This window comes from Gluconacetobacter sacchari (assembly GCF_014174255.1).
Lineage (GTDB): Bacteria > Pseudomonadota > Alphaproteobacteria > Acetobacterales > Acetobacteraceae > Gluconacetobacter > Gluconacetobacter sacchari.
The window spans coordinates 1-56,456 of the sequence record NZ_JABEQJ010000021.1 but is presented as its reverse complement, the minus strand read 5'-3'; the positions used below and the strand labels follow the sequence as shown (position 1 = coordinate 56,456).

Here is a 56,456-nt window from a genome sequence, read left to right as displayed (position 1 = left end):
GAATGCCATGGGCCGTCAACCACACGTCGAGTCCCGTGCCGACCAGCGCGCTGTGCCGACGCTTGCGAAAGATCACGTCGGGCGTGACGCGCAGAGGCGCCAGCGTGCGCACCAGGCCGGAGGCCTCGGCAAACACGCCCTCCGCCTCGACATGGAAGATCTGGGCAATACGGATCCCGGTGTCGGCCGCGCCGTCGATCAACGCCTGCTGCCGCTCAACATAGGTGCCGACATCGTCCTCGCGGAAATAGGAGCGATACCGGAAAGATTCCTGAGCATCGATGACGAGCAGCGCGGTATCCGACATCTCTTGTTCTCCCTGCAAGCATGACGTCCAGAATGACTATGCTGCCAATGCCACAAAAGACCCAGGAGGGACGAAGATCGGACACATTACGCCAACGTTTTCACGAACGGCCTCTAGCCCGGCCCGGCGGCGGCACGGACGAACGGACGGACATCCACGCCCTGCATCCCGGCGTGCCCCGCCGCCGCCAGCCCCTCGGCGCTGTCTTCCAGCACCAGACAGCAATCGGGCACGGCGCCCAGACGGCGCGCGGCCTCCAGAAACAGGTCGGGCGCGGGCTTCGGCCGTGCCACGTCGTCGATCGTCACGACGCAATCGAACAGGTCGAGCAACTCCGTCCGGGTCAGTGACGCCATGACGATTTCCCGCGAACCGCTGGACGCCACGGCCATCGGCAACGTACCGCGATAACGGCGCGCCAGATCGGCCACCACGGCGATTTCCCGCAACCCGTCCATCGCCGACAGCAGGGCCCCCCGGGCGGCACGCAGGATGGCGGGGCGGTCGAGCGGTCGCCCCAATTCCGTCTCGATCAGGTCCAGCACCATATGTTCCGACAGCCCGCCCCGGCCGCGAAACCAGTCCGGCGCCACCTCATGCGCCGCTTCGGAACGCAGGGCCGCCAGCCACGCTTGCAGATAAAGCGGCAGCGTATCGACCAGCGTGCCGTCGCAATCGAAGATCAGCGCCGTCGTTCCCGGCGGGACGACGATCACGGAAAGGCGGTCCGCTCGTAGGGATTCTGGTCCACAAGCTGGCGCAGCGGCGCGAAATCCCGGTCGGAAAACTGATGAACCCGGATCACTGCGCCAGGCCGCTCCTCCAGGAACATCGTGTCGTTCCAGTCGGCGGCGCTGATGCCGGTCCAGAGCGTGATGGTATAAGGGACGGGCCTGCCGTCCGCCCCGGCCGGGCGGTTCGCGGTCAGGGTCAGCGTGGCATCGCCCGAAGACGGCGGCGTCTGGCCCAGCGGCCCCCAGACATTGCGATGCGCCTGTAGCCAGTCATTGAGCGTGCGGATTTCCGCCGCCGACAGCGCGCGCTGCTGGCGCATCGGCCCCACGCTGATCACGCCCGAGACCATCTGGGGAATGGCCACCGGCTTGAAATTCGGCATCGCGAAGGACCACAGCGCGGCCGATGTCCCGACCGTGATCGCCAGGAAGCCCAGAATCAGCGCTGTTTCCCGTCTCATACCTATTGTCTTTCTCGTTTATCCGCGAACCGCCGCAATGACGCGCGCAACCTCCGCATCCGTCAGTTCGGGGTGGATGGGCAGGGCGAGAATACGACAAGACAGATCCTCGGCAACCGGCAAGGATGTTCCGTCATGCTGGGCCTGATATGCGGGCTGACGATGCAGCGGGCGCGGATAATAGATCGCCGACGGCACACCATGCGCCTTCAGCCGTTCCTGCAAGGCCGTGCGCGCCGTCTCGTCCTCGGTCAGGACGGCATAGACCGCCCATGCGCTCCGCGAGTCCGCCACCCGCATCGGCGTGACGACACACCCTTCCAGCCCCCGGTCATAGGCGCGCGCGATGGCCTCGCGCCGGGCCAGTTCTTCCTCGAACGCGTCCAGCTTGGCCAGCAGAACCGCCGCCTGGAGCGTATCGAGCCGGCCGTTCATGCCCGTGCGCAACACTTCGTACCGCGTCTTGCCCTCGCCATGGGTACGCAACGAGCGATATAATTCCGCTCGTTCGGGGTCATCGGTCAGGATCGCGCCGCCATCGCCGTACGCGCCGAGCGGCTTGGACGGAAAGAAGGACAGGGTCGTCGCCACGGCCTCGCGCCCCAGTTTGCGGCCCGACAGCGCCCCGCCGAACGACTGGGCGCAATCATCCATCAGGAACAGCCTCTCGCGCTCCGCGATCGCGCGCAATGCCGGCCACGGCGCCGGCTGGCCGAACAGATCGACCCCGATGATCGCCCGCGGCCGCAGCCGTCCGGCGGCACGCACCTGCGCGATCCGCGTCCCGAGGCTGGCCGGATCGATCTGGAAGGTCCGGGGATCGACATCGACGAAGACCGGCGTCGCCCCAAGCAGCAGCGGCACCTCCGCCGTGGCGGTATAGGTAAAGGCCGGCAGGAACACCGCATCCCCCCGCCCGATTCCCTCCGCCATCATGACGATCTGGATCGCATCGGTGCCGGAGGACACGCCGACACATTCCTTCGCCCCGGCATAGGCCGCCAGCGCCTGTTCCAGTTCGCCCACTTCGGGGCCCATCACGAAGCGGCAATGCGCCAGGACCGTATCGACCCGCCGCCGGATCGCATCGCCCAGCCGCGCCTGCTGCGCCGGCAGGTCCAGGAACGCAATGGGCGGACTCTCGGTGGAAAGCGGGGCAGTCATGGATGCATCGTCCTTTCGGCGTCGGTCGGGTCCGCTGTCGGCCCCACGATCGTATCGTGCGGATCGCCGGTCGGGTTATGGGCAAATTCGGGAACGAGCCCCGTGATCAGCGCAAGGACGGCCGCGATATCCCCCCTGTGGCAAGCGTCGGCCAGCCGATCGATGACCATCCCCACCTCGTGACGGTCCACCATGCGCGGCGTCGCCATGCGCAGGCCCGGATGATCGGTCGCGGCAGGCGCCTCGCGCCCGTGGAACAGTTCCTCGAACAGTTTTTCGCCGGGGCGCAGCCCGGTGAAGCGGATCGGCACATCGACCTGCGGGCGCAGTCCGGCCAGGCGGATCATCTGCCGCGCCAGATCGACGATCTTGACCGGCTTGCCCATGTCCAGAACGAAGATTCCGCCGCTGCGCAGCAGCGTGTCCGTCCCGCTGCCCGCCTGGTCGCGGATCGTGCCGCGCACGCTGGCCTGGAGGACCAGCCCCACGGCCTCGGACACCGTCATGAAATAGCGCCGCATGTCGGGATGGGTCACGGTCAGCGGCCCCCCGCGCTCCAACTGGCGGCGAAACAGCGGCACGACCGAGCCGGTCGAGCCCAGCACGTTGCCGAACCGCACGGTGACGCAGCGCATGGCGTCGCCGGCGCCGCTCCGGGCCGCCACGTCCAGCGCCTGGCAATACATCTCCGCCGCGCGCTTCGACGCCCCCATCAGGCTGGACGGGTTCACCGCCTTGTCGGTCGACACCATGACCAGCGCCCGCGCCCCGTTGCGCGCCGCCGCGTCGGCGACCACGCGGGTTCCGATCACGTTGGTCAGCACGCCCTCGCACGGATTGGCCTCGACCATCGGCACATGCTTCAGGGCGGCGGCGTGGAAGACCAGGTCCGGACGATAGAGGGCGCAGATCTCCTCCATCCGGTCGCGATCGCGGACATCGGCCAGAATCGCCTCGCGCCGGACAGACGGCGCGCGCTCGGACAGTTCGAGGTCGATCTGCCACAGCGAGAATTCCCCATGGTCCAGCAGCAGCAGATGGCCGGGGGCATGGCCCGCGATCTGCCGCGCCAGTTCCGATCCGATCGACCCGCCCGCCCCCGTGACCAGGATGGTGCGTCCGCGCAGCAGCGTCGCCATCCCTTCGCGGTCCAGGTCGACCTGCGGCCGGTTCAGCAGGTCCTCGATCGCGATCGGGCGCAGTTCCAGCCGCGCGGCCGGGGTCAGTTCGGTCAGGTCGGGGGCGCGCTGGACCGCAAGGCCGCGCTGCTCGGCCGAGGCCAGGACCCGCGCCAGGTCCTCGCCGCGGAATTCGGCATCCGTCACCACCAGCAGGTCCGGCCATTCGCTGCCGCCGCGCGCCCGGTCCAGGATGTCGTCCATCACCCGCACATGGCCCAGAATGGGCACGCCGTGGATCCTGCGCCCCGTCTGCCGCCGCCCCCCGGTCATGATGCCCGCGACGCGAAAAGCCGGATGCGACGCCCGTTCGATGGCGCGGATGAACAGGTCGGCCGACTCGTCCGACCCGATCAGCACCACCTGGCTGGAAGGATAACGCCGCGTCGAACGCCGGCAGGACAGGCGGTAGACGATCCGCGCCCCGCCCAGCGACACCAGCAGGACCAGCGCGTGGATGAACGGAAAGGCCGGCGTGGGAATCGGAAAGCCCGTCACATACAGGCCCAGCGAGAACAGCAGGGCGCTCGCCGCCGACGCCCCGGCGATCCCCAGCAGGTCGTCCACCCCGGAAAAACGCCAATATTGCTGCTGGACGCGAAACGGCAGGCTGCTGATGACCAGCGTGATCGCCCCGCCCGCGATAAACCACAGCGGATGCAGCAGGCCGCCACCAGGATCGGCCAGCCAGCGGGCCAGCGGCGCCGCGAGCGCGGCGACCCCCCCATCCAGCATCACGTTGACGGCGATTCGATTGACCGGACGCCGCCAGTCGGCGGATTCGTCGGGCTCAGGGCGTTGCGGGGCCATTATCCCCACCATATAGCCCAGCCCATTCCATGCTAGAAGAAGCCATGACGACAAAACATCGCGGCAGGCGGTCGTGATCGCCTCCGGCCCGGCCCCCGGCTTTCCCCTGGCCTTCCCGCTCCTCCTGCTCGCCACCTGGATCACCGCCGGCCTGCTCGTGGCCGCGACGATCCGCCTGGGCGTCATGGACCATCCCGGACATCGCAGTTCGCACACCAGGCCGACCCCGAAAGGCGGGGGCATCGGCATCGTGACGGCCTTCGTGCTGGCCGTGCCCATCGGGCGCGTGCTGCACGGCATGGCGCCGCTGGACCTGCCGGCGGCGGGCCTGCTGGCCGCGACGATCCTGCTGGGCGCGGTGTCCTGGCTGGACGATGTCCATCAATGGCCCCCGATCCTGAAGCTGGGGGCGCAGGTCGCGGCATCGGTCCTGGTGGCCCTGACGCTGCCGGTCCCCGCTACCCTGCCCTGGTTCGTCCTGTCCGTCGCGATCCTGGTCTTCATGACCAATGCGGTCAATTTCATGGACGGGCTGAACGGGCTGGTATCGGGCTCCGTCATGCTGGCCTGCCTCGCGCTCGGCGTCCTGTCTCCGGGCAGTCCCCTCGTCACCATGGTCTTTCCGCTGGCGGCGGCGCTGACCGGCTTCCTGCCGTTCAATTTTCCCGCGGCCCGAATCTTCATGGGCGATGTCGGCAGCCAGACCTGCGGGCTCCTGCTCGGCGCCTTCGCGCTGGTCTGCGCGTTCCAGCCAGGCATGCCCCCATGGTACGCGGTTCCCATGCTGCTTGCCGGCCTGATCTACGATGTCGTCTACACGCTTGCCCGGCGCTGGCGAAGGGGCGCCCGGCTGATGGAGGGCCACCGCGAGCATCTCTATCAACGTGCGACGCAAGCCGGCCTATCGCCGGTCGCCGTCACGCTGATCCTCTGGTCGTTCGTCCTGTGGGGAGGGGTGATGGCCTACATCACCATGCTGGGCATGTTGCGGCCGACATCGGGATTGTCGGCCGTCATCCTGCCGCAACTCGCCTGGAGCACGGTCGTGGAACGGCAATGGACCAAGCGGCCCGGCCCGGCCGAATGACGCGCCGGGCCGGTGTCACGCCGGTCAGTGGGTCAGCGTCAGTTCCAACCCCTGGGCAGCGGCGGCCAGTCGCGCGCCCTGCGACACACTGTCGATCTTGATCGTCACCCCGTTGCCATTGTGCAGCAGGCTGCCACCCACGCCGTTGCCCAGCGTCGCCTCGCCATTGCCGGCGACATAGGTGCCGTCGAAATCGTGCAGGTTTTTCAGGTTATAGACCGTACCGGTGCTTTCGATCTTCGAATAGCCGACGGCGGCGATCGACCCACCCTTGACGGTGAAATGATAGGTATGGTGGCGGAAGGTCAGCGTGCCCGAGCCCCAGGTCCAGCCCACGCCGACATCGGCGGATTTGGCAACCAGATGGACACGGCCGACGGGCGCGCCCAGGTCATCGGCCGCGCGGGCCGTCACCGGGCCAGGAAGGGACGTCATCAGGAACGGAACGGCGAGAGCGGCTACGGCCGCGATACGCGATGCCATATGCATGATCTTTCTCCATCGGTCTGTCCCGATCGGCCGGATCCGCGCACAAAAATGCCACAGGCGACTCATCGGTCGCGGCTATGCGCCGGCCCATGCGCCCGATCGGTCTGTCGTCTTTCGGAATAAAGAGGAACGGCCGCCCGGACGGGCGGCCGTCCCGCCGGATCAGCCGGCGGCCCGGCGCGGCGCGCGCTCTTCCCGCACGATCTTGGCCGCGCGGCCGGTCGCCGGCACGCCGGCGGCCTCACCCATGATCGTGCGCAGTTCGCGCAGGTAGGCGGAGCCCTTCAGCGTGCGCTGCACGAGAACCGAGCGACGGTCCATCGGGTCCACCTTGCGGCGGGCCAGATCCAGCTCGCCGAGCCGATCGAGGGCGCGGGTGATGGCGGGCTTCGACACGTTCAGCGCCGCGGCCAGCCCGCGCACGGTGTGCGCCCCGTCCTCGAGATAGCAGGTCAGGAAGACGCCAAGCTGGCGGGCCGACAGGTCGGGACCGTCACGGCGCACCATCGCCACGATGGTGTCGCGCAGGGTGTTGATCAGTTGGTCGGTGGTCGAAGAATTCTGAGCCATAGTGAAAAAAACCTTTCCTGAGGCAGTCGGCAACCGCCTCGATGTTCCGCCGTCAGCGTTCCCGCTCAGGGCCGACGGTCATTCCATAGCCGTCATATAGTTTCAAAACGCGCCACATATAAGCCCACAGAACGGGAATAGTTCGTTCCTTGTCATTATTTCACGATCGAGTACTGTCCCTTCCATGAAGGATCGGCAACAAAGCTGCGTACACCGCGCGCAAAACAGGGATTTCGCCTCCTTCCGGCCGACCGGAACGGTAATGATCGTTCCAGGCATACAGATCGATATGTGCCCAGCGCACGCCTGATTTGATGAATTTTTTTAGAAACAGGGCCGCCGTGAGCGATCCGGCCATCGGTTTGGCCGCGACATTGTTCATATCGGCCACCGGACTCCGGAGCCACGCGGCATAATCGTCCCATAGCGGCAGGCGCCAGAGCGGGTCGGCACAGCCCGTCCCGGCCTCCAGGATGGCGTGCGCGACCGCGTCGTCGTTGCTGAACAGCGCCGGCAGGTCGGGGCCCAGCGCCACACGCGCGGCCCCTGTCAGCGTGGCCGCGTCGATCAGCAGATCCGGGTCCGAGTCGCAGGCGTCGGCCAGCAGGTCGCACAGCACCAGCCGGCCCTCGGCATCCGTATTGCCGATCTCCACCGTCTGGCCCGACCGCGTGACCACCACGTCCGACGGACGCATCGCGGTGCCCGAGATGCTGTTTTCGACACACCCCAGGCGCAGTTCCAGCCGGATGGGCAGGTCCCGCGCGATCACCAGACGGGCCAGCGCCAGCATGACCGCGGCACCGCCCATGTCCTTCTTCATGCGCAGCATCCCGGCGGCCGGCTTGATGTCGTAGCCCCCGGTATCGAAACAGACCCCCTTGCCCACCAGCGACAGCAACGGGGCCTTCGGGCCGGCCTTGCTGCCCGCCCAGCGCGCGATCACTACCTTGGGCGCGCGCGCCGATCCGGCGCCGACATGCGCGACGGTGGGATAGGCCCGCGCCAGCTTCCGTCCCTTCACGATTTCCAGCCGCGCACCCAGCGGCTCCAGCACCGCGCGGGCGGCTTCGGCCAATTCCGCCGGTCCCATCAGGTTGGGGGGCGCATTGATCAGGTCCCGCCCCATGCATATCGCATGCGCGACCTCCGCTCCCGCCGCCCCGCCGGCCGGCACCACCAGCCGCGCGATCTCGCGGTCCGGCGGGGCGGCCCGGCCGAACGCCGGCATGCGATACGCCCCCAGGCAGAAGCCCAGGACCGCGATGTCCGGGCCGATGCCCTCCGGCAGCGCGATCTTCCACGCGCCGGGCGGCAGGCTGGTCGCCAGCGTGCCGAACTGGAACGGGTCCGCCTCCGCCCGCACCCCCAGCACCGCCGCCCCCACGCCCCCCTTGCCAGGTATCAGCGCCAGTTCCCCGACCTGCCCCCGAAAACCCGATTCGCGCACGAACGCGGCCCCCGCCTCGCCGACTCGTTCCGCCAGCGCCGGCAGATCGGCCTGGGTGATCGCGTGGACCACGCGGACGCCGCCGCGCCGCCCGCGCGTCGATGGCAGCAGGCAAGGGAATTCTTCAATGGACATCAGCGCCCTCCGCGATCCGAACCGCGCCAGCGTGCGTCCTGCGCCCGGCCAGCGCAACCGGTCGCGGCCCGATTCTCCAACCGGGGCGCGGGTTTTGCTTGCAATCGGCCCGGTGTCATCTGAGCATGGACCCATGATGGGTGCATCCCCGGGGGCCGGGTCCTCCAGTGCCGCGCGACACGCCTTCCACCCTGCGAACGCCAGGCGAATCCGGGCCGTCCTCGGCCCGACCAATACCGGCAAGACCCATCTGGCCATCGAGAGACTGCTGGCCCATTCCAGCGGCATCATCGGCTTCCCCCTGCGCCTGCTGGCCCGCGAGAATTACGAGCGCATGGTCGCCGCGAAAGGCGCGGCCGCCGTCGCGCTGATCACGGGCGAGGAAAAGATCGTCCCGCCCAACGCCCGCTGGTTTTCCTGCACCGTGGAGGCCATGCCCCTGGGCCAGCGCGCGGAATTCGTCGCGGTCGACGAAATCCAGCTCTGCGCCGACCCCGACCGCGGCCATATCTTCACCGACCGGCTGCTGCATGCCCGCGGCATGGTGGAAACCATGTTCCTGGGCGCCGAGACCATCCGCCCGCTGCTGCGCCGCCTGGTGCCGGGCATCGAGATCGACAGCCGCCCGCGCCTGTCCAGCCTGGCCCACACGGGCGCCTGCAAGCTGACGCGCCTGCCCCCGCGCTCCGCGATCGTCGCCTTCTCGGCCACCGAGGTCTATGCGATCGCCGAGCTGATCCGCCGGCGGCGCGGCGGCTGCGCCGTCGTCATGGGCCAGCTCTCGCCGCGCACGCGCAATGCGCAGGTCGCGCTGTATCAGGAGCGCGAGGTCGACTATCTGGTCGCGACCGACGCGATCGGCATGGGGCTGAACATGGATGTCAACCATGTCGCCTTCGCCGGCCTGTCCAAGTTCGACGGCATGCGGGCCCGGCCACTTTTCCCCGCCGAAATCGCCCAGATCGCCGGCCGGGCCGGACGCGGCATGCGCGACGGCACGTTCGGCACCGCCGGCACCTGCCCCCCGGTGCCCGAGGAAGTGGCCGAGGCCGTGGAAACCCACCGTTTCGATCCGATCGAACGGCTGTTCTGGCGCAACAGCGCGCTCGATTTCTCCGGCCCCGAGGCCCTGCTGGCCAGCCTCGCCCACCCCCCGCCGCTCGCGGGCCTGACCGCCGGCAACGACGCGACCGACGTGCTGACCCTCGGCAGCCTCGCGGCGGTACCCGACATCCGCGCCCTGGTCCGCTCGCCCCGCGCGACCCGATTGCTGTGGGAAGCCTGCCAGATCCCCGATTTCCGCAAGCTGGGCGACGAAAGCCATACCAGGCTGTGCGCGCGGATCTTCACCCACGTCATCCGTGACGAGCACGTGCCCGAATCGTGGATGGAGTCCCAGATCGCCGGCTTCACCCGGGTCGACGGCGACATCGATTCCCTGATGCACCGCCTGTCGGGCATCCGCGTCTGCGCCTATATCGCCGCCCGGCCGGACTGGGTGCGCAACGCCGCGCACTGGCAGGAACGCACCCGCGCGGTCGAGGATCAGTTGTCGGACGCGCTGCACGAACGGCTGACCGCCCGCTTCGTCGATCGCCGCGCCGCCTCGCTGATCCGCCGTCTCGACGAATCGGCCGAGGAAGACCTGCTGTCCGCCGTCACCGCTCAGGGCGAGGTGGTGGTGGAAGGCCATCCGGTAGGGCGCGTGACGGGCCTGGACCTGGTCGCGGATTCCGCCTGCGCGCTGCCGGACCAGCGCCTGCTGCTGCGCGCCGCCCGCCGCGCCCTGCGGACCGAAATCCCCCGGCGCGTCCAGACATTGACCCAGGCGCCCGACGACGCCTTCGCGTTTTCGGCCGACGGGCGGTTCGTCGTGTGGGACGGCGGCGCCATCGCGCGCCTGCGCGGCGGCGACCACCTGCTGCGGCCACGGATCGACGTGCTGGACAATTCCTTCCTCGACGGCGCGCAGAAGGAACGGATCCGCGCCCATTTGGCGCAGTGGCTGGACCGCCAGGTCCATGAGGCGATGGCGGCCCTGTTTTCCGCCCGTGCCGCCGTGCAGGCGGACCCGACGTTGCGCGGCATCCTGCACCGGCTGGAGGAACAGGGCGGCGTGGTGGCCGACAGCCAGTCCATGCCCCCCGCGCTGCGGGCGCGGCTCAAGGCGCTCGGGGTGCGCGTGGGCCGGCATGCGGTGCTCATGCCGGCCCTGCTGCGGCCCCACGCCATGCGCCTGCGCGCGATCCTGCTGGCGGCGCGCGCCGGGCGCCGGCTGCCCGACCTGCCGCCGGCCGGCGCGGTATCGATTCCGGCCGACGGCCCCCATGACGCCATCCTGGCGCAACTGGGCTGGATCGCCGCCGGCCCGGTGCGCCTGCGGCTGGACATCGCCGAGAAACTGTCCGGCGAACTGCGCTGGCGGGCCCGCAACGGCCCGGTCCCCCTGCCCGATGGCCTGCCCTCCCGCCTGGGCGTGCGCCCGGAGATGGTCGCGGCGATCCTCAAGGCCCTGGATATTCCCGTCCGCGCCGCCCGCCCCCTGGGCGCCAGCGAATATGGTCCCGCCGCCCCGCCGATGCTGGCGGTGACGCAGGACGCGCGGCGCCGCCAGCGCCATCAGAAGCCGGCCCATGACGGGCCCACGCACCCGTCCGGTCCATCCACCAAGGGGCGCGCATTGCTCGCCTCCCGTCCCGTCACCGCCCCCCGTGCCGCGCACCCGGTCCCCGACGGCCCGTTCGCCGCCCTGGCCGTCCTGAAATACCCCCGGCGATGAAAGACGAACCGCCGGACGCGATCACGGCGCAGAGGCTCGATAGCTGGCTATGGTGCGCCCGCTTCGCCCGCAACCGCCCCGATTGCGCCCGCATCGCCCAGGGCGGCCTGGTGCGAATCAATCGGCAGCGAACCGAAAAAGCCCATGCGCTGGTCCGCCCGGGTGATATCCTGACCCTGCCCGCGCCGGCCGGCGACCAGGTGATGGTGCTGCGGATCGCGGCCCTCGCCCGGCGGCGCGGCCCCGCCGCCGCCGCGCGCCTGCTGTACGAGATCATCCCGGAACGGACCCCGTCCCCCGTGTCATGACGGCCACCGGCCCGGCAGGGTGTCCTGCGGACAGCCTCTTTGACTTGCCATGGCTGCAAAAGACTCCCATACCACGGCCATCATAGGCGAGGATCCCCCTGGCGGCGCCTCGCGGACCCCAAGGCTGATGATGCCGTCGGTCGCGACGGTATCGCAGCTACAGATAATCGGAGATGAACGATGACCTACGTGGTCACCGAAAACTGCATCCGCTGCAAGTTCATGGACTGTGTCGAGGTGTGCCCGGTCGATTGCTTCTATGCCGGCGAGAACTTCCTGGTCATCAACCCCGACGAATGCATCGATTGCGGCGTGTGCGAACCGGAATGCCCGGCCGAGGCCATCGTGCCCGACAGCGACGATCGCGCCGCCGCCTGGGCCGAGATCAATGCCAGCTATTCCGTCAAATGGCCCAACATCACCCGCAAGGGCACCGCGCCCGCCGACGCCGAGGAATGGAAGGACAAGCCCGGCAAGAAGGACCTGCTGTCGCCCGAGCCGCACAAGGACTGACCCCGCACCACCGGAGGCGGCGCCCCGCCGCCTCCGCCGCGGACATGGAAAAGGCCGGTGAGGTTGCCCTCACCGGCCTTTTCCATGTCTGGCACCAGCCGGTCCGGGCGCCTGCGGCACCCGGGATGGCGGATATCAGCGCGACATCATGTTGATCGACGTGTCATGCATGATGAACAGCGTGCCGATGACCAGGATAAAGACGGTCATGATCGTGAAGGCGAAGGCCATCACGTTCCAGCGCTGCTCCGACGACGCGTTCATGTGGAGGAAGAACACCAGATGAACGACGATCTGCACCGCCGCCAGGATCGCGATGGCCGCCAGCATGCCCGAAGGCGAGAAGCTGTGCGCCATGACGATGCCGAACGCGGCCGCCGTCAGCAGGACGGAAATGACGAACCCGGTAAGGTAAGAGCCTACGCTCCCGTGGTTCGCTCCCGAATGGTCTGTATGCGCGTCAGCCATCAGATCACACTCATCAGATAGACAAAGGTGAAGACACAGATCCAGACGATGTCCAGGAAGTGCCAGAACAGGCTGAGGCAGGTCAGCTTGTTCGTCATGCGCTCCGTCAGGACAGTCTTGCCGCCCGTCTGGACAATCAGGACCGCCATCCACAGCAGGCCGCAGGTCACGTGCAGCCCGTGGGTTCCGACCAGGGTGAAGAAGGCCGACAGGAACGCGCTGCGGTCCGGTCCGTTGCCTTCCGCGACCATGTGCGAGAACTCGCGGATTTCCATGAACAGGAAGCCCAGGCCCAGGATGAAGGTCACCCCGAGCCAGCCGCGCAGCGCACCCAGCTTGTTCCGGTGCGCGCTGATCATGCCGAAGCCGTAGGTGATCGAGCTGAGCAGCAGCAACGCCGTCTCGATCCCGACCCCGTTCAGTTCGAAGATGTCCTTGCCGGTGGGACCACCGGCAAACTGGTTGCGCATCACCGCGAACACCGCGAACAGCGTTCCGAAGATGATGCAATCGGTCATCAGATACAGCCAGAACCCGAACACCACGGGAGATTCGTGGTGCTCATCATGGGCATGGGCCGCATCAGCCGTCATGTCGTGCGCCATTATTCCGCCGCCTGTGCCGCCTGGAGGTTACGGGTATGCTCGTTCTCGATACGGGCAACCTCGGACACCGGCACGTAGTAGTCGATATCGTTGTTGCTGCTCCGCGCGATCACGGTCGCGATGATGCCGATCAGGCCGATGGCCGCCAGCCACCAGATCCACCAGATCGCGGCAAAGCCGAGGATCAGGCTGAACAGGCCGACGAAGAAACCGGCGGACGTGTTCTTGGGCATGTGGATCGGCTGGTAGTGCCCACCGGCCGAACGGGTGTCGATGCCGGCTTCCTTGTCGTGGGCGAACGCATCCAGGTCATGGACGGTCGGCACGACGGCGAAGTTGTAGAAGGGCGGGGGCGACGAGGTCGACCATTCCAGCGTGCGCGCGTTCCACGGATCACCCGTCAGATCGCGGTTTTCGGCCAGGTTACGGTCACGGATCGAGACATAGAGCTGCGTCAGCTGGCAGACGATGCCCAGCGCGATCAGCACGGCGCCGAATTCGGCGACAAGCAGCCACGGATACCATTCCGGGTTGTCGTAATGGTTCATGCGACGGGTCATGCCCTCGAAGCCCAGGACATAAAGCGGCATGAACGCGAAGTAGAAGCCGACGAACCAGAACCAGAACGCACGCTTGCCCCACGCCTCGTTCAGCTTGAAGCCGAAAGCCTTGGGAAACCAGAAGTTCATCGCCGCGACATAGCCGAAATACACGCCGCCGATGATGACGTTGTGGAAATGGGCGATCACGAACAGCGAGTTGTGCAGCACGAAGTCGGCGGCCGGAATGGCCAGCATGACGCCGGTCATGCCACCGATGGTAAAGGTGATCATGAAGCCGATCACCCAGTACATGGTCGCGTGGAACTCGACGCGGCCCTTATACATGGTGAACAGCCAGTTGAAGATCTTCACGCCCGTCGGGATCGCGATGATCATCGTCATGATGCCGAAGAAGGCGTTGACGTTCGCCCCGGCACCCATGGTGAAGAAGTGGTGCAGCCAGACGACAAGCGACAGGACCATGATCGAACAGGTCGCATAGACCATGGTGTTGTAGCCGAACAGCGGCTTGCGCGAGAAGGTCTGGGTGATTTCCGAGAACGCGCCGAAAGCCGGCAGAACCAGGATATAGACTTCCGGATGCCCCCACGCCCAGATGACGTTCAGGTACAGCATCTGGTTGCCGCCCGCGTCATTGGTGAAGAAGTGCATGCCCAGATAACGGTCCAGGCCAAGCAGGGCCAGGGCAACCGTCAGGATCGGGAACGCCACCATGATCAGCACGGTCGTGCAGAAGATGGTCCAGGTGAACACCGGCATCTTCATGTACGTCATGCCGGGCGCGCGCATCTTCACGATGGTGGTGAAGAAGTTCACGCCGGTCAGCAGCGTGCCGACACCCGATAGCTGGACCGCCCAGATATAATAGTCGACACCGACCCCGGGACTGAACTGCTGCTCGGACAGCGGCGGATACGCCAGCCAGCCGCACTGCGAGAACTCACCGATGAACAGCGAGATGTTGATCAGCACGAAGCTGATCGTCGTCATCCAGAAGCTGAGCGAGTTCAGGAAGGGGAAGGCCACGTCGCGGGCGCCGATCTGCAACGGCACGACCACGTTCATCAGCCCGGTCATGAACGCCATCGCCATGAAGAAGATCATGATGGTGCCGTGCGCCGAGAAGATCTGGTCGTAGTGATGCGGCGGCAGGTAGCCCGGATTGCCGGCATAGGCCAGCGCGAGCTGCGAGCGCATCATGATGGCGTCCGCGAAGCCACGGAACAGGGCGACCAGCGCGAGCACGATATACATCACGCCCAGACGCTTGTGGTCTACCGAGGTGAACCACTCTTTCCAGAGATAGCCCCACTTGCCGTAATAGGTGATCAGCCCGAGCACCGCCAGGCCGGCAATCGCCGCGCCGGCAAAGGTGCCGACAAGGATAGGCACATCGATCGGAATATCCGACCAGCTTAATTTTCCTAACATCGGTCCTATTCCTTCATATTCATGTCGGACATTGCGGACTGCACATGCAGCATCTTGCCGGTGCTCTTATCCATGACCATGCCGTTGTTGTACTTGGCCACGATCTGGTCGAAGAGAGCGGGTTCAGCATGCGAGAAATACTCGACGGGGTTCGCCTCGCTGGGCGCGGCCAGCTTGGGATAGTTCGTGTTGTCGAGTTGTTCGGACGCCGCTTTCACCTTCTGGATCCAGGCGGCATAATCGTCATTGCTCATCGCCAGCGCGCGGAAGTGCATGTCCGAGAAGCCCCGGCCGCTGAAATTCGCGGACTCGCCCAGGTAATTGCCAGCCGTGCCCGCCACCAGGTGCAACTGCGTCTGCATGCCGGCCATCGCATAGATCTGCGAGCCCAGTTGCGGGATGAAGAACGAGTTCATCACCGAGTCAGACGTGATGTGGAATTCGACCGGCGTATTCACCGGAAAGGCGACCTGATTGACGGTCGCAATCCCCTCGTCGGGGTAGATGAACAGCCATTTCCAGTCCAGCGCGACGACATCGATATGAAGCGGCTTCGCGCTGGCTTCCTCGTCGAGCGGACGGTAGGGGTCGAGCGAATGGCAGGTCTGATAGGTCAGCACCGCCAGGAAAAGAATGATCAGGGAGGGGACCACCCAGATCACGACTTCAATCTTGTTCGAATGCGACCATTTCGGCAGGTATTCGGCACTCGTATTCGAACTCCGATACTGCCACGCGAACAGCAACGTCAGAACGATGACCGGCACGACCACAAGCAGCATCGCATAGGTCGAAGTCAGGATCAGGCTCTTCTCCTGGATACCGATGGTACCCTTCGGATCGAGCGTTGCCCAGTCACATCCCGCCAAGAGGAACGCTGAGGACAAACACATTAAACTCGATAATCTTGGCAAGATTTTTTTCTTCATCTCACGCCTCGTTGGTTTCGACATCACCCTTGCTCATATGCGCGCGTCGTTCACGGGCTCCCAAAGCAACAACGGCCATGCCTCACGTCTGCCGCGAATCCCGTCTCGGGTCTCTCGCCGTCTGTTACATCCGTTGATATCAAACCGCCGTCCACCTCCCTCCTCGAATAGGAGGCCTTCGCCGGATCGATCCCGTCATGAGTTTCCGTCGGCTTTTTGACCTTGATCTCGATCAAGGATCGGAATGGTGACGCGCGTTTTCCATCCCGTCGAACCGAACGGCCACCCCATGCGCCGTCACGTGCCTCGAGCGTCCTGTCTGCGCTGCTATCCTTTCGTTCGTAGTTCTCTTACCGCCTTATCCGACTGGAAGGACCCTACAAGCAAGCCTTCACATAATGTTTCAAATTATTTCAAACGCACCGACAGGTTGGCACTAATCCGTGTAATGTCAGTCAGATAAGGTGGCATCCCCTACATCACATCCACGTCATCGCACTCTTTCCGAGGAAGAATAAGTCTTATTTTGGCCGAATTTCCACACCGTTCATCCTACCGGCGGGGCGCGTTTCCCGCCTCCCGGGGCGGCGGACAAAAAAAGGCCCCGCCGGTGGGCGGGGCCTGATCCTGGCCATGGAATCAAGAGGCGCGTCGAGTCATCGGGCCGAAACCCTCAGTTCTCCTGGTTGCTGCGCACACCCATGAACTGCAACAGGAACTGGAACAGGTTGATGAAGTTCAGATAAAGCGCCAGCGCATCGTAGACCGAGCGCTTGGCGGCCCCGTCCGGTCCGTCATAATAGGCGACCTGCTGATAGGTCGTCTTGATCCGCTGCGTATCGAACGCGGTCAGGGCGATGAAGATGAACACGCCGATGATGCTGTACAGCAGGCCCAGGGTCGAGCTGTGCAGGAACATGTTCACCAGCCCCGCGATCACCAGTCCGAACAGGCCCATGATCAGGAACGAGCCGAACCGGGTCAGGTCGGTGCGGGTCACATAGCCCCAGATCGACATCGCCGAGAACGTACCGGCCGTGACGAAGAACACGCGCACCACCGAAACGCCGGTGAAGGTCAGCAGGATACTGGACAGGCTGGCCCCCATGACCGCGCAGAACAGCCAGAACAGCATCTGCACCGTCTGCCGCGACAGGCGGTTGATCCCCAGCGACATGACCAGGACGAAACCCAGCGGGGCGATCATCGCCAGCGTGCCCAACCCGGTCGGACGCAGCACGGTCATCCCGCTCGGCGTCATCACGGCGGCGAAGAACGCGGCGCGCAGGCTGGTGTTGGCAACCAGATAGGCCACGACCCCGGTCAGCACCAACCCCGAGGCCATCCAGTTATAGACCCGGAGCATATAGGCCCGCAGCCCCTGATCGATGGCTCCAGCGCCGACCCCGGCGCCTGCGGGTCGGGACATTGTTCGAAAATCCGGGCTGAAAGCCATGACATCCTTCCTTTGTCCGGACAATTCCAGACACAACATATCTGAGATGTGGGAGGCGCAGGCAATATTTCAAGGAAAATCGTCCGGCAGGCGGATGACATTTCCATAATAGTGCGCGCCCCCAAGCGCTCAGTGCCCTATTATAAGGTAACGAACCCCATCGCGAAACCGTCCCGCGCACGAGGCACCACCGTGAGACTCTTCGTCGCCCTCGATGTCGGATCGCCGCTTCGCGAGGCGATTGCCGCGCTGCGCGGCAGCCTGGCCGGCGTAAGCTGGGTCGATCCCGCCACCTATCACGTCACGCTCTGCTTTCTCGGCGAAGTGTCCGGCCGGAACCGCCTGGAAGACATCGACATGGCGCTGTCGGCGATCCGCGCCCCCGCCATCGACCTGATGCCCGGCCCGCCCGGCGTGTTCGAACAGGGCAGCGGCCGGCAAAGCCTGTGGGTCGGGATCGCGCGCACCGCGCCCCTGCTGCACCTGCATCGCAAGGTCGAGACGGCGATGCGCCGCGCGGACTTCGCGATCGAACGCAGGCGCTTTCACCCCCATGTCACGATCGGCGCGCTCGCCGCCCCCGCGCCCGAAATGCTCGCCGCCTGGCTCGCGCGATGGTCCGCCCTCCCTCTTCCGCCGGTCGAGATCCCGCGCCTGACCCTTTTCCGGTCGCTCCGCGGTCCGGACCAGGCCAGCTACGAACCCATCGTCGAATACGACCTGGCGGGATGACGCCATCCCGAATCGCATCCAACTGGACAATAACGAAGATTTATTCATTCATATTATTGATATATCTCATTACATTAATGTATGTTCATGTTTTGCCCATCGTCCGCGCCGCGTCCAACGCCATCGCGCCCGCATGAAGAAAAAGACATGAAATCAATACAATGAGCGATCTCATCGCCATGGCGCCCCCGTGTGCGCGGCCAGCGGGCGCCGATGGGCGTTTTCGCCGCATTCCAGCCAACACAAAATCGTCAGGAGACTGAATTTAGACTGTCAGTATGGTTGCACCGAGCCTGAGTTTTCCCGGTCCGCGACCGGAATGGTCGGGTTGTTTTTTTATTGTCACGAGGACATCGGACATGATGCGAGCTGCTTTCCGGAAAGGACGTTCTCTGCGAGGAACGCTTGCCGCCGGAACGATATGCGCCGTCACTTTGTGCGGCGCCGCCGCCATCGCGGCAGACCCAGTTTCAGGCGACACAGGCGAGGCGATCATCCATGCCGATGACCACCCGGGCAACTGGCTGACCTACGGTCGCACCTATTCCGAGCAGCGCTACAGCCCGCTCGACCAGATCAATCGCTCCAATGTCGGCAACCTGAAGCTGGCCTGGTATTACGACCTGGACACCAATCGCGGCCAGGAAGGCACCCCTCTGGTCGTCGACGGCGTGCTGTACGCCACGACGAACTGGAGCAAGATGAAGGCTCTCGATGCGGCCACGGGCAAGCTGCTGTGGGCCTATGACCCGCGCGTACCCGGCAACATCGCCGACAAGGGCTGCTGCGATACCGTCAATCGCGGCGCCGCCTACTGGAACGGCAAGGTCTATTTCGGCACGTTCGACGGCCGCCTGATCGCGCTGGACGCCAAGACCGGCAAGCTGGTCTGGAGCGTCAACACCATCCCGACCGACGCGGTTCTGGGCCATCAGCGTTCCTATACGGTCGACGGCGCGCCGCGCATCGCCAAGGGACGCGTCATCATCGGCAACGGTGGCGCCGAATTCGGCGCGCGCGGCTTCGTCTCCGCCTTCGATGCCGAGACGGGCAAGCTGGACTGGCGCTTCTTCACCGTGCCGAACCCCGAGAACAAACCGGACAACGCGCCGTCCGACAAGGTGCTGATGAACACGGCCTACCCGACCTGGAGCCCCACCGGGGCCTGGACCCGGCAGGGCGGCGGCGGCACGGTATGGGATTCGATCGTCTATGATCCCGTGACCGATCTGGTCTATCTGGGCGTGGGCAACGGTTCGCCGTGGAACTACAAGTTCCGCTCCGACGGCAAGGGCGACAATCTGTTCCTGGGCAGCATCGTCGCGATCCGGCCCGAGACCGGCGAATATGTCTGGCACTTCCAGGAAACGCCGATGGACCAGTGGGACTACACCTCGGTCCAGCAGATCATGACCCTCGACCTGCCCATCAACGGCCAGATGCGGCACGTCATCGTCCACGCGCCCAAGAACGGCTTCTTCTACGTCATCGACGCCAAGACCGGCGAATTCCTGTCGGGCAAGAACTATGTCTACGTGAACTGGGCCAGCGGCCTGGACCCGAAGACCGGTCGCCCGATCTATAATCCGGAAGCCCTGTGGACCCTGACCGGCAAGGATTGGTACGGCATTCCCGGCGATCTGGGCGGCCATAATTTCGCGGCGATGGCCTTCAGCCCCCGCACCAACCTGGTCTACATCCCGGCGCAGCAGGTTCCGTTCGTCTATTCCGGCCAGGTCGGCGGCTTCAAGCCCCATCCCGACAGCTGGAATCTCGGACTGGACATGAACAAGGTCGGCCTGCCCGACAAGCAGGACGTGAAGGACGCCTTCATCAAGGACCTGAAGGGCTGGATCATCGCCTGGGACCCGGTGAAGCAGCAGGAAGTCTTCCGCGTCGATCACAAGGGGCCGTGGAACGGCGGCATCGTGGCCACCGGCGGCGACCTCCTGTTCCAGGGCCTGGCGAACGGCGAATTCCACGCCTACGACGCCACCAACGGCAACGACCTGTTCACCTTCGCGGCGCAGAGCGGCATCATCGCCCCGCCGGTCACCTATCTGGCGAACGGCAAGCAGTATGTCGCCGTCGAAGTGGGCTGGGGCGGCATCTATCCGTTCTTCCTGGGCGGCATCGCGCGCACCAGCGGCTGGACCGTCAACCATTCCCGCGTCATCGCCTTCTCGCTCGACGGCAAGGCCAAGCTGCCGCCGCAGAACGACAAGGGCTTCCTGCCGGTCAAGCCGCCCGCCGAATTCGACGACAAGCGGACGGAAAACGGCTATTTCGAGTTCCAGACCTATTGCGCGGCCTGCCATGGCGACAATGGCGAAGCCGGCGGCGTTCTGCCCGACCTGCGCTGGTCCGGCGCGATCCGTCATCAGGATGCATTCTACAACGTGGTCGGTCGCGGCGCCCTGACGGCCTACGGCATGGACCGGTTCGATTCCTCGATGTCGCATGAGCAGATCGAGGACATCCGGCAGTTCCTGCTGAAGCGCGCCAACGAGACCTACCAGAGGGAGGTTGATGCCCGGAAGAACGCGGAAGGCATTCCCACGCAATGAGACGCTTCCGCTCGATCTTCCGTTTTTTCCGCATCAACGCGACGCATGGTGAACAGAATGCTCAACAGGCTTAAGGTTGCGATCGGCACGGCGGCGTTCAGCCTCGTCGCCACGGCCGCAATGGCTCAGGCGCCCGACCAGGCGCTGATCGACAAGGGTGCGTACGTCGCCCGCCTGGGTGACTGCGTGGCCTGCCATACCGCTCTGCACGGGCAGGCCTATGCCGGTGGTCTGGAGATCAAGAGCCCGATCGGGACGATCTATTCGACCAACATCACCCCCGGTCCCGACGGCATCGGCGGCTATAGTTTCGAGGAATTCGACCAGGCGGTCCGGCATGGAATCCGCAAGGACGGCTCGACGCTCTATCCGGCGATGCCCTACCCGGCGTTCTCGCGCATGACGCAGGACGACATGCGGGCGCTCTATGCCTATTTCATGCATGGCGTGAAGCCGGTCGCCCAGCCCAACAAGGCCAACGAGATCTCGTGGCCGATGTCCATGCGCTGGCCGCTGGCGATCTGGCGCACGATGTTCGCCCCCGCCCCGGCCGAATTCAAGCCGACGCCGGGTGCCGATCCGGTGGTGGCGCGCGGTGAATATCTGGTCACCGGTCCGGGCCATTGCGGCGCCTGCCATACGCCGCGCGGCTTCGCGATGCAGGAAAAGGCTCTCGACGCCAGCGGCGGCCCGGTCTTCCTGGCCGGCGGCGCGCCGATCGACAACTGGGTGGCGCCCAGCCTGCGCGACGACCCGGTGGTCGGCCTCGGCAGATGGTCCGAGGACGACCTGTACTATTTCCTGAAGACGGGCCGTACCGATCATGCCGCCGTGTTCGGCGGCATGGCCGACGTGGTGGGCTGGAGCACCCAGTATTTCACCGACGACGACCTGCGCGCGATGGCCAAATACCTCAAGAGCCTGCCGCCGGTCCCGCCGTCGCAGGGCAACTACACGTACGACGCCGCGACGACCGACATGCTGAACGCCGGCAAGACCGCGTCGTCGCCGGGCGCCGACGTCTATGTGCGTGAATGCGCCATCTGCCACCGCAATGACGGCAGCGGCGTGGCCCGCATGTTCCCGCCGCTGGCCGGCAATCCGGTCGTCGTGACGGAAAACCCGACCTCCGTGGTCAACGTGGTCGTGCATGGCGGCGTGCTGCCGCCAACCAACTGGGCGCCCTCCGCCGTGGCCATGCCGGCCTACGCGAAGAGCCTGTCGGCCCAGGAGATCGCGGACGTGGTCAACTTCATCCGGACCGGCTGGGGCAACCACGCGCCGGCGAACGTGACGGCGGCCGACGTCGCCAAGCTGCGCGATACCGGGGCGGCGCTCGGTGGCGGCGGGTTCGGCGCGCCGAACAATCCCTGGCCGCTGCTGCACCCGCAACCCTATGGCGCGGGCTGGACCTTCGCACCGCAGACCCATGCCGGGGTGGATCAGGCTCAGTAAGCCGCGCCCATTCCAGTCCGGTCTTCCTTCCAGCCGCCGCGGGGCCTCCCCGCGGCGGTTTTCTTATGCGGTGGAATCGGGCATGGAGAGCGGAATGAAGCAGCATGATCCAGCGGAGCGCCTCGTCGTCCTGACCGGGGCCGGCATCAGCCGGGAATCCGGCCTGGAGACGTTTCGTGATGCCGGCGGCCTGTGGAACCGGCATGACATCGCCGATGTCTGCACGCCCCAGGGCTTCCGCCGCGATCCGATGCTGGTCAGCCGTTTCTATAACGAACGGCGCGCGGAACTGGCACATGCCGAACCCAATGCTGCCCATCGCGCCCTGGCGACGCTGGAGCAGGCCGCGCGCGACGGGCGCTGGAACGGCGAGCTGCTGATCGTCACGCAGAATATCGACGACCTGCACGAACGCGCGGGCAGCCGCGATGTCGTGCATATGCATGGCGAATTACGACGTGTCCGCTGCCTCTCCTGCGGCGCCACCCCCGAATGGCTGGGTGACTGCCTGCCCGACACCCCCTGCCCGGCCTGCCACCGCCCCACCCTGCGGCCCGATATCGTCTGGTTCGGCGAAGTACCGCTGCACATGGAGCGGATCGCGGCCGCCCTGGCCGCGTGCGACCGTTTCGTGACGATCGGCACGTCCGGCACGGTCTATCCGGCGGCCGGCTTCGTGGCCGAGGTCCGCGACCATGCCGACACGCTGGACATCAATCTGGAAGCCCCCGCCACCCCCACCCTGTTCGATCGCACGCTGGTGGGTCCGGCGACCCGGATGGTCCCCCGCTGGGTGGCCGACATCCTGGGATCATGACGGACCACGACAGCGCCCCGGACGAACTGGCCTCCCTGGTCGCGCAGGTCCGCGCCTGCCGGGTCTGCGCCGACAGCCTGCCGCTGGGGCCGCGCCCGGTCCTGCATGTGTCGCCCACGGCGCGGCTGCTGATCGCCAGCCAGGCCCCGGGCACGAGAGTTCATGAAACCGGGATCTCGTTCAACGATGCCTCGGGCGACCGGCTGCGGGGCTGGCTGGGCATGGACCGCGAGACGTTCTACGATTCCCGCCGCATCGCCATTCTGCCGATGGGCCTGTGCTATCCGGGCCGCCTCCCCAGGGGCGGCGACCGGCCGCCCCGTCCGGAATGCGCCCCTCTCTGGCGGGCCCGGCTGCTGGCCGGCATGCCCGACATCGCCCTGACCCTGCTGGTGGGCTCCTACGCCCAGGCGGCGGTCCTGGGTCCCGGCCGGGTAGAAGACCGGGTCCGGAACTTCCGGGACTTTCTGCCCCGCTATTTTCCGCTGCCGCATCCGTCATGGCGGACCGGGGCATGGGAACGCCGCAATCCCTGGTTCGCGGCGGAGGTGCTGCCGGCGCTCCGCGCCGCCATCGCTCCCATTATGGCACCGCCGCGCGCGGATCCCGTCAGGACGCCGCCACCGCCCGCATGATCGTCACCACCAGCCCCTCGACCCCGGCCGAAAGGATCTGCACGCCGATGCACAGCAGGATCAGCGCCGCGAGGCGCGAGACGATCCGCGCCCCGGTCACCCCCAGCATGACGACCAGCCGTTCGGCATAGGCATAGGCGAGCCAGACCGTGGCCGCCACGACGATCGCGGCAGCCGAAAGCGCCAGATAGAAGACCAGCCAAGCCGGCGAAGCCGGGCGCGAGGCGCTCAGCGCGATGGCCACCGCGATCGAGCCGGGCCCGACGGTAAACGGCATGGTCATGGGAAAGAAGGCCATTTCCATCCAGTTCGGCACGGCGACGGTCCGCCCGCCCTGCATGGCCTGCTTCTCCTTGCGCGCGGCGGCCTCCTCCGGCGCCTGAAGCAGCGCCCAGGCCCGCACGGCCACCACCAGCCCACCGGCAATGCGCAGCGAATCGACGGTGATGCCGAAAAACGCGAGAATCGCGCTGCCGGCCCAGATCGACGCGATCAGCAGCCCCGCGGAATAGAACGCGACCGTTCGCGCCAGCGCCAGGGATTCGCGCCGCTCCCGCCCCGCCGTCACCTGCGAGAAGATCAGCGACGCGCCGATCGGGTTGACGATCGAGAACAGGGCGGGAAACGCCAGCAGGAACGTATCGCTGAAGACCGAAAGCGTGTCCTTCCAGCCGAGGGAAGGCAGGGCATGAAGACCAGGGGACATCGGAACCCATTCCAGGGAATGGTCTATCGTCTTTCCCAGACCGGGCCGGCCGTCAAGCCCCGTCCGGACGGTTCCCCGGCACCGGGCCCGCGCTCTCCATGATGGCGGCGACATGCGGCACGCTCTGCGGCAGGCAGCACAGATACAGCTCTTCCCCGTCCGCTTCCGTCAGCGGCCAGGATGTCAGGCCCAGATCGTTATAGACATCCAGCATCGACGCCCCGACCCGCCAGAAGGCCGGCTGCCGGTGCTCCTGCACCGCCAGGTCCCGCAGCCACCAGATCGCCGACGCGCAATCGTCCCACGACCCGGCGGGGTCGCCCAGCCCGATCAGGAAGGTCTCGGTCCGCAGGAAAGGCAGCAGCGCCAGGCCGGACTCCCCGGGGATCATCCCGGCGGGCACGACCGGCCCCAGATCGTCCATCGCATGGTCCAACGCCCGATATTCGGCCGCGCCGGCACTGTCCCACGGCCGCACCGCGACACCGCCGGGGCGGACCAGCCGGCCGATCATGACGGCGCCCAGCACGACGGCCAACCCCATGGTCCATTGCCCGACACCGTGCGAGGCGGTGAACAGCATCACCTCCCACCAGCTTCCGCCAACCTCGTCCCGCGGTCCGGAACAGGCCAGCACCAGCACGCAGCCGATCAGCAGCAGCAGCGACAGCCCGGTGCGGAACGCCAGCGGTTCGCTCAGGATCCGCGCATGCCGGTAATACGACCCGCGAAACGGCGCGATCAGCACAGCCACCAGCCCCAGGATCCCCGGCACGGCCAGCGAGGCCCCGCGCAACATCGTCAGCGCGGCGGCGCCGACCAGCAGGCCCAGGGTCAGCTTCCACGCCAGGGTCACCCGCTGCGACAGGCCGACGGCCAGGCCGATCAGCACGACCCCGATCAGCGACAGCAGATAATCCCCCGCGACACCGACCAGATGATGCAATCCGCCGGCATTGCTCCACGACGCGGGGTCGAGGATCGTCAGCGCGATCAGCAGCGCACCGCAGATCGACACCGCGCCCGTCGCCACGACCACCGAAAAATCGGCCTCGCTCTCGCGGATCACATGGCTGGGCCGCACCTCGCGCGGTCCGCGCCGGGGGGCCTGCGGCGCCGCCTTGCGCGCCAGGGCCGCGTCGCCGCGCAGGAACAGTTCGTGCCCCGCGAACATCAGCCCGGCCATGAACAGCGGGATGATGTAATAGAACAGGCGAAAGACCAGAATGGTGCTGACGATCTGCGACGGCGGCAGGTATGCCCCCAGCGCCAGCATCATCGCGCCGTCGAACACCCCCAGCCCCCCCGGCACGCTGGCCACCAGGCCGGCAGTGTACGAGGCGATGTAGATGGCCAGGAACACGCCATATCCCAGCCCGATCCCCGAAGGCAGGAAGATATAGGCGATCCCGGCGGTGGCCGCGACTTCCGCCGCCGCAACCAGCATCTGGGCAAACGCCATGCCGGGCCGGGGCAGCACGACGGTCCAGCGACAGACCCGGATCTGCGTCAGCCACAATCCCAGCAGGATATAGACCCCGACCGCCGCCCACAGCAGCAGGCCGATCCCCGACAGCACCAGATGCGGCAGGCGCGCGCCCACGACCGGCACCGCGGAGGGCTCCAGCACCAGCACCGCGCCGATCAGCGCTCCGGCGCCCAGCAGATAGGTCGCGGAACAGAACGCGATGATCTGCGCGATATCAAACGGTCCCAATCCCCAATTGCCATACAGCCTGAAGCGCACCGCCGCCCCGGAAATCGCGGCAAACCCCAGATTATGCGACAGGACATAGGAACAGAACGAGGCAAACGCCGCCCTGCGATACGACAGACGCCGGCCCACCTGCACGACCGCCAGACAGTCGTAGAAGGACAGGATGAAATAGGACAGGACCGTGCAGCCGATCCCCATCACCAGGGTCGCGGCCGGGATCGTGCCCAGCGCCGCCCGGATATCGTCCCAGTGCAGGTCCCGGACCTCGTGCTGAACCACGACGATCGCGCCGATCATCAGGCACAGGCCCACAAGATGCGGCAGATGCCGCAGCAGGCGGCGCCATCGCGGCGCCGCCTGCTGCGACCCCTCCGGCGACGGAGAACAGTTCAGAACCATGAGAGCGCGAACCCGGCCATGGCAGAGGTCATCGCCCCTGCGTCAACCGGCGGCGACGGAAGCGGCCTCGACCGATGGGCGAAGCAGCGCCGCGTCGATCAGCGCCATCGTTTCCGCCACCCCGTACAGCCCGATGAAAATGCCGAATCGCGGTCCCTCCTTCTGGCCCAGCAGGACCTCGTACAGACAGCCGAACCAGTCGCGCAGCGGCTCGAAGCCGTGACGCTTGCCAACCTCGAAGACGAGGTTCTGCACCATGTCGGGCTCCGCGGTGCCGGTTTCCAGCCCCCGCAGCAGGTCCGCCAGATCCGCCAGGGCCGCGCGCTCGCGCGCGTCGGGCTGGCGATAGGTCTTCGCGGGGCGCACGAAATCCGCGTAATAGACGATCGCGTGTTCCACCAGACGCGCCAGCATCGGGCAGGTTTCGGGCGACGCCGCGCCGTCATAGCGATGGATGAATTTCCACAGCATGTCGGGCGTATCCGCGTTGGCGGCGCTGGCCAGGTTGAGCAGCATGGCGAAGGTCAGCGGGCTGCCCGCGCGCGCGTCGATCCGTCCCGCATGGATGAACCACGCCGGATTGGCCAGCAGCGCCGGGTCCTCGGCCGCCACGCTCCGGGCCCGCGCAACATTGGCCAGATACTCGTCCGCCGCCTTGGGGATGACGTCGAAGAACAGGCGCTTCGCCCGCTGGGGGGCATTGAACATATACTGGCTCAGGCTCTCGGCCGGCGCATAGCGCAGCCATTCCTCGACCGAGATGCCGTTGCCCTTGGATTTGGAAATCTTCTGGCCATTCTCGTCCAGGAACAGCTCGTAGGTCAGGCCGGCCGGCGGCTCGCCGCCCAGGATGCGGCAGATCCTGCCCGACAGCTTCACACTGTCGATCAGGTCCTTGCCCGACATCTCGTAATCGACGCCCAGCGCGAACCAGCGCATGGCCCAGTCGGCCTTCCACTGCATCTTCGCATGGCCGCCGGTCACGGGCGTTTCAAAAACCTCACCATCCTCGTCGGCCCAGCGCACCGTTCCCGCCACGGGGTCGATGCCATCCATGCGCACCTGCATCACCAACCCGGTGCGCGGATGGATCGGCAGGACCGGCGAATAGGTCGCCCGCCGATCGGGACCGAGGGTCGGAGCAATGACCGCAACGATCTCGTCATGCACTTCCAGCACGCGGCGCAGGGCGGCATCGAAGCGGCCGCTGGCGTAATAGTCGGTCGACGAGGCGAATTCGTAATCAAAGCCGAATCCGTCCAGAAACGAGCGCAGCCGCGCATTATTGTGCGCCGCGAAGGACTCGTGCGTGCCGAACGGATCGGGGATGCGAGACAGCGGCTTGCCCAGATGCCGGCGGAGCATGTCGCCGTTGGGCACATTGTCCGGGACCTTGCGCAGCGCGTCCATGTCGTCGGAAAAGGCGAGCAGCCGCGTCGGCCGCCCGGTCAGGCGCGTATAGGCCTGCCGCACCCACGAGGTCCGCGCGACCTCGCCGAACGTCCCGATATGCGGCAGGCCGGAGGGACCGTATCCGGTTTCCAGCAAGGCGGGCGCTTCGGCCGGCCGGGCCCGGCGCCCGACATGGGCGGCCAGCTTGGCCGCTTCTTCGAACGGCCAGGCCTTGGGCAGGGAAGCGGGATCGAGACGGTTCTGATCGGACATGATGCGCCGGAAGCTATGAACTGAAACCTGATGGGTCAATCCTAGCATACAACATCTGTCCGCCGGATGGGCGACAGGCGGCGATTTGTCCCCTATATGTTCCTTCAATGGCCACACCGCCCCCCTCACCGGACCTGCCGCCCGCCCTGGTGGCACGCCATGGCACCTGCTCGCTGCTGACCCCGGACGGCGAACTGCTCGCGCTGCCGGGCGACGAGGCCGCGCGCCTGCTGCGCGACATGCCGCCACCCCTGGTGGTCCACGCGCCGCTGACCGCGCGCCGGCTGGGCCTTTCGCCGCCCCCGCAGCCGACCCCCTGGCTGGACCTGCTGGAACTGTTCCTGTTCGCGATGCCCGGCCGCACGGTCCCGCCGACGGCGCGGGGCCTGGCGCTGGCCCTGGAACTGGACGAAGCGCATATCGGCGCGGCCGAAGCCGACCTGCTGCCGGAACTGGCCGAAATCCTCCTCGACCACATCGCCGCCCGCCGCCCCACGCCTGCCGGCGAGGAGATGACGGCGCTGGCGGTACGGATGAACCACGCCGGCTGGGCATGGGGGCCCAGCGTCCTGGCGGCCCTGGCCGCCCCCGCCAGGCTGCCGGCCGAGGTCCTGCAACCGGGCGACGCCATCCGCGTCTGGCGCCGCCTGCCGAAATGGGAGGAAACCGCCCCCCGCCCCGCGCCGTCCAGCCTCCCGGTACCGGCGGCCGACGCACGGCGCCGGCTGGGCGAGATGCTGGGCGCCCACGCGGAAAGCCGCGCCGGCCAGGCCGATTTCGCCGCCGCCGCCAGCGCCGCCTTCGCCCCCCGCCTGACCCGGGGCGACCCGCACATGGTGCTGGCCGAAGCGGGCACCGGCACCGGCAAGACCCTGGGCTATGTCGCGCCCGCCAGCCTGTGGGCGGAGCGCAATGGCGGCCCGGTCTGGATCAGCACCTACACGCGGCACCTGCAACGCCAGATCGAGGGCGAACTGGCGCGCCTCTACCCCGACCCGGCGATCCGGCGGCAGCACGTCGTCCTGCGCAAGGGGCGGGAGAATTATCTGTGCCTGCTGAACATGGAAGAGGCCGTAAACGTCGCCGGCAACCGGAGCGGCCCGCAGGACGGCACTTCGGGCGCGCCCTCGGGCGGCATCATCGCCCTGTCGCTCCTCGCCCGCTGGGCCGGCGTCACGGCCGACGGCGACCTGACGGGCGGCGACCTGCCCGGCTGGTTCGGCGACCTGTTCGGGCGCGGCACCCTGGCGGGCGTGGCGGACCGGCGGGGCGAATGTATCCATGGCGCCTGCCCGCATTACCAGCGCTGCTTCGTCGAACATTCGATCCGGCGGGCCCGCCAGGCCGACCTGGTCATCGCCAACCATGCCCTCGTCATGACGCAGGCCGCCTGGCACGCCATGGGCGGCGACACCACCTCGGACGAGGACAATATTCCCACGCGCTACGTGTTCGACGAGGGCCATCATGTGATGGACGCGGCCGACAGCGCGTTTTCCGTCGAACTGTCGGGGCTGGAGGCGGCGGAGCTGCGCCGCTGGCTGCTGGGTGCCGAGGGCGCGCGATCCCGCGCCCGTGGCCTGAAACGCCGCCTCGACGATCTGGTGGTCGGCGACGCCCGGCTGGAGGCACCGCTCGACGCCGTGCTCCAGGCCGCCCACGCCCTGCCCGCCCCCGGCTGGTCCGGCCGCCTGGCCGACATGGTGCAGGCGTCCCTGCCCGCGCGACCCGGCGACGACCCCGCGGCCCCGCAGCGTTCTTCCCCGCCCCGCGACTCCCTGCCCAATCCCTGCGAACATTTCCTGCATCTGCTGGCCTGCCAGGTCCTGGCGCGCAGCCGCGCCGGCGACACCGCATCCCCCTGGGCCCAACCCCGGGCCCAGCCCGGCGCCATCGAATGCGACCTGCGCCCGCTGGCCGACGACATCCCGCCGGCCGCCGCCACGCTGGCCCGGGCGCTGGACCGGCTGTCGGCCGCCCTGCGCGCCCTGGTCGACCGGCTGCTGGAACGGCTGGACGACGAATCGGGCGACCTGGACCCCGCCACCCGCGAACGGATCGAAGCCGCGGTGCGCACGATGCGCCGCCGCGCGCTCAGCCGCGCCGACGGATGGAGCGCGATGCTCCGCGCGATCGGCGAACCGCGCGACGACACCCGGCTCGGGGCGCCGCAACATGTCGATTTCATCCGCATGGACCGGCGCGAGGGCCAGCGCCCCGGCGAGCAGGATGTCGGGCTCCATCGCCATTGGCTGGATCCGACCATCCCCTTCGCCACCGTCCTGGCGGCACCGGCGCATGGCGTGCTGATCACCTCCGCGACCCTGCGCGACGAAAACGGCCGTGGCGACCCGGACGAAGCCGAACGCGCATGGGAAGCGGCCGAGGCCCGGACCGGCGCCAGCCACCTGCCCTCTCCCGCGCTGCGCGCGTCGCTGGCCAGCCCGTTCGACTACCGGCAGCAGAGCCGCGCCTTCATCGTGACCGACGTGGCCCATGACGATATCGGCGCGCTGGCCGCCGCCTACCGCACGCTGTTCCTGGCCGCCGGGGGCGGCGGCCTGGGCCTGTTCACCGCGATTTCGCGCCTGCGCGCGGTGCATCGGCGCCTGTCGCAGCCGCTGGAAGAGGCAGGCATCCCGCTCTATGCCCAGCATGTCGACGGCATGGACAATGCCACGCTGGTCGATATCTTCCGGTCGGAGGCCAATTCCTGCCTGCTGGGCACCGATGCGATGCGCGACGGCGTGGACGTGCCGGGCCAGTCCCTGCGCCTGGTGGTGTTCGAGCGCGTGCCATGGCCCCGCCCGGATATCCTGCATCGCGAACGCCGCACGCACCTGTCGCACGGGGCGCCGGGCGCGTATGACGACCGGATCGCGCGCCTGCGCCTGCGCCAGGCCTTCGGCCGGCTGATCCGCGGCGCCGGCGACCGGGGTGCGTTCGTGCTGCTCGACCGCCGGGCGCCCTCACGGCTGCTGTCCGCCTTCCCCGACGGCGTCGCCATCCGCCGGGCCGGCCTGGCCGAGACCGCGCGGGACCTGGAAGCCTTCCTGCGCGCCCCGATGGACGGGACGGCCGCGCGGCCTCCCGCCCCGTAGTCCCGCCGTCAGAGCGGCTTGAGGTTCGACGCCGCCGCCTTGCCGCGCTCGGTCACGACGTCATAGCTGACGCGCTGGTTCTCGTTCAGGCCGCGCAGGCCAGCCGCCTGGACGGCGGTAATGTGTACGAACACGTCCTTGCCCCCGTCCTCGGGCATGATGAAGCCAAACCCCTTGGTTGCGTTGAACCACTTCACGGTACCCGTCGCCATAGTCACTTCGTCCCTTGTTGCCGGCATGATGCCGCTCGACCATTGTCTGCCCGACACGCACTATCCGACGGGCAGCCCGCCGACGACCGGCATCGATCCAGATGCGGTTATGGGCGCACGAACCCTGCCGGTTTGTCAAACCATCCGAATGCCGCTTCGTTAAAAAACCGCTGCGCGCCTATGCCAGATGCAGCATCCCGATCAGCGCCAGGGCAGACCCCGCCAGGGCGAGGAGCGACAAAGCCACCGTCGCCACCATCCGGCCGCCCGCCTCCATCACCATCCGCGGGTCGGCGCTCAGCCCGAGCGCCGCCATGGACAGCACCGTCAGGCCCGTCGCCCCCTCGCCAAGCTGCACGACCGCGCCGACGGGGACCAATCCAAGCAGCCGGCAGGCCGCAAGAGCCAGAAAGCCAAGCAGGAACCACGGCACGAGCGGCGGACGCCCCATGCTGCCCGCCGCCGGTCTCTCTTCCCCCCCCGGACGCGTCAGCAGCGACAGGACGAGGCAGACCGGCCCCAGCATCAGCACGCGCGCCAGCTTGACCAGCATCCCCATCTGCACCGCCACCACGCCCATGGGCGCGGCGGCGGCCATGACCTGCGGCACGGCATAGACGGTCAGCCCCGCCAGCGCGCCATAGGCGACCCCACCCATGCCGAGCACCAGGCCCAGGAGCGGCAGCCCCAGCACGACCACCACACCGAACAGCGCCGTAAAGGCGATCGACGCGGCGATCTCGTCCTCGTCGGCATCGATCACCGGGGCGACCGCCGCGATGGCCGAATTGCCGCAGATCGCATTGCCGCAGGCGACCAGCAGCGCCATGCGCGCCGGCAGGCCGCACAGCCGGCCGATCCCGAAACCCAGCACGATCGCCATGGCCACCACGCAGGCGATCCCCACCAGCAGCGCCGGACCGGCGGCACGGATCACCGTCTCGCTCACCGATGCGCCCAGGAGCAGAATCGCGGCCTCCAACGGATATTTCGCGCAGAAGGCGATACCGGGCCGCCATGTCGGGGCGGGCGTCCAACGACCGCGCACCGCCGTTCCGCACACAATCGCCAGCACCAGCGCTTCCAGCCATGCCCGACCGGTCACCACACGCTCCACCTCCGCCAGGGCAAAGGCCGCGCCCGTCACCAGCAGGCAAAGCGCGATACCGGGTGCCAGGGTCCCTTCCCGATGGAAGCAGGCCAATATCGCTGCGCGACGGGGGGCGAAACGCGTCATGATGTCTCCTTTTCGCCGCCCGTGTTACCCCCTGGCCAACCATTCTATCCAACGCATCATTCTTGTGGTTTCAATCACCAGAACAGATCGATCGGGACAGGCCTCCTCCATGACCCTCGAACAGCTTCGCATCTTCCTCGCCGTGGCCGAGCGCGAGCATATGACAGCCGGGGCGCGGGCGCTGAACATCACCCAGTCGGCGGCATCGGCCGCCATCGCGGCGCTGGAGGACCGCCACGCCGTTCGCCTGTTTCATCGGGTCGGCCGCGGCATCACCCTGACCGAAGCCGGCCGGCTGTTCCTGGCCGAAGCGCGCGCCGTGCTGGCCCGCGCCACCGCCGCCGAGACCGCGCTGGACGATCTGGGCGCACTCAGGCGCGGCATCCTGCGCGTGGTCGCCAGCCAGACCATCGCCGCCTACTGGCTGCCGCCCTTGCTGGCGGGCTTTCATCGCCGCTATCCGGCCCTGTCGATCGCCCTCACGATCCGCAACACCGAACAGGCCGCCACCCATGTCCGTGACGGCGAGGCCGAAATCGGCATCATCGAGGGCGAGATCGACGATCCGGCACTGGCACGCTGGCCGATCGGCGAGGACCGGCTGCTGCTGGTGCAGGCCGGACCGTTCGACGGCGCGCCCATCGACGCGCAATGGCTGCGACGCGCCCGCTGGATCATGCGCGAGGAAGGATCGGGCACGCGCTCGACGCTCGACCAGCACCTGCACCGGCTCGGCATCGCGCCCGACACCCTCGACGTGGCCCTCGTGCTGCCCTCCAACGAAAGCGTGCGTACCGCCGTCGAGGCCGGCGCTGGCATCGCCGCCCTGTCGTCCCTGGTCGTGGCCCCCGGCCTCCGCGCCGGCACGTTGCACGCGGCGCCATGCGCCTTCGGCCCCAGGACCTTCTTCGGGCTGCGTCACAAGGAGCGTTATCGCAGCAAGGCGGCGGACGCCCTGCTGGCCTTCATCACCTCGGCGGAACACCCGGGTCGTGCTTCCGATGTCGGGACAAAAAAAAGCCGCCCGCGAACGGACGGCTCTTTCCTGCCGGATGAAGCGGCTTCCGGCCCGGGCGCTGGGCCCGGGCCGGCAGGCTGACGGATCTCAGAAATCCATGTCGCCCATGCCGCCCATGCCGCCACCGGGGGCCGGCGGGGCCTTCTTTTCCGGCTTCTCGGCCACCATCGCCTCGGTGGTGATCAGCAGGCCGGCAACCGACGCCGCATCCTGCAACGCGGTACGAACGACCTTGGTCGGGTCGATGATACCGGCCGCGACCAGATCCTTGTAGTCGCCGATCTGGGCATCGAAGCCATAGTTGTAGTCGCTGACTTCCAGCACCTTGCCGGCGATCACCGCACCGTCCTCACCCGCGTTGTGGGCGATCTGGCGCAGCGGAGCCTGAAGCGCCTTGCGGATGATCTCCGCACCGACGCGCTGGTCCTCGTTGTGGAAGTGCAGATGGCTCAGAGCGGCCGACGCACGCGCCAGCGCCGTGCCGCCACCCGGAACGATGCCTTCCTCGACGGCGGCGCGGGTCGCATGCAGCGCGTCGTCGACGCGATCCTTGCGCTCCTTCACCTCGACTTCGGTCGAGCCGCCGACGCGGATGACGGCAACGCCGCCCGCCAGCTTCGCCAGACGCTCCTGAAGCTTCTCGCGATCGTAGTCCGAGGTGGTCTCCTCGACCTGCGCGCGGATCTGGGCGCAACGACCCTTGATGTCGTCGGATGCGCCGGCACCCTCGACGATCGTGGTGTTTTCCTTCTCGATCCGGACCTTCTTCGCGCGGCCCAGCATCGCCAGGGTCACGGTTTCCAGCTTGATGCCCAGATCTTCGCTGATCACCTGGCCACCGGTCAGGATCGCGATGTCTTCCAGCATCGCCTTGCGACGATCACCGAAGCCCGGCGCCTTGACGGCGGCGATCTTCAGGCCGCCACGCAGCTTGTTGACGACCAGGGTCGCCAGCGCCTCGCCATCGACGTCTTCCGCCAGGATCAGCAGCGGACGACCGGACTGCACGACGCTCTCGAGCAGCGGCAGCATCGGCTGAAGCGACGACAGCTTCTTCTCGTGGATCAGGATGTAGGGGTTGTCCAGATCGGCAACCATCTTCTCCGCATTCGTGATGAAATACGGGGAGATATAGCCGCGATCGAACTGCATGCCCTCGACGACGTCCAGCTCGGTATGCAGGCCCTTGGCCTCTTCCACCGTGATGACGCCCTCGCTGCCGACCTTCTGCATGGCCTGCGAGATCATCTCGCCGATCTCATGCTCGCCATTGGCCGAGATCGTGCCGACCTGCGCCGTCTCGGCCGGGGTCGTGATCTTCTTGGTGTTCTTCTTCAGCTCATCGACGACGGCCGCGACGGCCTTGTCGACGCCGCGCTTCAGGTCCATCGGGTTCATGCCCGCGGCCACGGCCTTGGCGCCCTCGCGGATGATGGCCTGGGCCAGCACGGTCGCGGTCGTGGTGCCGTCACCAGCCACGTCATTGGTCTTCGAGGCCACTTCGCGCACCATCTGGGCGCCCATGTTCTCGAACTTGTCGGCCAGCTCGATCTCCTTGGCGACCGACACACCGTCCTTCGTGATGCGCGGCGCGCCGAAGCTCTTGTCGAGCACGACGTTCCGGCCCTTCGGGCCCAGGGTCACCTTCACCGCGTCGGCCAGAATGTCCACGCCCCGCAGCATGCGCTGGCGAGCGTCACCGCCGAACTTTACGTCCTTGGCTGCCATATCAGAATTCTCCTGTAGGAAACTCGTTAATCAGAAAGGAAAGGGAGGAAGGACCTCAGGCGATCACGCCCATGATGTCGCTTTCCTTCATGATCAGCAGCTCCTCGCCATTGATCTTGACCTCGGTGCCCGACCATTTGCCGAACAGCACCTTGTCGCCCGCCTTCACGTCGAGGGCGACGATCTGTCCCTGCTCGTTCCGCGCGCCGGGGCCGACGGAGATAACCTCGCCCTCCATCGGCTTTTCCTTGGCGGTGTCGGGGATGATGATGCCGCCAGCCGTCTTCTCTTCGCCGGTCAGGCGACGGACGACCACACGGTCATGCAGGGGCCGAAAATTCGTCATTATGGATCGCTCCACGTCAAAAAAGGTAACGCCCTTGAATAAGCAACGCCACCGGGTTGGCACGCGCGCCAGAGCCGCGTCGCTTTAGCACTCTCCTTGCGAGAGTGCCAGCACACAGGTAGGCGCAGCCCCCCGCACTGTCAACGCCCTGGCAGCACTTTCTTTCGACGACTGCCAGGTTTCTGGGAATAAAAGAATTTTTCTTGAAATCCGCCTCGCCGCTCACGCAGGCTCGCGGTGTGTCCAACCGTCGATCCAGCGAGGTGTCCATGTCCCTGCGGCTCCAGCTCAACGACTACCGCCTGACCACCGCCGAGATCCTCTATCGGCTTCCCGACCACCCGGCCCTGCTCCAGGCCTATATCTGGCAGGAGCTGGACCTCGCACCGTCCTATCCGCAGCTCCGCCGGTTCCTCGATTTCTGGACCCGCTCGCTGGAGGGCCGGCTGCATTCCGTCCGGGTGGCACAGCAGGCCATGATCGCGCCCGCGGCCCTGCGCCATGCCTCGGCCAGCCTGACCCTTCACTGAACCGTTCTCAGGCCGGCGTGTCCCCCTCGGGACCGCCGTCCAGATGCGCGCCGTCCAGCGTCCGCCGGGCCCGTTCGGCCTCCTGCCGGTCGCGTTCGCGCTCGGCCGCCGTGCGGCCATGCAGGGCGCGATTCGTCGCCGCGACGGCGGCCTGCTCGGCGCGGACGCGGCGCTTGCGCGCCTGCCGCAGGTTGACGATTTCTGCCATGGCGCCACTCTACCGGCCATCGCCCGGACAGAAAAGGACCCGGCCATGAGCCAGACCATCACCCTGACCGCCGCCGACGGTCACACGCTTTCCGCCTGCGTCGCCGGCCCGGCCGCCGCGCCCCGCGCGCTGGTCGTGGTGCAGGAGATATTCGGCGTCAATCGGCATATCCGCGCCGTCGCCGAGTCCTTCGCCGCCGAGGGATACCGGGTCATCGCCCCGGCGCTGTTCGACCGCGCCGAACGCGGCGTGGAACTGGCCTATGACCAGGACGGCGTGCGGCAAGGCCTGAGCCTGCGCGCCACGATCCCGGCCGAGGAGACCTTGCTGGACATCCGCGCCGCCGCCCGGTCGCTGGGACTGCCACCGGCCCATACCGGCATCATCGGCTATTGCTGGGGCGGCACGATCGCCTGGCAGGCCGCCTGTCGCACCGGCGATTTCGGGGCGGCCGTCGGCTGGTATGGCGGCGGCATCGCCGCCGAACGCGCGCTCATCCCCCGCTGCCCGGTCGAACTGCATTTCGGCGAGACCGACGGCTCGATCCCGCTCTCCGACGTCGCCGCCATCCGCGCGGCGCACCCCGACCTGCCGGTCTACACCTACCCCGATGCCGGGCACGGGTTCGGCTGCCCGGAGCGCGCCAGCTTCAATGCTCCCGCCGCGGACCTCGCCCGCACCCGCAGCCTGGCCTTTTTCGACCTGACGCTATAACCGCCGGAGCCCCCGGCGCGTATCAGCCGCGCGACAGCACGCGGGCGGCAATGGTCTCCAGCTTCGCCACCAGGGCGGGGTCGCGCTTCTCAGGCGCGGTGATCAGCGCATGTTCCAGCGCCCGGTCGCACCCGGCCGGGCACAGGCCGCGCGGACGCCCCAGGGCCGGGACCACCGCTTTGACCAGCGCGCGGGCGCGGTCGGCATTCGCCATCATCACCTTCACCACGGCATCGACGGTCACGCTGTCATGGTCGGGATGCCAGCAATCGTAATCGGTCACCATGGCGACGGTCGCGTAGCAGATCTCCGCCTCACGGGCCAGCTTGGCCTCCGGCATGTTGGTCATGCCCACCACCGAGCAGCCCCAAGACCGGTAGAGACTGCTCTCCGCCTTGGTCGAGAATTGCGGGCCTTCCATCACCAGGTAGGTTCCGCCGCGCGTCACATCCAGCTTCAGGTCCCGCGCCGCCCCTTCCAGCACGTCGCCGATGCGCGGGCACAGCGGATCGGCCACCGACACATGGGCCACGCAGCCGGTATCGAAAAAGCTCTTCTCCCGCGCGAAGGACCGGTCGATGAACTGGTCGATGATGACGAAATGCCCGGGCGGCAACTCTTCCTTCAGCGACCCCACGGCCGACAGCGACACGATGTCGGTCACGCCCGACATCTTCAGCGCGGCGATATTGGCGCGATAATTCAGCCGCGACGGCGGAATCGGGTGCCCCCGCCCGTGGCGCGGCAGAAACACGCAGCGCACGCCGCCCAGCCGGCCGAACAGCAACTGGTCGGAGGGCTGGCCCCACGGCGTTTCGACCGCGCGCCACTGCTTGTCCTCCAGCCCGTCGATATCATACAGGCCCGACCCGCCGATCAGGCCGATCACGGGTTCGACGCTATCCTGCGCAGCCGAAAGGGCGGTGGTTTCAGTGGACATCGGACCAGACTCTCCGTTTCAGAAGGAATGCCAGAACGGCAAGAAAAAGAAGATACAGCATCACCTGCGCCCCCAGCCGATGGCGCGCCGCCAGATGAGGCTGCGCCACCCACGCCAGAAAGGTGGTGACATCCCGCGCCTCCTGCGCCGTCGTGGCCGGCGTGCCGTCCGTATAGACGACCTGCCCGTCGCGCAATGGCGGCGGCATCGCGATCTCGCGGTTGCTGGCATAGGGGTTGTAGACCGCGCCGGCATGGCTGGGCCGATACCCCGCCGGCGGCTGCCGATAGCCGGTCAGCAGCGCGTAGATCCGGTCCGGCCCGCCGGGATAGACCAGCGCCAGCCGCGACTGGTCGGGCGGCGCCACGCCGTTATTGGCCGCCGCCGCCGCTTCGGGATTGACGAACGGATCGCGGAAATGATCGGCCGGCGTCGCCGCGCGCGTCACCGGGTCCCCCTGCGCGTCCACCCCGCCCGGCACCTGCTGCGTGGCCGCGATCCGGCCGACCTGCTCCATGGTCAGCCCCATCCCCGTCAGGTCGCCATAGGTCATGGATTTCATGCCATGGCAGGCCGAACAGACCTGCGCATAGACGGCATATCCCCGCTGAACGGCGGAAAGATCGAAGCGCCCCAGCGGCCCTTCGAACCCCCAGGCCCGATGCGGCGGCCGGTCATGCGGCCCGGCCTGCGCGGCCGCCGGCGCCAGATCGGCCAGCGGCGCCGCGAACCCCAGCACCGCCGCCAGCCGCAGGATCGCCGCGCCCCTCATGCCCCGCGCCCTCCGGCAAGGCTGTCCGGCAGCACGACCCCGCGCTCCGTCCGCGCCGAAAGCGGCAGCAGAACCAGAAAATGCGCGAAATAATACACCACCGCGATCCGCCCCGCGATCATCCACCCCCCCTGCGCATGATGCCGGCCGACAAAGCCCAGCAGGACGAAGCAGACGACCAGCCCCCCCATGCAGACCCGATAGAACGGCCGGAACCGTGCCGAGCGGATCGGCGACCGGTCCAGCCACGGCACCAGGAACAGCACCAGGATCGCCCCCACCGAGGCCAGAAGCCCGCCGAACTTCGACGGCACGGACTGTAGGATTCCGTAGAACGGCAGGAAATACCACTCGGGCTCGATATCGGCCGGCGTATGCAGCGGATTGGCCGGACGGTAATTCTCGGCCTCGAACACGACATGCGGCAGAAAGAACACCACGACCGCGAACACAAGCGCGAACAGGACCAGCCCCAGCGCATCCTTGCTGGTATAATAAGGATGAAACGGCACGGTATCGCGCGCCCCCCGGGGCTCGACTCCCAGCGGGTTGTTCGATCCCGTCACATGCAGCGCCGCGACATGCACCCCCACCACGCCCAGCACCGCGAAGGCCAGCACCATGTGCAGGATGAAGAAGCGATGCAGCGACACGTCCCCCGGCGCGTCCCCACCCTGGAGGAAATGCTCCAGCCACGGCCCGACGGCCGGGATCGCGTCGACCGCCTTGCCCGCCACGTCGGCGCCCCAGTACGACATCTGCCCCCAGGGCAGCACATAGCCGGCAAAGGCGGCCAGCATCACCATCGCCAGCAGCACCAGCCCGGTCAGCCACACCATCTCGCGCGGCGCCTTGTACGATCCGTAATACAGGCCGCGAAACAGATGGATATAGAGCGCGGCCAGAAACATGCTGGCGCCCGCGACATGGATCGACCGCAGCAGCCACCCGCTCGGCACCTGGCGCTCGATCGCCTCGACCGACGCGAAGGCCCCCGATGCGGTCGGCGTATAATTGAACGCGAGAAAGACGCCCGTCGCCAGCATCACCATCAGCACGACGGTCAGGATGGCACCGAAATTCCACAACCCGTTCAGGTTGCGCGGCGTCCGGTAGTCGACATATTCCCGGCGAAAGGCCGAGACGACCGGCAGCCGCGCGTCCAGCCAGGACAGAACGCCCTCGCCTTCCTGTTGATCCGGCCTGTCGCGGGAATCAGCGTCCGTCATCGATCCTCGATCCTGCGCCCCTGCGGCGTCCGCCTTCCATAACGGCCCGCCGCCCCTTCTTGCAATTGCCCCCCCGATCGGACTCTATGGGCCCACCCCGGAAGACCGCCCGACGCAGAAGATGACCCGAGCATGACCGACACCCGCGCGCCCATCCCCCACGATGATCTGAAGCAGCAGGCCCGCGCCTGGTTCGAGACCCTGCGCGACCGGATCTGCGCCGCCTTCGAAGCCATCGAGCACGACGCCCGCGACGTGCAGCCCCTCCCCGGCCGCGACGCGCCCGGCACCTTCGTCCGCACCCCGTGGGACCGCGTGAACGAGGACGGCACGCCGGGCGGCGGCGGCGTGATCAGCCTGATGCGCGGCCGGGTGTTCGAAAAGGTGGGCGTCAACGTCTCGACGGTCGAAGGCACATTCAGCCCGGAATTTCGCGGCAGCATCCCCGGCGCCGCCGAGGATCCGCGCTTCTTCGCCACCGGCATCAGCCTGGTGGCCCATATGTGCAACCCGCGCGTCCCCGCCGCCCATTTCAACACGCGGATGATCGTCACCACCGAAGGATGGTTCGGCGGCGGCGGCGACCTGACGCCGATGTTCCCCGACAGCGCCGAGGCACAGGCGGACGCTGCGCGTTTCCACGCCGGCTTCCGCGCCGCCTGCGACGCGCATGACCCGGCCTACTATCCCCGCTTCAAGGATTGGTGCGACCGCTATTTCTTCCTGCCCCACCGCAACGAGCCCCGGGGCCTGGGCGGCATCTTCTACGACCGGCTGAACACCGGCGACGCGGCGGCCGACTTCGCCTTCACCCGCGATGTCGGCCTGGCGTTTCTCGACACCTACCCCGCCATCGTCCGCCACCGCATGACCGAGCGCTGGACCGAGGACGAACGCCGCGCCCAACTGGTCCGGCGCGGCCGCTACGTGGAATTCAACCTGATCCACGATCGCGGCACGCTGTTCGGCCTCAAGACCGGCGGCAATACCGAGGCGATCCTGATGAGTCTTCCCCCCGAGGTCCACTGGCCGTAAAGTCGCGCCTTCGCCGCCGTGGGCCGCCCCGGCACCTGCCATAGACTCGCCGCATTCCAGCGCAACACAGGCGCTGGACTGTCCCCTGCCATGGAGATGCCGCCCTTGCCCGCGACCCGACCCCACCCCTGTTCTGACCAACGGCCCGGTCGGGTCTAGATGTCCATGCGCCGCCGCCAGTTTCTTGCCATGGCGGGTTTCTCCGCACTCGCCGGCATCTCCGCCGCCCACGCCGGTTCCCTGACGCGCATCGCCGCCATCGTCCCGGCCGGCGGCACCATCGTCGACCCCACCCTGCTGGTCGCCGGCAATGCCGAGAGCGCCGCCGGCCGCTGGAGCACGGTCCTGGCCCCGGCCCTGGCACAGGGGCTCGAATCCCCCTCGGCGCTGGATACGCATTTGACCAGCGGGCTGGACGGGGTGACCGGCGCCAACCAGTTCGATACCCAGACCGTGCCCGATGGCGCCACCGCCCTGGTGGTGCCCGGCGCGGCGCTGGTGACGTCGCTGGCCGGCGACCCGCGCGCCCATTACGATTTCGGCCGCTGGGTCCCGCTGATGCTCAGCCTGCTCTCGCCCATCGTCGTCGGCCGGGCCGACCTGCATCGCTCGCTGCGCGACCTGGTGCGCGACCGGCCGATCCGCGTGGCGGTCTCCAGCGAACACGGCATCGAACTGGCCACGGTGATGGCCATGGCGATATTCGGCTTCCGGCCGATCCCCGTCATGGGCATCGCCACGGCGCAGGAAGCACTGGCTGCCCTGCGCGACGGCAAGGTGGACGTGGTGCAGATTTCCGACCCGATGCCACCGAAGGCGCTGGACGATTTGCTGGTCCCGCTGCAAGAAAGCCGCGCCGTGCCGCTATTCACGCTGACCGACAGCGTACGCGCGACCGTGCATGGCCAGCCGGTGCGGACCTTCGACGAACGGTTCGCCCAGGAACGGGGCCATCCCCCCTCCGGCCTGCTCTACGAGGCATGGAAGATCGTCGCGGCCTCCGCATCGCTCGAAATCGGGCTCGTGCTGCCGATGCTGACGCCGCCCGCGCAGGTCGCCGCCTGGCGCCACGCGGTCGGCGTCGCCGGCAACCAGAGCGCGCTCGACACGTTCAGGAACGATTCCGGCCGCGCCCTGGTCAGCGGGCCGGAATGCAGCGGCTACCTGCACGCCATGACCGGCGAAATCCCGGCCGTGCTGATGCTTCGCCGGTGGCTGGCCGTCCACACCCCCGAATGGCGACTTGGCTGAAACCAACCCGCCCTGAAACGGATGCCGGCCCGAGGGGGGCTCAGATCGACGATTTGGCGCGGGTCAGGACCGCCGAGCAGATCTTTCCCTGGTCGGCCGCCTCCAGCCTGGTCAGCGTCGATGTCGTGCCACCGACGATGAACTGTCCCGCGGTGCCGACGGCATAATCGACATTGCCCCTCTGGTCGGGCGGCGTGGCGCCGGTCTTGGCGTTGATCGCGGTCTGGACGGCATCGCCGTCCTGATGCGAGACGAGATTGACGTCGACACAGTAATTCAGCACGCCCGCGAGATTGGCCAGCGAGATACCCCCGACCCCCGAGACGGTGGCGGGAGCAAAATCATTGACGATCGGGGGGTGGTCTTCGGTCGGCCCGGCAAGAGCCGGCAGGGAGTGCATGGCGAAGCCGGTCACGGCAACAAGCACGGCGCAGGCGCGCAGAGAAAAACGGATCATTGCAGACTCCTTTTATCCTTCGGCAATGCTGCGCGCCCCATCCGCCCGGCACAACGCATCAAGATGGCGTACAGTTATTCATGATATGACGATCATGACTTCGTCATGTTCCATGACCTGTTCGCATATGTGCCATGATAACTTACCTGCCGGGGCAAGATGCTGGTCATCCGGCACGCTGGCGCAGCATGCGGGCCGCCTATCGCGCCCGGCGCAGCAGGATACGGACGGACCCCTGATTGGCGGCGTGGGGATGCACGACCGCCAGGATCAGCGGCCGCAGGTCCGGCCGCCCCAGCCAGAAGGGCAGCTCGCGCCGCAGCACGCCGCCATCGCGGCCCGAGCCCAGGCCGGTGATGACCTCCACGCAGCGCAGATTGTCGGCCCGCGCCTGGACCAGGAAACCATGCAGCCGCTGAAAGGCCGCGTGCGCGTTCTGGCCATGCAGGTCGAGGGTGCGCAACGGACGCAGCTTGCCGCTGACCAGCGTCCGCCAGCTCGTATCGTCCAGCCCCGGCCCGCGTTCGCCGATCGCGATCTCGGCCCGCGGCCGGACCAGCGTAAAGGCCGGCCGGTCCAGTCGAGGCATGTCGGCGCGCGGTACCATGGTCGCGGGGCGGGCAACCCGGTCACGCGGGTCGGCCGGCGACGGGGCAAGAGGCGCTGCCGGTGGCACGGCATCCACCGCCGCCGGCCGCGCGGCCTTGCGGGCCAGCGGCCTGATATCGCGCACGATGGCCGTCCATAGCGCCTGCTCGTCTTGTTCCAGGACCCGTCGACGGCGCACCCCGCACTCTCCCCGTCCGCCGGCGGGCGGCCCCATGCCGCCCACGCCCCGATGCGTCCCGATCCTAAAGCAGTTCGCGCCCCAGCCGAAGCCCAGACGCGCCTGCCGCGCGAACGGGCCGTCAGGGCGCCTGGGCGGCGTCCAGGGGCCGTCCCTGATAGGTCCCGGTCAATGTCCGCAGAAAGGCCACGATATCGGCGATATCATGGTCGGACAGGGCATGATCGGGCGTCTGGTAGCGCGCCATCAGCCGCACCGCGTCATCCAGCGTCTTGACGCTGCCGTCGTGGAAATAGGGCGCGGTCAGCGCGACGTTGCGCAGGTTCGGCACCTTGAAACGCTCCATGTCGTCCGGCGACCGGGTAACGGTGTAGCGCCCCTTGTCGGCATCGGTCACCGCCCCGCCGCGCGCGGCGAAATAGTCGCCTTCCAGCCCCATCACCTCGAAGGCCTGGCCGCCCAGCGAAACACCGGTGTGGCAGCCCGAGCAGCCGACGCTCTTGAACAGCGCATAGCCGTTCTTCTCCTGCGCGTTCAGTGCCTGCTCGTCACCCTTCAGGTAGCGGTCGAAGCGGCTGTCCGGCGTAATCAGCGTCTTTTCATATTCCGCGATGGCCGTCGTGATCCGGTCCTTGTCGATATCGTCGGACCCGAAGGCGTCATGAAAGGCCGCGACATAGGTCGGGTCCCGCTTCACCGTATCGGCAACCAGCGCCCAATCGTGCGATCCCATTTCCAGCGGGTTCATCACCGGCCCCGCCGCCTGGTCGGCCAGCGTCGCCGCCCGGCCGTTCCAGAACTGGCTCTTGTTGAACACGGCGTCGTACACCGTCGGCACGTTGATCGGCCCGTGCTGCCCGTTGATCCCCAGCGCCGTCACGCGCCCGTCCACACCCCCATGATCCAGCGCGTGACAGCTCGCGCAATTCAGGGTGCCGTCGCCCGACAATTGCTTGTCGAAGAACAGGCGCTGGCCCAGCGCGACCTTCGGCGCGTCGACCGGCACGCTTTCCGGCACGGGCTGGACCGGCTCCGCGGCAAAACGCGCGGCAACGCCCGGCGTCGCGTAATGCGCGCGCCGCTCGGCGGCAACCCAGTCCAGCAGCGCGTCGCGCTCCGCCGCCGACAGGTGGGCATGCCAGTGCATCAGCAGGTACAGCGTCGGCGGCATGCGATTCTGGCGGACGACCTCCTCGATCCGCGCCAATTGTTCCTCGGACGGAACGGCGCCGGTCCGGAACGCCTCGATCACCGGTTCGATGCGGAAATGACGCAGTCCCTGCTCCAGGTCGCGCTGCATCAACTGGTTGGCAACCGGCACATGGAAATAGAAAGGCAATTCGACGTTCCGCGCATGGCAATAATCGCACCGTGCCTCGCGAATCGCCGCGAACGCCGCCGACGCCACCGGATTCGCCAGGGTCGGCGAATGGATATCCAGCGTCGGCGCCGTCTCATGATCAAAATGGGTCAGATAGCCGACGACGCCGCCATAGGCGACAATCCCCAGAACCGCGACCGAAACTATTGCCTTGCGCACCGACACGTCTGCTTCTCCACCAGTATTTCAAGGGGAGGGTGTGCCGGATATAGAAAACATCTGTCAAAATCATATTTTTAATAAAAACGATTGAACGGGTCGATCAGGCGGATGTTTCACCCTGTTCCATTGCCAGTTTCAGCCGCGCGCGCGCCACTTTTACATAGGCGGCATCCAGTTCGATCCCGATTCCCCGCGCGCCTTCCGCCTGCGCCGCCACCAGGGTCGTGCCCGTCCCCATGAACGGATCCAGCACCAGCGCACCCGGCCGGCCGTGCAGGCGGATGCACATGCGCGGCAACTGCACGGGAAACGTCCCCGGATGATTGAATTTCTGCGCCTTGTCGCGCACCGTTTCATAGGGAATGAACCAGGTATCGCCCCGGCAGCGCCTGTCCTGCTCGTGCCCGCGCCGCGCGATGTTCGATTTGTCCTTGTACGGAACCCCGATTTCCAGGCGGCTCAGTTCCACGGTGCCCGAGCGCGTCAGATGGAACAGGTGCTCGTGATTGCGGTGCAGATAGCGCGCGCTGTTGACCGGCTTGAAATGCCCGTACGTGTCGTCATGGACCGAGACCGACTTGATCCAGCTGATATGGTTCTGCAAATGAAAGATCTCGCGCAGCCGGACGGCGAGTTCGAACGGCAGCCACGGCTGCGCCGAAGACCCCGCGATATTCAGGAAGAACGAGCCATCCGGCCGCATCACCCGATGCAGCTCCCGCGCGACCGCCATCATCCAGTCCAGATACTGGGATTCGGACATCCGGTCGCGATAGGTCCGGTATCCCAGTCCGATATTATAGGGCGGCGAGGTCACGACGACATCGACCGAATCCGCGTCCATCCGGCTCAGCTCGCGCAGGCAGTCGTTACGCACCAGCAGATGCGGCCCGATCGCGTGGCGCGTGGCGCGCGGGGGGCGGATGCCGGCGCCGGGCCCGCTTTCCTGTGCCATCAGGGCCGGGTGACGACGGGGCGCGGCGTCAGGGCGATCATCCGGCCGGGCTGGCGCATCGCGCCGGCGCCCTGCTCGGCCTGCGCGCCCCAGCCCAGGAACAGGTCGGCCCGCGCCGCGCCCTTGATGTCGGTGCCGATATCCTGCGCGTAGACCAGCCGCTGCCAGACCTGGCGCGAAGGCGCGGGCAGACGCGTCTCCACCCACACGGGCGTGCCCAGCGGAATCACCCGCCGATCCACCGCCGCCGACCGCCCGGGCTCCAGCGGCACCCCCAGCGCGCCGGGCGCGCCCTGGCCGGCCGGCACGTCGTTCAGCGCGGTGAAGAACACGTAGTTCGGATTCTCCTCCATCACCGCGCGGGCCTGCCCGGGATGCGCCGTCAGCCACGCACGGATCGACTGCATGCTGACATCGTCCTCGCTCATCGCGCCCTGCCGCACCAGCACGCGGCCCAGGGGCACATAAGGCTGCCCGTTCCGGCCGCCGAAGCCCAGCCGCACGACCTGCCCGCTGGGCAGCCGAACACGCCCCGATCCCTGGATCTGGAGGAAGAACAGGTCCGCGGGGTCGGCAACCCACAGCAATTCCAGGTTCCGCCCCGCCAATGCCCCCGCATCGATCCGCGCCCGCGACCAGTAGGGCACGAACTGCCCTCCCTGCCAATGGCCGGACACCATGCGCCCGTCGGTCGCCCGCGCCCGCGTCAGATCGTCCGGCACGCGATAGACCGGCGTCTGGTACACGCCGCCGCGCGACAGCGCCCCTGCGATCTCGGGCTCGTAATAGCCGGTAAAGAGGGCCGACGACGACATCAGCACCGGCTGGAACCAGGTCTCGTAGAAACGCTGCGCCGCCACCCCGTCGTCGGCGGGCAGCCTCGCCGCCGCCTGGCAGGCGGGCAGCCAGTCGCCGACATGCGCCCCCGCGCCGCTTTCGGTGCCGAGCGATGCCTCGGCGGGCAGGCGGCCCAGATACCGGCATTCCTCCAGGAATGCCGGCAGCGCGCGCGCCGCCTCGTCCGGCCCCCAGCCCGCCAGGGTGGAAAAAGCGACCGGCTGGCGTGCCCCGGGCCCCGTTTCGGCGCAGGCGGACAGCAGAAGGACGGCGGCGGCGCAGGCGCCCCGCATCACGGTGGGCAGACGAAAATAGTTCAAGGAAACAGCCAGACTTGCTCTTCGATAACGCGGATGGAGGGACGCAGGTGGGGCGGCGGGCGGCCGGTCAGGCGCTCCGGCTGGCCGCCAGCCGCCAGGCGGCGCCGCCGATCGACACGCCGAGCAGACGCTCGAACGTCCAGAGGTCCGAAAACTCGGTCACCGCATCGGTACCCGCGACCGGATGCCCGTCCTTGTCCAGCGTCAGGCTGATCTGGTCCGAGACGATGCGGACATCGATCCGCGCCCGCGGCGCGCCGGCCATCCGGTCGAGCGCGGCATCGACGATCGCGAGGCTGGCAATGGCGCGCACCTCGCTTCTCTGGGTCTCGCCGGCCTGCTCGCGCGACTGGATGGCGGCATCGAACGCGCTGAAGGCCTCGGCCGTCAGCCGTTCGCGCAACATGGCGCGGTCGCCGGCGGCAAAGGCCTGCACCACCTGCCGGAACGAAAGCTCGACCCCGCGCAGGAACTGCGCCGGCACGAAATCGCGTTCCTGGCCGGCGATGGCGGCCAGCACCTGCCCCACCCGGGTCTCGGCAGCCGGCACGTCATAATCGGTCGACGCGACCGGCGGCTCGGCCCGGCCCTCGATCACCGGGCCGGGCCGCTGCACCGGCGGGGCCGCGGGCGATGCGGGCTCGGCCCCCACCCGCGTGCCCAGGATACTGCGCAGCCGCAGCACCAGAAACGCCGCGATCAGCCCGAACAGCACCAGGTCGAACGGAAAATGACTGAACGAATGATCCATCACCAAGCCTAACCGCAAGGCGCGCCGGGCATGCCCGATCGCGCGATCCCTCTCTGTTGCCCTAACACATAGGGAAGGCACTCCGCCTGCACAATGCGGCAGGCCCATCCGGCCGGGAGGAACTTCCACCCCTCCGATCCGTCAAGGTTGGCGAACGTCGCGGAGCGTGCTACCGGCCATGTCGGGTATCCGCCTTATCGCCTGCAAGGAAATCTTCGTTCATGTCCGATCCGACTCAGCTCCCCACCGACGGAAGCCAGCATGCCCCGCCGGCGCTGCCGCTGGCCATCAATGTTCAGTATATCAAGGATCTGTCGTTCGAAGTTCCCGCCGGCGCCGAGATTTTCGCCACGCTGCGCGCGAATCCGCAGATCTCGGTGAACATCGATGTGCAGGCCAACCGCCTGCCGGCCGACCAACCGGTCTTCGAGGTCGTGCTGGCGATCAAGGCCGAAGCCGTGGAAGCGCCGGAGCAGGAAGGCGCCGCCGCCGGCCGCCCCGTCTTCGTCGCCGAACTGGCCTATGCCGCGGTCGTGACACTTGGCAACGCGCCCGACGAACTGGTCGAGCCGATCCTGCTGGTCGAAGTCCCGCGCCTGATCTTCCCCTATGTGCGCAACATCATCAGCGAAGTCACGCGCGACGGCGGCTTCCCGCCGGTCGTGCTGCAACCGATCGATTTCGTCGCCCTGTGGCAGGCCAAGCGTTCCAGCTTCCCCCAGACGGCCGGCAACGCCTGACCCCTCGCCAGACACCCGCTATCGACCGGAAAGGCCCGCCTCGCGCGGGCCTTTCCTTTTTGGGACCCGCCGGCAGCCCAAGAACATATATTTTTATATTTGAAAAAATTCACACTGACGAAATAAAATATTGTCTAGTATTTATATACAGTTCGCCAGAATATGTAAGATAATTCCCATTATACCGCGGTTTTCTTATAAATAATACATAACATCATTGATTTGTATTTGCCGAAATTTGTCCATTTTTGTGACATTTTCCCTTCTAATCTCCGCACATTTCTTTTAACGTGCCACCACGACATTCACCGCAGGAGAAACGGAACATCATTGGCGCATTCCGTGCGCCGGCGGCCAATCCGCCACGGCCGTAATTCGTTCTGAATCATTCAGAATATTGCGACAGCACACGCTGCCCGACGCGATATATTATCGCCTACCAAGATTTCGTCGCGAATCTGACGATTTCAGCGTCCTGGACGCGCATCCCTACATGATGATTTCGGGGTCGACGCCGCGCGCGCCGCATCGCGATTCCGAACGCAGCTTGCATCGATGCTTCGTAATGAGGCGAAGCCCCTCACCGTTATGTTGGCTGCCTGTTAAAGAGGAAACACTCCCCTTGACGCAGACAGATATTCTGCCCGCCCACCCGTCCCTCGTCGACAGGCTCGGCATCCCGCGTCCCCTGCTCTGGGGTTTCGTCGGATTGCTCCTGTTCATGGTGGGCGACGGGGTCGAAGCCGGCTACCTGGCCCCCTATCTCGAAAATCACGGCGTGTCCGCGCGCGGCGTCGCCTTCCTGTTCACCATCTACGGCGTCGCCGTGTCCCTTTCCTCCTGGCTGTCGGGTCCGCTGTCCGACCTGTGGGGACCAAAGCGCGTCATGTGGATCGGCCTGGCGATCTGGGCCGCGTTCGAGGTGGTGTTCCTGATGGCCGGCATCATGACCGGCAATTATGCGGTCATGGTCGCCGCCTATGCGCTGCGCGGCCTGGGCTATCCGCTGTTCGCCTACGGGTTCCTGGTCTGGATCGCGGCCGCCACCCCACCCCGGCAGCTCGGGTCGGCCGCCGGCTGGTTCTGGTTCGCCTTCTCCGGCGGCCTGCCGACGCTCGGCTCGCTCTTCGCCAGCGCCACGATCCCCCTGGTCGGCGAGATCACGACCTTCTGGCTGTCGCTGGTGCTGGTGGTCGCGGGCGGCTGCGTCGCGCTGCTGCTGACGCGCGAGCCGCATGGCGCCGCCCGCCTGGCGCCGCGCGACGTGCCGGCGCGCAGCATCTTCTTCGGGTCGATCTCCATCCTGTGGCGCGAGCCCAAGACCTTCCTGGCGATGATCGTGCGCACCATCAACACCTCGTCCGAATACGCGTTCCTGGTGATCATGCCCGCTTTCTTCACCAGGGTGGTCGGCTTCACCCTCTCGCAGTGGCTGCTGCTGCTCTCGATCGTGTTCCTCAGCAACATCCTGTTCAACCTGATGTCGGGCATGCTGGCCGACCGGCTGGGGCATCGGACGGTGGTCTCGGTCGCCGGGTGCCTCGGGGCGGCGATCTCGGTCCCGGTCTTCTATTATGTGCCGCTGGCCTATCACGGCAATTTCCTGGTCGCCGCCCTGGCCGGCATCTTCTACGGCGCCACCATCGCGGCCTTCGTGCCCCTGTCGGGCCTGGTCCCGCAGATCTGCCCGCAGGAAAAGGCCGCCGCCCTGTCGGCGCTCGGCCTCGGCGCCGGGGCCAGCACCTGGGTCGGCCCGGCCATCGTCACCTGGTTCCAGGCCTGGCACGGGATCGAGGGGATCATCTGGATCTTCTCCGGCCTCTATGTCTTCGCGGGCCTGCTGACGCTCTATCTCTCGATCCCGGACCACGCGCGCCGATACATGCGGCAGGCGCGCCTCCGGGGCGACGCCCTGCACGAAGGCGCGGCCGCCTTCCACTGATCCCGCCTACCGGCCGGGCGCCCCCAGCAGGTCCAGCATCGCGGCCTGGTCGGGGCTGGCCGCCCGGACGATTTCCCGCCAGGGCACCGTGGCCAGCGCCTCGGCCGCCCTGTCGGAAATCGCGATGGCCCGGGCATCGCGCAGCGCCTCCCGCACGTCGCGCGGCAGATCGCGCACAAACCGGCGCGCGGTCTCGGCCGAAAAGAACAGGGCCGCCTCCACCCCCCGCCCGACCGACGCCCGCAGCACCTCCGGGTCCGGCCGCGCGGGCCGGATACGATAGACGCAGCGGCGGACGATCCTGAAGCCGTCCCGCCGCAGGACGGTCGCCAGATCCAGCCCATATCCCGGCGCCGTCGCCAGCATCAGCGCGCCATCGGCGGGCCGCCATCGCGCCCGCGCCAACCCGGCCAGCGCCTCGGCCGTCCCCCCGGCCGCCCTCACGTGGGCGAAGCCGGCCGCCCGCGCGCGCCGCGCCGTCGCGGCGCCAACCGCCAGAATCGGCATCTCCGCCGGCACCAGCCCGGCCAGCGCGGTCACCGCCTGCCCGCTGGTAACCAGGATCGCCCGCACCCCACGCACCGGCAACGGCGCATGCAGGGTCGGCTCGGCGCGCAGCGCCGGCATCGCCACGGCATGCCAGCCCAGCGCCGTCACGGCCGCCATGGTTTCGCTCAACCCCGGTTCCGGCCGGGTCACCAGCACCGCCGGCCGCGCCCCGCCATCCGGCGGAGCCTTCGGCCGGTCAGGGCGCAAAAATATCCGCCGGGCTGTCGGCGCGCAGGCTGTGGCCCAGTTCGCGCCCCAGCCGCTCGGCATCCGCCGGCGCGCCGGTCACGACGCGGCGCAGCAGGAAAGAGCCATCCTCCCGCGCCACCAGCCCGGTCAGGCGCAGGACCGGGCCGCCGCCCCGCGCATCGTTGACCAGCCGGGCATAGCCGCCGATCGGCGTGCGGCACGACCCGTCCAGCTCCGCCAGCAGCGCCCGCTCGGCGGTCGAGACGGCCCGCGCCTCGTAATCCTCGATCGCCGCCAGCAGTTCGCGCAGTTCGGCATCGCTCTCGCGCACCGTCACCCCTACAATGCCCTGGCCCGCCGCCGGCACCATGACCTCGGGGTCCAGGATGATGTCCGCCCGATCGCCCATGCCCAGCCGCCGCAGCCCCGCCAGCGCCAGCAGGGTGGCGTCGCACTGCCCCGCCGCCAGCTTGTCCAGCCGCGTCTGCACATTGCCGCGCAGCAGGCCGAACCGCAGGTCGGGCCGCTCGTGCAGCATCTGCGCCTGCCGCCGTACCGACGCACAGCCAACCAGCGCCCCCCGCGGCAGCACATCGAACGGCACCGCCGGATCGACCGCGTCCCGTCGCCCCTCGCCCGGCCGCAGGATCAGCACGTCGCGCGCATCCTCCCGCCGCAGCGTGCAGGCCAGCACCAGCCCGGGCGGCAGCGTGGTCTCCAGGTCCTTCAGGCTGTGTACCGCGAAATCGATCCGCCCGTCCGACAGCGCATCATGAATTTCCTTGGCGAACAGCCCCTTGCCGCCGATCTCCGCCAGCCGGCGATTCTGGACCTGATCCCCCGTGGTGTTGATCTGATGCTCCTGGAACGCCCCCATGTCGCGCAGCACGGGGCAGAAGCGCGTCAGCATCGTCAGGAAGGCCCGCGTCTGCACCAGCGCCAGCGGCGACGCCCGCGTGCCGACACGCAGCGGCAACTGGCGCCGGTGCGGCAGGGTCGGGCGGAGCACACCCTGCTTCTGGCGCGCGGCAGCCTCTGCCGCGATCTTTTGCAATGCCGAAGCCTGGGCCACGGCGGAGCCGGTAAGGGAGGACGGAGCGAAAACCATGCGCTGTCTGTATTACCGCGACGCGACGAAGGAAAGATGACATAACGCCCGGCGGAACCCTATTTTATGCAATGATCATGTCTTCCCCTTCCCCGGACGCCCCGGCCCCGATCCTGGCGATCGAATCGTCGTGCGACGACACCGCCTGCGCCATCCTGTCCCCCGACGGCGCCATCCTGGCCGAAACCGTGCTGTCGCAGTCCGGGCACATCCCCTTCGGCGGCGTGGTGCCGGAAATCGCGGCCCGCGCGCATCTGGCCGCCCTGCCCGATCTGGTCCGCCGGACGCTCGACGCCGCGCGCCTCCCCGCCGGGGCGCTGGGCGCCATCGCCGCCAGCACCGGCCCCGGCCTGATCGGCGGCCTGATCGTGGGCGCCGGCGTCGCCAAGGGGCTGGCCGTGGCGCTGGGCCGCCCCTTCGTCGCGGTCAACCATATCGAGGCCCACGCCCTCACCGCCCGCCTGCCCGGCCTGGTGCCCGGCGGCGCGCCCTTCCCCTACCTGCTGCTGCTGGTCTCCGGCGGCCACTGCCAATGCATCGCCGTCGAGGCCGTGGGCCATTACCGCAAACTGGGCGGCACGATCGACGATGCGGCCGGCGAGGCGTTCGACAAGGTGGCGAAAATGCTCGGCCTCGGCTGGCCGGGCGGCCCGGCGGTCGAGGCCCTGGCCCGCGAGGGCGATCCCGCGCCCTGGCCGCTGCCGCGCCCGCTCCATGGCCGCCCCGGCTGCGATTTCTCGTTCTCCGGCCTCAAGACCGCCGTGGCGCAGAAACTGGCCCCCTACGCCATGGAGGCGCTGCCCCGCCCGGTCGCCGCCGGCATCGCCGCCAGCTTCCAGGACGCGGTGGCCGACATCGTGGCCGACCGCGTGGCCCACGCGCTGGACATGATGCCGGGCGCCACCCTGCTGGTCGCGGCCGGCGGCGTCGCCGCCAACGGCGCCCTGCGCGCCCGGCTCGATGCGCTGGCCCGGGCCCGCGCCCTGCCCTTCGCGGCGCCCCCGCTGCGCCTGTGTACCGACAATGCCGTCATGGTCGGCTGGGCGGCCATCGAGACCATGCGCGCCCGCCGCGCCCTCGGCCTGCCGCCGGCCGACGACCTGGATCTCCTGCCCCGCCCCCGCTGGCCGCTGGAGCAGATGGCGGCCCGCTTCGAAGCCGCCGGCGCATGAACTACCGCCACGCCTTCCACGCCGGCAATTTCGCCGACTGCATGAAACATGCGCTGCTGGTCCTGCTGCTCCAGGCACTGGCCCGCAAGCCGGCGGCCTTTTCGGTGCTGGACACCCACGCCGGCAGCGGCCGCTACGACCTCGGCGGCACGCAGGCCACCCGCACCATGGAATGGCGGGGCGGCATCGGCCGCCTGCTCGACGATCCGCCCCCCGGCCTGCCCCCCGCCTATCTCGATCTGGTCCGCCAGGCCGGCGCGCCGGACATCTATCCCGGCTCTCCCCTGGTCACGGCGATGATGCTGCGCCCGCAGGACCGGCTGGTCTGCTGCGAACTGCACCCCGAGGACAGCCAGACCCTCCGCGCCCTGTTCGCCGACACCCCCCAGGTCTCGGTCCACGCCCGCGACGGCTATGCCGCCCTGGGCGCGCTGCTGCCCCCGCGCGAGGCCAGGCGCGGCCTGGTGCTGATCGACCCGCCCTTCGAACAGCCGGACGAATTTTCCCGCCTGGCCCAGGGCCTGGCAACGGCCCATCAGCGTTTCGCCACCGGCATCCTGGCCGCCTGGTATCCGATCAAGCACCGTGCCCCGGTCCGCGCCTTTCTCGATTCGCTGCGCGATTCGGGGATTCGCGACATCGTGGCGCTGGAACTCACCCTGCGCCCGCCGCTCGACCCCACGCGCCTCAACGGCTGCGGGCTGGTGGTGGTCAATCCCCCCTTCGGCTTCGCCGAGGCTGCCCTTCCCGCCCTGCGCGCCCTGACCCATCTCTCCCCCGACGGCACGGGAGCAGCCACTATCACGCGCATCGTGGAGGAATAGGAGCATGGCCGCACGCATCGCCGTCATCGGCGCCGGCGCCTGGGGCATCGCCCTGGCCACCCAGGCCGCGCGTGCCGGGGCACAGGTCCATCTATGGGCGCGGCATCCCGAAACTCTGACCGACGCCCGCACCCTGCCCCGGCTGCCACAGATCGCGCTGCCCGAGACGATCACCGTCACCCGCGCAATGCCCACCCAGGCCGACGCCGTGCTGCTGGCCGTCCCGATGCAGCATCTGCGCGCCGTGCTGGCACAGATACCCGCCGCCGGCCCGATGATCGCCTGCTGCAAGGGCGTGGAGCGCGACACGCTGGCCCTGCCGTTGCAGATCGTCGCGGACCGCCACCCCGACCTGCCGCGCGCCATGCTGTCCGGCCCCAATTTCGCGCATGAAGTGGCCCAGGGCCTGCCCACCGCCGCCGTGCTGGCCTGCGCCGACCTGTCGCTGGCCCGCACCCTGGCCGATCACCTGACCACCGCCACCTTCCGCCTCTACGCCAGCGACGACCCGATCGGCGTGCAGGTCGGCGGCGCCGCCAAGAACGTCATCGCCATCGCCGCCGGCGCCACCATCGGCGCCGGACTGGGCGAAAACGCCCGCGCCTCGCTGATGACGCGCGGCCTGGCCGAGCTGGGGCGCCTGGCGCTGGGCCTGGGCGGCCGCGCCGCCACCCTGTCCGGCCTGGCCGGCGTGGGCGACCTGATCCTGACCTGCACCGGCCCGTCATCGCGCAATTTCAGCCTCGGCCTGGCGCTGGGTCGGGGCGAATCCCTGGCCGCGATCCTGGCCAGCCGCACCACCGTCGCCGAAGGGGTCGCAACCGCCCCCGCCATCCTCGCCCTCGCCCGCGCCCATGGCATAGCGGTGCCGGTGATCGAAACCGTATCGCTGCTGCTGGCCGGCGACATCGACCTGTCCGAAGCCCGAGACCGCCTGCTCAGCCGCCCCGTCGGAACCGAGTGACGTGGCGGCAGAAGCGAACGCTCAGCGGCCCGCCCCCGTTCGCTGCGCCGCCATCAACACCGGCATCATCATGAAGAAACTCACGGTCGCCAGCACGGCACAGAACGGCCCATAGCCGGAAAGACCGGACATGGAGAAAAACGGGACGCTGATCGCGAGGACCACCATGCTGAAGCTGCTCCGACCATCGTCCGGGTCGAGCCGCTTCTGCGCCAGCGGCAACGCGCGAAAGGCAAAGCGCCAGACCAGCCACGCCGCGAACGACGTGACGAACGGAAACAGCACCCACACCGACACCCCCGGCCCCCTGGCCAGAAGCGCCATGTCCCCATGGGTCGTCAGCACCCTCAGCGGGGCATAGCTCCAGACATTGAAGGTCGAGAACGCATCGACCCACACCAGCCACCACAAGGCAGCGGGACGAACCGCGCGCACGATCAGGCGATGACAGAGGAGCGCGGTCCCCCCGTTGGCCAGCAAGGGTCCGGCGGCGGCGATCAGCGCCGCCTGCCAACCACCACCACTGGCAAAGATCGGCCCGTAATCGACATTCTCATCGATCTGCTGCTGAAGGAGAACATTGTCGATGGCGGCCGTTCCGTAATGCAGGGCCAACGGATCGCCTTTCCACCCCAGGCCCCACGCCACAAAGGCATGCGCATATTCATGCGCAAAGAAATTGAAAGCATGCGCAAACAGAACGGAGACCAGGACAGCGCCCCCGAAACCCACCATGTGCCCGCGATTGCGCAGACCTGTACCGGCCTCGGTTTTTGAGACATCTGGTTGAAGCCTAAGCGGCGAGAGCCGCAGTGGAAAGAGCCCTGGCACGCACGGCATTCGGGGAGATGAACCCGTGCCGTTCAA

53 protein-coding genes (1 of these 53 running past the window's edge) are annotated in these 56,456 nt (G+C 67.7%); 20 read left to right on the top strand and 33 right to left on the bottom strand.

Annotated elements, in window-relative coordinates; translation table 11 throughout:
* The 5 genes from HLH48_RS15190 to HLH48_RS15170 form a co-directional block, all read right to left on the bottom strand.
* Positions 1-307, bottom strand: partial view of an isochorismatase family protein gene (locus HLH48_RS15190; RefSeq protein WP_182998337.1) — the 5' portion only. It extends 254 nt beyond the left edge of the window; only the first 307 of its 561 coding nucleotides appear in the window; its start codon is at positions 305-307; its stop codon lies off the left edge, out of view.
* 113 nt (positions 308-420) lie between these two features.
* Complete coding sequence (locus HLH48_RS15185) at positions 421-1,023, bottom strand: HAD family hydrolase (protein WP_182998336.1); 603 nt, start codon at positions 1,021-1,023, stop codon at positions 421-423.
* Entirely contained in the window at positions 1,020-1,502 is a 483-nt protein-coding gene (locus HLH48_RS15180) for a hypothetical protein (protein WP_182998335.1), read from the bottom strand. Before HLH48_RS15180 ends, HLH48_RS15185 begins: the two co-directional genes overlap by 4 nt.
* An 18-nt stretch (positions 1,503-1,520) precedes the next feature.
* On the bottom strand, positions 1,521-2,666 hold the full coding sequence (locus tag HLH48_RS15175) for a DegT/DnrJ/EryC1/StrS family aminotransferase (protein WP_182998334.1): 1,146 nt from the start codon (positions 2,664-2,666) through the stop codon (positions 1,521-1,523).
* Positions 2,663-4,654 (bottom strand): polysaccharide biosynthesis protein, encoded by a 1,992-nt coding sequence (locus tag HLH48_RS15170; protein WP_246387377.1) that lies wholly within the window; start codon positions 4,652-4,654, stop codon positions 2,663-2,665. Before HLH48_RS15170 ends, HLH48_RS15175 begins: the two co-directional genes overlap by 4 nt.
* Positions 4,655-4,727: 73 nt before the next feature.
* Between HLH48_RS15170 and HLH48_RS15165 the strand changes: the two genes are divergently transcribed.
* Complete coding sequence (locus HLH48_RS15165; protein ID WP_264813269.1) at positions 4,728-5,741, top strand: glycosyltransferase family 4 protein; 1,014 nt, start codon at positions 4,728-4,730, stop codon at positions 5,739-5,741.
* 24 nt (positions 5,742-5,765) lie between these two features.
* Here the strand turns inward: HLH48_RS15165 and HLH48_RS15160 are convergent, their stop codons facing one another.
* From HLH48_RS15160 to HLH48_RS15150, 3 genes are all read right to left on the bottom strand, one after another.
* Positions 5,766-6,230 carry a hypothetical protein gene (locus tag HLH48_RS15160; protein WP_246387376.1) on the bottom strand — a complete coding sequence of 155 codons (465 nt, stop codon included), beginning with the start codon at positions 6,228-6,230 and terminating at the stop codon, positions 5,766-5,768.
* 162 nt (positions 6,231-6,392) lie between these two features.
* Entirely contained in the window at positions 6,393-6,800 is a 408-nt protein-coding gene (locus tag HLH48_RS15155) for a MarR family transcriptional regulator (RefSeq protein WP_182998332.1), read from the bottom strand.
* Positions 6,801-6,960: 160 nt separating this feature from the next.
* Positions 6,961-8,385 (bottom strand): leucyl aminopeptidase family protein, encoded by a 1,425-nt coding sequence (locus tag HLH48_RS15150; RefSeq protein ID WP_182998331.1) that lies wholly within the window; start codon positions 8,383-8,385, stop codon positions 6,961-6,963.
* Between the two features lie 133 nt (positions 8,386-8,518).
* Between HLH48_RS15150 and HLH48_RS15145 the strand changes: the two genes are divergently transcribed.
* The 3 genes from HLH48_RS15145 (at position 8,519) to fdxA (ending at position 11,985) form a co-directional block, all read left to right on the top strand.
* Entirely contained in the window at positions 8,519-11,164 is a 2,646-nt protein-coding gene (locus tag HLH48_RS15145) for a helicase-related protein (protein ID WP_182998330.1), read from the top strand.
* On the top strand, positions 11,161-11,472 hold the full coding sequence (locus HLH48_RS15140; protein ID WP_182998329.1) for a S4 domain-containing protein: 312 nt from the start codon (positions 11,161-11,163) through the stop codon (positions 11,470-11,472). Before HLH48_RS15145 ends, HLH48_RS15140 begins: the two co-directional genes overlap by 4 nt.
* Positions 11,473-11,652: 180 nt before the next feature.
* Positions 11,653-11,985: a ferredoxin FdxA gene (gene fdxA, locus HLH48_RS15135; RefSeq protein ID WP_114726824.1), complete on the top strand. Its 333-nt coding sequence runs from the start codon at positions 11,653-11,655 to the stop codon at positions 11,983-11,985.
* Between the two features lie 135 nt (positions 11,986-12,120).
* Here the strand turns inward: fdxA and cyoD are convergent, their stop codons facing one another.
* The 5 genes from cyoD to HLH48_RS15110 all read right to left on the bottom strand — a co-directional run bounded on the left by cyoD (position 12,121) and on the right by HLH48_RS15110 (position 17,437).
* Entirely contained in the window at positions 12,121-12,453 is a 333-nt protein-coding gene (gene cyoD / locus HLH48_RS15130) for a cytochrome o ubiquinol oxidase subunit IV (protein ID WP_182998328.1), read from the bottom strand.
* A complete protein-coding gene (cyoC, locus tag HLH48_RS15125; RefSeq protein ID WP_182998327.1) occupies positions 12,453-13,058 on the bottom strand; it encodes a cytochrome o ubiquinol oxidase subunit III in 606 nt (201 codons plus the stop codon). Before cyoC ends, cyoD begins: the two co-directional genes overlap by 1 nt.
* Positions 13,058-15,052 (bottom strand): cytochrome o ubiquinol oxidase subunit I, encoded by a 1,995-nt coding sequence (gene cyoB, locus HLH48_RS15120; RefSeq protein WP_182998326.1) that lies wholly within the window; start codon positions 15,050-15,052, stop codon positions 13,058-13,060. Before cyoB ends, cyoC begins: the two co-directional genes overlap by 1 nt.
* Positions 15,053-15,057: 5 nt before the next feature.
* Positions 15,058-15,981, bottom strand: coding sequence for a ubiquinol oxidase subunit II (cyoA, locus tag HLH48_RS15115; protein ID WP_182998325.1), 924 nt, complete (start codon positions 15,979-15,981; stop codon positions 15,058-15,060).
* 673 nt (positions 15,982-16,654) lie between these two features.
* A complete protein-coding gene (locus HLH48_RS15110) occupies positions 16,655-17,437 on the bottom strand; it encodes a Bax inhibitor-1/YccA family protein (protein ID WP_182998324.1) in 783 nt (260 codons plus the stop codon).
* A 192-nt stretch (positions 17,438-17,629) separates the two neighbouring features.
* On the opposite strand from HLH48_RS15110, the gene thpR reads away from it, so the two are divergent.
* The 5 genes from thpR to HLH48_RS15085 all read left to right on the top strand — a co-directional run bounded on the left by thpR (position 17,630) and on the right by HLH48_RS15085 (position 23,643).
* Positions 17,630-18,169 carry an RNA 2',3'-cyclic phosphodiesterase gene (gene thpR / locus HLH48_RS15105; RefSeq protein ID WP_182998323.1) on the top strand — a complete coding sequence of 180 codons (540 nt, stop codon included), beginning with the start codon at positions 17,630-17,632 and terminating at the stop codon, positions 18,167-18,169.
* A gap of 359 nt (positions 18,170-18,528) precedes the next feature.
* Complete coding sequence (locus HLH48_RS15100; protein WP_182998322.1) at positions 18,529-20,736, top strand: PQQ-dependent dehydrogenase, methanol/ethanol family; 2,208 nt, start codon at positions 18,529-18,531, stop codon at positions 20,734-20,736.
* A gap of 57 nt (positions 20,737-20,793) precedes the next feature.
* Complete coding sequence (locus HLH48_RS15095) at positions 20,794-22,191, top strand: cytochrome c (protein WP_182998321.1); 1,398 nt, start codon at positions 20,794-20,796, stop codon at positions 22,189-22,191.
* Positions 22,192-22,285: 94 nt separating this feature from the next.
* Positions 22,286-23,008, top strand: coding sequence for an NAD-dependent deacylase (locus HLH48_RS15090; RefSeq protein WP_182998320.1), 723 nt, complete (start codon positions 22,286-22,288; stop codon positions 23,006-23,008).
* The gene (locus HLH48_RS15085; RefSeq protein ID WP_182998319.1) at positions 23,005-23,643 is read left to right on the top strand and encodes a uracil-DNA glycosylase family protein; all 639 of its coding nucleotides are present in this window, start codon (positions 23,005-23,007) and stop codon (positions 23,641-23,643) included. The genes HLH48_RS15090 and HLH48_RS15085 overlap by 4 nt, the downstream gene beginning before the upstream one ends.
* On the opposite strand, the gene HLH48_RS15080 is transcribed toward HLH48_RS15085, so the two are convergent.
* The 3 genes from HLH48_RS15080 to HLH48_RS15070 are packed head-to-tail and all read right to left on the bottom strand — an operon-like array spanning position 23,618 to position 28,130.
* On the bottom strand, positions 23,618-24,349 hold the full coding sequence (locus tag HLH48_RS15080; protein ID WP_182998318.1) for a MarC family protein: 732 nt from the start codon (positions 24,347-24,349) through the stop codon (positions 23,618-23,620). The two genes, HLH48_RS15085 and HLH48_RS15080, sit on opposite strands and share 26 nt — an antisense overlap.
* A gap of 52 nt (positions 24,350-24,401) precedes the next feature.
* Positions 24,402-26,465 carry a lysylphosphatidylglycerol synthase domain-containing protein gene (locus HLH48_RS15075; protein WP_182998317.1) on the bottom strand — a complete coding sequence of 688 codons (2,064 nt, stop codon included), beginning with the start codon at positions 26,463-26,465 and terminating at the stop codon, positions 24,402-24,404.
* 42 nt (positions 26,466-26,507) lie between these two features.
* On the bottom strand, positions 26,508-28,130 hold the full coding sequence (locus tag HLH48_RS15070) for a lysine--tRNA ligase (protein WP_182998316.1): 1,623 nt from the start codon (positions 28,128-28,130) through the stop codon (positions 26,508-26,510).
* A gap of 107 nt (positions 28,131-28,237) precedes the next feature.
* Here HLH48_RS15070 and HLH48_RS15065 point away from each other — a divergent pair, with 107 nt between their 5' ends.
* Positions 28,238-31,231 (top strand): ATP-dependent DNA helicase, encoded by a 2,994-nt coding sequence (locus HLH48_RS15065; RefSeq protein WP_182998315.1) that lies wholly within the window; start codon positions 28,238-28,240, stop codon positions 31,229-31,231.
* Positions 31,232-31,239: 8 nt separating this feature from the next.
* On the opposite strand, the gene HLH48_RS15060 is transcribed toward HLH48_RS15065, so the two are convergent.
* Both HLH48_RS15060 and HLH48_RS15055 read right to left on the bottom strand, forming a co-directional pair.
* Positions 31,240-31,443, bottom strand: a complete 204-nt coding sequence (locus tag HLH48_RS15060) for a cold-shock protein (protein ID WP_012225746.1) — start codon at positions 31,441-31,443, stop codon at positions 31,240-31,242.
* A 178-nt stretch (positions 31,444-31,621) separates the two neighbouring features.
* Positions 31,622-32,680, bottom strand: coding sequence for a YeiH family protein (locus HLH48_RS15055; RefSeq protein WP_182998314.1), 1,059 nt, complete (start codon positions 32,678-32,680; stop codon positions 31,622-31,624).
* Positions 32,681-32,789: 109 nt separating this feature from the next.
* On the opposite strand from HLH48_RS15055, the gene HLH48_RS15050 reads away from it, so the two are divergent.
* Complete coding sequence (locus HLH48_RS15050; protein WP_182998313.1) at positions 32,790-33,779, top strand: LysR family transcriptional regulator; 990 nt, start codon at positions 32,790-32,792, stop codon at positions 33,777-33,779.
* A 6-nt stretch (positions 33,780-33,785) separates the two neighbouring features.
* On the opposite strand, the gene groL is transcribed toward HLH48_RS15050, so the two are convergent.
* Both groL and HLH48_RS15040 read right to left on the bottom strand, forming a co-directional pair.
* Positions 33,786-35,426: a chaperonin GroEL gene (gene groL / locus HLH48_RS15045; RefSeq protein WP_182998312.1), complete on the bottom strand. Its 1,641-nt coding sequence runs from the start codon at positions 35,424-35,426 to the stop codon at positions 33,786-33,788.
* Between the two features lie 55 nt (positions 35,427-35,481).
* Positions 35,482-35,772 (bottom strand): co-chaperone GroES, encoded by a 291-nt coding sequence (locus tag HLH48_RS15040; protein ID WP_114726807.1) that lies wholly within the window; start codon positions 35,770-35,772, stop codon positions 35,482-35,484.
* A 269-nt stretch (positions 35,773-36,041) separates the two neighbouring features.
* Here HLH48_RS15040 and HLH48_RS15035 point away from each other — a divergent pair, with 269 nt between their 5' ends.
* Positions 36,042-36,302 (top strand): usg protein, encoded by a 261-nt coding sequence (locus HLH48_RS15035; RefSeq protein ID WP_182998311.1) that lies wholly within the window; start codon positions 36,042-36,044, stop codon positions 36,300-36,302.
* A gap of 7 nt (positions 36,303-36,309) precedes the next feature.
* On the opposite strand, the gene HLH48_RS15030 is transcribed toward HLH48_RS15035, so the two are convergent.
* A complete protein-coding gene (locus tag HLH48_RS15030; protein ID WP_182998310.1) occupies positions 36,310-36,510 on the bottom strand; it encodes a DUF4169 family protein in 201 nt (66 codons plus the stop codon).
* A 45-nt stretch (positions 36,511-36,555) separates the two neighbouring features.
* On the opposite strand from HLH48_RS15030, the gene HLH48_RS15025 reads away from it, so the two are divergent.
* The gene (locus HLH48_RS15025) at positions 36,556-37,224 is read left to right on the top strand and encodes a dienelactone hydrolase family protein (RefSeq protein ID WP_182998309.1); all 669 of its coding nucleotides are present in this window, start codon (positions 36,556-36,558) and stop codon (positions 37,222-37,224) included.
* A gap of 22 nt (positions 37,225-37,246) precedes the next feature.
* Here the strand turns inward: HLH48_RS15025 and HLH48_RS15020 are convergent, their stop codons facing one another.
* Genes HLH48_RS15020 through HLH48_RS15010 form a run of 3 tightly spaced genes read right to left on the bottom strand, consistent with a single transcriptional unit; the run spans position 37,247 to position 40,165 of the window.
* Positions 37,247-38,164, bottom strand: coding sequence for an S-methyl-5'-thioadenosine phosphorylase (locus HLH48_RS15020; protein WP_182998308.1), 918 nt, complete (start codon positions 38,162-38,164; stop codon positions 37,247-37,249).
* A complete protein-coding gene (locus HLH48_RS15015; RefSeq protein WP_182998307.1) occupies positions 38,154-38,936 on the bottom strand; it encodes a cytochrome c1 in 783 nt (260 codons plus the stop codon). The genes HLH48_RS15020 and HLH48_RS15015 overlap by 11 nt, the downstream gene beginning before the upstream one ends.
* Positions 38,933-40,165, bottom strand: a complete 1,233-nt coding sequence (locus HLH48_RS15010) for a cytochrome b (protein WP_182998306.1) — start codon at positions 40,163-40,165, stop codon at positions 38,933-38,935. Before HLH48_RS15010 ends, HLH48_RS15015 begins: the two co-directional genes overlap by 4 nt.
* 132 nt (positions 40,166-40,297) lie before the next feature.
* On the opposite strand from HLH48_RS15010, the gene hemF reads away from it, so the two are divergent.
* The gene (gene hemF, locus HLH48_RS15005; RefSeq protein ID WP_182998305.1) at positions 40,298-41,200 is read left to right on the top strand and encodes an oxygen-dependent coproporphyrinogen oxidase; all 903 of its coding nucleotides are present in this window, start codon (positions 40,298-40,300) and stop codon (positions 41,198-41,200) included.
* A 159-nt stretch (positions 41,201-41,359) separates the two neighbouring features.
* A complete protein-coding gene (locus tag HLH48_RS15000; protein ID WP_182998304.1) occupies positions 41,360-42,451 on the top strand; it encodes a hypothetical protein in 1,092 nt (363 codons plus the stop codon).
* Positions 42,452-42,491: 40 nt separating this feature from the next.
* Here the strand turns inward: HLH48_RS15000 and HLH48_RS14995 are convergent, their stop codons facing one another.
* The 6 genes from HLH48_RS14995 to HLH48_RS14970 form a co-directional block, all read right to left on the bottom strand.
* Positions 42,492-42,908 carry an alcohol dehydrogenase gene (locus HLH48_RS14995; RefSeq protein ID WP_182998303.1) on the bottom strand — a complete coding sequence of 139 codons (417 nt, stop codon included), beginning with the start codon at positions 42,906-42,908 and terminating at the stop codon, positions 42,492-42,494.
* Between the two features lie 199 nt (positions 42,909-43,107).
* Entirely contained in the window at positions 43,108-43,695 is a 588-nt protein-coding gene (locus HLH48_RS14990) for a Smr/MutS family protein (protein ID WP_264813252.1), read from the bottom strand.
* A 121-nt stretch (positions 43,696-43,816) separates the two neighbouring features.
* Positions 43,817-45,235, bottom strand: a complete 1,419-nt coding sequence (locus tag HLH48_RS14985; RefSeq protein ID WP_373320296.1) for a cytochrome-c peroxidase — start codon at positions 45,233-45,235, stop codon at positions 43,817-43,819.
* A gap of 103 nt (positions 45,236-45,338) precedes the next feature.
* Positions 45,339-46,193 (bottom strand): DNA-methyltransferase, encoded by an 855-nt coding sequence (locus tag HLH48_RS14980; protein WP_182998300.1) that lies wholly within the window; start codon positions 46,191-46,193, stop codon positions 45,339-45,341.
* A complete protein-coding gene (mltA, locus tag HLH48_RS14975) occupies positions 46,193-47,323 on the bottom strand; it encodes a murein transglycosylase A (RefSeq protein ID WP_373320295.1) in 1,131 nt (376 codons plus the stop codon). The genes HLH48_RS14980 and mltA overlap by 1 nt, the downstream gene beginning before the upstream one ends.
* A gap of 94 nt (positions 47,324-47,417) precedes the next feature.
* On the bottom strand, positions 47,418-48,101 hold the full coding sequence (locus HLH48_RS14970) for a Tim44/TimA family putative adaptor protein (protein ID WP_182998360.1): 684 nt from the start codon (positions 48,099-48,101) through the stop codon (positions 47,418-47,420).
* Positions 48,102-48,322: 221 nt separating this feature from the next.
* Here HLH48_RS14970 and secB point away from each other — a divergent pair, with 221 nt between their 5' ends.
* Complete coding sequence (gene secB / locus HLH48_RS14965) at positions 48,323-48,841, top strand: protein-export chaperone SecB (protein WP_182998298.1); 519 nt, start codon at positions 48,323-48,325, stop codon at positions 48,839-48,841.
* A gap of 622 nt (positions 48,842-49,463) precedes the next feature.
* Positions 49,464-50,783: an MFS transporter gene (locus tag HLH48_RS14960; RefSeq protein WP_246387375.1), complete on the top strand. Its 1,320-nt coding sequence runs from the start codon at positions 49,464-49,466 to the stop codon at positions 50,781-50,783.
* Positions 50,784-50,789: 6 nt separating this feature from the next.
* On the opposite strand, the gene HLH48_RS14955 is transcribed toward HLH48_RS14960, so the two are convergent.
* Complete coding sequence (locus HLH48_RS14955) at positions 50,790-51,539, bottom strand: uroporphyrinogen-III synthase (RefSeq protein WP_246387374.1); 750 nt, start codon at positions 51,537-51,539, stop codon at positions 50,790-50,792.
* Positions 51,529-52,629 carry a hydroxymethylbilane synthase gene (gene hemC / locus HLH48_RS14950; protein WP_182998296.1) on the bottom strand — a complete coding sequence of 367 codons (1,101 nt, stop codon included), beginning with the start codon at positions 52,627-52,629 and terminating at the stop codon, positions 51,529-51,531. The genes HLH48_RS14955 and hemC overlap by 11 nt, the downstream gene beginning before the upstream one ends.
* 77 nt (positions 52,630-52,706) lie before the next feature.
* Between hemC and tsaD the strand changes: the two genes are divergently transcribed.
* From tsaD to HLH48_RS14935, 3 genes are read left to right on the top strand one after another with little or no spacing between them, the layout of a single operon-like run.
* Positions 52,707-53,801 (top strand): tRNA (adenosine(37)-N6)-threonylcarbamoyltransferase complex transferase subunit TsaD, encoded by a 1,095-nt coding sequence (tsaD, locus tag HLH48_RS14945; RefSeq protein ID WP_408871457.1) that lies wholly within the window; start codon positions 52,707-52,709, stop codon positions 53,799-53,801.
* Positions 53,798-54,625: a 23S rRNA (adenine(2030)-N(6))-methyltransferase RlmJ gene (locus HLH48_RS14940; protein ID WP_182998294.1), complete on the top strand. Its 828-nt coding sequence runs from the start codon at positions 53,798-53,800 to the stop codon at positions 54,623-54,625. Before tsaD ends, HLH48_RS14940 begins: the two co-directional genes overlap by 4 nt.
* A 4-nt stretch (positions 54,626-54,629) precedes the next feature.
* A complete protein-coding gene (locus HLH48_RS14935; RefSeq protein ID WP_182998293.1) occupies positions 54,630-55,589 on the top strand; it encodes an NAD(P)H-dependent glycerol-3-phosphate dehydrogenase in 960 nt (319 codons plus the stop codon).
* A gap of 21 nt (positions 55,590-55,610) precedes the next feature.
* Here HLH48_RS14935 and HLH48_RS14930 read toward each other — a convergent pair whose 3' ends face one another.
* On the bottom strand, positions 55,611-56,204 hold the full coding sequence (locus HLH48_RS14930; protein ID WP_182998292.1) for a hypothetical protein: 594 nt from the start codon (positions 56,202-56,204) through the stop codon (positions 55,611-55,613).
* Between the last annotated feature and the right edge of the window lie 252 nt (positions 56,205-56,456).

Excerpts from the sequence above, each read along its gene's own strand:
- HLH48_RS15050 (WP_182998313.1), top strand. The coding sequence starts at position 32,790 with ATGACCCTCGAACAGCTTCGCATCTTCCTCGCCGTGGCCGAGCGCGAG.
- HLH48_RS15075 (WP_182998317.1), bottom strand. The coding sequence starts at position 26,465 with ATGGTTCTGAACTGTTCTCCGTCGCCGGAGGGGTCGCAGCAGGCGGCG.
- tsaD (WP_408871457.1), top strand. The coding sequence starts at position 52,707 with ATGTCTTCCCCTTCCCCGGACGCCCCGGCCCCGATCCTGGCGATCGAA.
- secB (WP_182998298.1), top strand. The coding sequence starts at position 48,323 with ATGTCCGATCCGACTCAGCTCCCCACCGACGGAAGCCAGCATGCCCCG.
- HLH48_RS15090 (WP_182998320.1), top strand. The coding sequence starts at position 22,286 with ATGAAGCAGCATGATCCAGCGGAGCGCCTCGTCGTCCTGACCGGGGCC.
- cyoA (WP_182998325.1), bottom strand. The coding sequence starts at position 15,981 with ATGAAGAAAAAAATCTTGCCAAGATTATCGAGTTTAATGTGTTTGTCC.
- HLH48_RS14940 (WP_182998294.1), top strand. The coding sequence starts at position 53,798 with ATGAACTACCGCCACGCCTTCCACGCCGGCAATTTCGCCGACTGCATG.
- HLH48_RS15160 (WP_246387376.1), bottom strand. The coding sequence starts at position 6,230 with ATGCATATGGCATCGCGTATCGCGGCCGTAGCCGCTCTCGCCGTTCCG.
- HLH48_RS15025 (WP_182998309.1), top strand. The coding sequence starts at position 36,556 with ATGAGCCAGACCATCACCCTGACCGCCGCCGACGGTCACACGCTTTCC.
- HLH48_RS15040 (WP_114726807.1), bottom strand. The coding sequence starts at position 35,772 with ATGACGAATTTTCGGCCCCTGCATGACCGTGTGGTCGTCCGTCGCCTG.
- HLH48_RS15170 (WP_246387377.1), bottom strand. The coding sequence starts at position 4,654 with ATGGCCCCGCAACGCCCTGAGCCCGACGAATCCGCCGACTGGCGGCGT.
- HLH48_RS15020 (WP_182998308.1), bottom strand. The coding sequence starts at position 38,164 with ATGTCCACTGAAACCACCGCCCTTTCGGCTGCGCAGGATAGCGTCGAA.
- HLH48_RS15150 (WP_182998331.1), bottom strand. The coding sequence starts at position 8,385 with ATGTCCATTGAAGAATTCCCTTGCCTGCTGCCATCGACGCGCGGGCGG.
- HLH48_RS14935 (WP_182998293.1), top strand. The coding sequence starts at position 54,630 with ATGGCCGCACGCATCGCCGTCATCGGCGCCGGCGCCTGGGGCATCGCC.
- HLH48_RS15000 (WP_182998304.1), top strand. The coding sequence starts at position 41,360 with ATGTCCATGCGCCGCCGCCAGTTTCTTGCCATGGCGGGTTTCTCCGCA.
- HLH48_RS15055 (WP_182998314.1), bottom strand. The coding sequence starts at position 32,680 with ATGACGCGTTTCGCCCCCCGTCGCGCAGCGATATTGGCCTGCTTCCAT.
- HLH48_RS15035 (WP_182998311.1), top strand. The coding sequence starts at position 36,042 with ATGTCCCTGCGGCTCCAGCTCAACGACTACCGCCTGACCACCGCCGAG.
- HLH48_RS15095 (WP_182998321.1), top strand. The coding sequence starts at position 20,794 with ATGCTCAACAGGCTTAAGGTTGCGATCGGCACGGCGGCGTTCAGCCTC.
- HLH48_RS15145 (WP_182998330.1), top strand. The coding sequence starts at position 8,519 with ATGATGGGTGCATCCCCGGGGGCCGGGTCCTCCAGTGCCGCGCGACAC.
- cyoD (WP_182998328.1), bottom strand. The coding sequence starts at position 12,453 with ATGGCTGACGCGCATACAGACCATTCGGGAGCGAACCACGGGAGCGTA.
- groL (WP_182998312.1), bottom strand. The coding sequence starts at position 35,426 with ATGGCAGCCAAGGACGTAAAGTTCGGCGGTGACGCTCGCCAGCGCATG.
- HLH48_RS14970 (WP_182998360.1), bottom strand. The coding sequence starts at position 48,101 with ATGGATCATTCGTTCAGTCATTTTCCGTTCGACCTGGTGCTGTTCGGG.
- hemF (WP_182998305.1), top strand. The coding sequence starts at position 40,298 with ATGACCGACACCCGCGCGCCCATCCCCCACGATGATCTGAAGCAGCAG.
- HLH48_RS15140 (WP_182998329.1), top strand. The coding sequence starts at position 11,161 with ATGAAAGACGAACCGCCGGACGCGATCACGGCGCAGAGGCTCGATAGC.
- HLH48_RS15175 (WP_182998334.1), bottom strand. The coding sequence starts at position 2,666 with ATGACTGCCCCGCTTTCCACCGAGAGTCCGCCCATTGCGTTCCTGGAC.
- HLH48_RS14980 (WP_182998300.1), bottom strand. The coding sequence starts at position 46,193 with ATGGCACAGGAAAGCGGGCCCGGCGCCGGCATCCGCCCCCCGCGCGCC.
- HLH48_RS15180 (WP_182998335.1), bottom strand. The coding sequence starts at position 1,502 with ATGAGACGGGAAACAGCGCTGATTCTGGGCTTCCTGGCGATCACGGTC.
- HLH48_RS15060 (WP_012225746.1), bottom strand. The coding sequence starts at position 31,443 with ATGGCGACGGGTACCGTGAAGTGGTTCAACGCAACCAAGGGGTTTGGC.
- HLH48_RS15100 (WP_182998322.1), top strand. The coding sequence starts at position 18,529 with ATGATGCGAGCTGCTTTCCGGAAAGGACGTTCTCTGCGAGGAACGCTT.
- cyoB (WP_182998326.1), bottom strand. The coding sequence starts at position 15,052 with ATGTTAGGAAAATTAAGCTGGTCGGATATTCCGATCGATGTGCCTATC.
- cyoC (WP_182998327.1), bottom strand. The coding sequence starts at position 13,058 with ATGGCGCACGACATGACGGCTGATGCGGCCCATGCCCATGATGAGCAC.
- HLH48_RS14995 (WP_182998303.1), bottom strand. The coding sequence starts at position 42,908 with ATGATCCGTTTTTCTCTGCGCGCCTGCGCCGTGCTTGTTGCCGTGACC.
- fdxA (WP_114726824.1), top strand. The coding sequence starts at position 11,653 with ATGACCTACGTGGTCACCGAAAACTGCATCCGCTGCAAGTTCATGGAC.
- HLH48_RS15110 (WP_182998324.1), bottom strand. The coding sequence starts at position 17,437 with ATGGCTTTCAGCCCGGATTTTCGAACAATGTCCCGACCCGCAGGCGCC.
- HLH48_RS15155 (WP_182998332.1), bottom strand. The coding sequence starts at position 6,800 with ATGGCTCAGAATTCTTCGACCACCGACCAACTGATCAACACCCTGCGC.
- mltA (WP_373320295.1), bottom strand. The coding sequence starts at position 47,323 with ATGCGGGGCGCCTGCGCCGCCGCCGTCCTTCTGCTGTCCGCCTGCGCC.
- hemC (WP_182998296.1), bottom strand. The coding sequence starts at position 52,629 with ATGGTTTTCGCTCCGTCCTCCCTTACCGGCTCCGCCGTGGCCCAGGCT.
- HLH48_RS15080 (WP_182998318.1), bottom strand. The coding sequence starts at position 24,349 with ATGTCCCCTGGTCTTCATGCCCTGCCTTCCCTCGGCTGGAAGGACACG.
- HLH48_RS15070 (WP_182998316.1), bottom strand. The coding sequence starts at position 28,130 with ATGTCCGATCAGAACCGTCTCGATCCCGCTTCCCTGCCCAAGGCCTGG.
- HLH48_RS15010 (WP_182998306.1), bottom strand. The coding sequence starts at position 40,165 with ATGACGGACGCTGATTCCCGCGACAGGCCGGATCAACAGGAAGGCGAG.
- HLH48_RS15085 (WP_182998319.1), top strand. The coding sequence starts at position 23,005 with ATGACGGACCACGACAGCGCCCCGGACGAACTGGCCTCCCTGGTCGCG.
- HLH48_RS15015 (WP_182998307.1), bottom strand. The coding sequence starts at position 38,936 with ATGAGGGGCGCGGCGATCCTGCGGCTGGCGGCGGTGCTGGGGTTCGCG.
- HLH48_RS15030 (WP_182998310.1), bottom strand. The coding sequence starts at position 36,510 with ATGGCAGAAATCGTCAACCTGCGGCAGGCGCGCAAGCGCCGCGTCCGC.
- HLH48_RS15065 (WP_182998315.1), top strand. The coding sequence starts at position 28,238 with ATGGCCACACCGCCCCCCTCACCGGACCTGCCGCCCGCCCTGGTGGCA.